Origin of the sequence: Streptomyces sp. NBC_00727, assembly GCF_045161745.1 — a bacterium.
Taxonomy (GTDB): domain Bacteria; phylum Actinomycetota; class Actinomycetes; order Streptomycetales; family Streptomycetaceae; genus Streptomyces.
The window spans coordinates 4,391,100-4,447,131 of sequence record NZ_CP108981.1 but is presented as its reverse complement, the minus strand read 5'-3'; the positions used below and the strand labels follow the sequence as shown (position 1 = coordinate 4,447,131).

The following is a 56,032-nucleotide window of genomic DNA, read 5'->3' as shown; positions in this document are numbered from 1 at the left end:
GGGATGAGCAGCAGCCCCGCGCCCTTGGTCGTGCGGTGGAGGGTCTCCTGACGGCGGACGAGCCGCAGGGTGTTGTCGTCCCAGCTGATCTTGGCGTGCAGTCCGTTGAAGAGGGCGCCCGCACCGTACTCGGCGACCTGGCGCGCGCGGTGGAAGACATCGGCGTCGAGGACGGTCCGCATCCGCTGCCAGTACGGCGCGAGGGCGAGCTCCCAGTACCGCTCGATCTCCTCCGTGAGTTCGGCCAGCCTGCCTTCCGGGTCGGCGTCCAGCGCCCGCACCCGCGTCGCGGACCGGCCCAGATGGTGCCCCAGGTGCTCCAGGTCCCGGCGCACCGCGGCGGCCGTCGAGCCCCGCATCGCGTCGAGCTCCTCGTGCAGCGCGGGGGCGTGACCGGCCGGGGCGGGGTTGAGGAAGTCCGGGAGGTAGCCGCTCGGCGGGATGAGCGCGGCGAGCCAGCCCCGGTCCAGCTCGGCCTCCGCGAGACGGGGGCGCACCTGCTCGGCCCAGGGGAGGTGGACGGCGGCAGGACGGGCGGCGCGCAGCAGCCGGTAGCTCGTCACGACCTCCCACATGGGCGAGATCGAGAACCGCATGCGCGCCAGGTCGCTCGCGGAGAACTCCATTTCCGCCAGGGCGGATCCCCTCCACCATTCAGTCATCGCTGAATCATTTGCCGGGCCCTCGCAGGCCGCACATCATGCGGCCATGTTCTCCTCCTACAAGGGCCTCCCCCGCACCGCCTGGATCATCTTCGGCGGAACGATCGTGAACCGTCTGGGCTTCATGGTAGTGCCCTTCCTTGTCTACTACCTCGGCTCACGGGACGTCAGCACCTCCCAAGTCACCTACGTCCTGGGCTGTCTGGGGATAGGCACGCTCGTGGGCCCGCTGCTCAGCGGGGTGCTCGCGGACCGCTGGAGCCGCCGCCAGACCATGATCACCGGGCTCGTCGGCACCGCCGTCTCGCACGGTCTGCTCTTCGTGGCGCCCAACCTCGTGTCGCTCGCCCTCGCGGCCGCCCTCCTCAGCGTCTGCGGCACGATGGTCAGCCCCTCGGCCAACGCGATCCTCGGCGCGTCCGTCGACGCGGAACGCCGTCGCAACGCGTTCTCGCTCGTCTACTGGGCGGTCAACATCGGCAGCGCCGGGGCCGGCATCCTCGGCGGATTCCTCGCCGAGGAGGGCTACTGGCTGCTCTTCCTGGTCGACGGGACCTGCTCGATCGCCTACGCGTTCATCATCGCGAGCCTGCTGCCCGCCGACAGGCAGGGGTCCATCCCCCTCGCCGCTCGGCCGACCAGGGGGTACGGCGTGGTGTTCCGCGACCCGCTGATGCGCGGGCTGCTGCCCCTCTTCGGCATCACCCTCGCCATCTACTCGCTGACCGAGGCGGCCCTGCCGCTCTCCATCCGCGACGCCGGGCTCTCGCCCAAGATCCTCGGCCTGATGGCCACCGTCAACGCGGTCGTGGTCGTCGTCCTCCAGCCCATCGCCACCACGGTCCTGGACAAGTTCCGGCCGCTCGGCGTCTACGTCTGCGCGGCCGGGCTCATCGGCCTGGGCGTCGCGCTCACCGGACTCGCCCACGACGTCTGGACCTACGCCGCCACCGTCGTGGTGTGGTCCGTCGGCGAGGCGGCCATCGGCGGTATCCACTCGGCGACGATCCAGAGCATCGCGCCCGAGCACGCCCGGGGCCGCTACCAGGGCGCCTTCCAGTGGCTGTGGGGTTCGTCGCGCTTCCTGGCCCTGACCGTGGGAACCGCCCTCTACGCCAGTGCGGGCCCCGCCTTCCTGTGGTGGTTCTGCGCACTGGCGGGCGTCGTCGCCCCGCTGGGGGTCCTCGCCCTGGCCCCGGCCATCGACCGGCGCGCGGCCGAGCTGGAGAAGGAGAAGAAGGAGAAGGACGAGGCCCCCGAGGCCCCGGAGGCCCCCGCGGTGGCGGCTGAGTAGCTCCTGCGGTCGGGGCTCAGCGCCGCACCCGCACCCGCCCGGCGGGGCTCAGCGCCCATCCCGCCCGGCGGGGCTCAGCGCCGCACCCTGGCCCGTCGGGCGGCCGCAGCGCGCAGCACCCGCTGGCCCTCCGTCGAGACGTCGAGCACCTGGCGGAGCCCGGCGCCGGCGGGGGCGGCGTCGTCGATGCCCGCGAGCATCTCCAGGATCCGGACCTGCCGCGCCACCTCACCGGCCAGCAGGGGCCCGGCCCCGGACAGGTCGCCCGCGCGGCAGCGGGCCACCCGGTCCGCTGCGGCGGGCCCGGTCGCGTCGTGCCCGAGGTGGAGCTCGAGGGCCAGCACCGAGCAGGCGTCGGCCCAGACGCGCAGCGCCTCGCCCGCCCGGTCGTCCGGGGCCCCGGCCAGCAGGTCCCGGACGCGCCCGACCGGCTCGCCGGGGTCCGCGAGGGGGCCCGCGACGGAGTCCAGTGCGGCGCGGGCCTCGGCGAGCCGGGCGGGCCAGAGCCGGGGGTCGGCACAGCCGGCCCAGAGCGGGCGGAGCGGGTCGGGCTCGTCGCCCGGGGCGGGCTGGGGCAGACAGCGTTCGAGGCACGCGGCCGCACCGGCGGCGAGCCCGCGTTCGTCGGCGGCGGCGATCAGTTCGAGCAGGCTCATCGGCGTCTCCCGTCGGCCCCGTACGTGTCCGTGCCGGGACACAGGGGGCGCAGCGCTTCCTGTTATCGCATTCAGCGCCGAATGGCCGAAAAGCGTCACTGCCGCTGGCCGATTACCGCCGCGCCGGCGCGCGTGGCCTCAGTGCGCGTGGCCTCAGTGCGCCTGGAGCGGCGGCCGCTCGACGGGGAGCGCGCCGGTCATCGCACGCAGGGTCTGCATCTCCGTCAGCCGGCGGACGAACAGGATCGCCAGGACGGCCGCGGCGATCTCCAGCGCGTCGCAGAACGCGATCATGTCGAGCCCGTCGATGATCTTCTGCCCGGTCTCGGCCTTGTCGTAGACGCGGCCGGCGGCCCGGGACAGGATCTCCGTCCCGACCAGCGCCGCCCACCAGGCGTTCAGCAGTCCGCGCGGGGCGGCGGACCGGCCACCGGGGGTGTCGGTCGGCGCGCTCGCGGTCCAGACGCCGCTCGCCACCCGGTACGGCAGCCAGAAGTTGCCGACGGGCACGAACCAGCCACCGATCGCCCAGCCCGGCCGCCTCGAATGAGCCTGCGGGTCGAACACCTCCGCGTTGAGCCGGACCCGGCGGAACCACACGATGAAGACGACGGCGCACGCCAGGAAGGTGAGCGTCTGGAGGCTGCCGGCCGCCCGGTACAGCATGTCGGCGCGGTCCCACGCCTCCTCGTCGACCGCGAGGAAGCCGTCGTCCAGCCCGTCCACGAGCAGCATGCGGGTGTGGATTCCGGCGGCGGCCCCCAGCACGTCCGTGAAGGCCACCGCGCCGAGCAGTACGCAGACCGCCTTGGCGAGGCCCACCGGCGAGCGCAGGTGGTCCAGCCGGGCCGGCGTCGGCATCAGGCCACCGGCCCGTGCCCGGTGCGTGCCGGCGCACACGGTGCACCGCCCGTCGGCGGTGCCGGCCGCTCTCGTACCGCAGAGTGAACAGAGCATGGAAAAGGAACCCCCCAGGATTCGGACGTCGACGCATGGAGCGCGCGTCCCCTCCCCAGGACGACGCGGCCACCGGACCGTAGTGCTCCGCAGGCCGCGTTGTCCATGGTCAGAGGCGTTCCCAGGGGCTCAGCCCGCGTCGATCTCCTTCGCGAGCGACTGGAACTGCGCATAGCTCAGCTTCGGCTTGCCCGGGACCCACAGCTTCTGGGCCGTCGCCCGCAGCGGCATCCGGATACCGTCGGCGACCTGTGCGGCGGTCTGGGCGTTCGGGAAGTCGCCCCAGACGGCGAAGCGGCCGCCGAGGATCTGGTCCGAGTAGCGCGCCGGGACCGGGGTGGTGCCGCGCAGGACGAGCGGGGTCCAGAGCTCGTAGATCCGCTTGCCGGTGGGGTAGACGAAGGCGTTGGGCTGGCCGAGCACGTAGTACATGAACTCGTCGTTGAGGTTGAGGACCTTGCGGCCCTCGCGCAGGTACTCCTCCGGCGACCGGGCCCCGTACTCCTTGCCCGTCCAGTACTCGACCTCGATGTCCTTGTCGGCGCGGACCTTGCTGTCGCGGAACTGGCCGTCGTTCCACGCCTTCGGCTGCTTGCCGTGCTTGCGGACGACGTCCGCCCGGTCGTTGAGCCAGCCGGTGGCGAGGTCGGAGATGCCGGCCCCGGAGCCGTACTTCGCGACCGCCGCGCGCTGGAGCTGCGGGTAGGAGGCGGCCGGGTTGCTCGCCATCAGCGCCCGGTACTCGTCGCCGCCCAGGTGCCAGTACGTGCCGCCGAACAGCTCCGCGTACTCGCCGAGCAGCTCGTCGATCAGCTTGGCCGCGCCCGGCTCGGAGATGTCCAGCGATCCGGTCGAGGCGACGCCGGAGACGTTGTGCAGCTGGAGGCCGGGGTGGGCGCGCAGCACCGCGCCGAGGTGGCCCGGCGAGTCGATCTCCGGGACGACCTGGATGTGCAGCCGGCCGGCCAGCGCGAGGATGTGCCGGACCTGCTTCTTGGTCAGGTGGTCGGGCGAGACCACCTCGGGGTGGCTGTCCGACTCGATGCGGAAGGCCTGGTCGTCGGAGAAGTGCAGGCCGAGCTGGTTGAGCTTGAGGTCGGCCATCTCGCGCATCCGGTCCTCGATCCAGGACGCGGTGTAGTGCTTGCGGGCGATGTCGAGGTTGAGGCCGCGCTGCGGTTTGCCGGGCCGGTCGCGCACCTCGCCCTCGGGCATGGTGCCGTCGGCCCGCACCGACTGCTTCAGGGTGCGCGTCCCGTAGAAGACGCCCGCCTCGCCGGGGCCGCTGATCCTCACGCGCCCGTTCGCGGTGCGCAGGGTGTACGACTCCGGGCCGCCGGACGCCTTCGGGGTGAGGGCCAGCTCGACGTCACCGGCGCGGGCCGGCACCTCGCCCCGGTAGTGGATCTTCAGCTCGCCGGCCAGCAGTTTCCCCTCGTCGGCGAGCTTGCCGCTGCCGTCCGCGATGACCACCCCGCTGTCCTTGCCGGGCCGCCAGCCGGGCCCGTGGGCGGGGGTGTGCTCCCGTACGGCGGGGATGGTGCGGGGTGTCTCGGAGAGCGGGTAGCTCCGGGTCGGCGAGGGGGTGGGGGACGGTGACGACGCCGCACGGGACGTCTCGGGACCGTTGCGGTGTGCGGTTCCGGAGCCGTCGCAGCCGACGAGAGCGACGCTCGCCGCGGCCGTCGCCGTCACGGCCAGGAGGGCGCCGCGTGAGGGAGCCATCAGTCAGAAACCTCCGGTTCGGGGGAAGGGGACAGAAAGGGAGCAGAAGGGAGCAGAACTGCCAGCAAACAGCACAGATGTAGGGAGGTAACCGGGCATTCTCCTCACACATCCGCTCGTCAGGCATCGCGAAACTCTCCCGTCCGAGTGAAATTCGCGCATCCTTCGCCCGGCCTTGTCCCCCGCTCGCTAGCGTTGAGCCCCTTCGGTCTCTTCAGTCTCTCCATTTCGGGAGCCCACGCTGACCAGGTCCAGCGAGTCCCACGCCGGCCTTCCCGAGCAGCCGCCCCGGCCCGCCCGGCGCACCGCCGTACCCGTGCAGAACCGCGGCGGCGCGCCCGCCCGGTCCGCCGCGCACGGCTGGGACCTGCCCCGGTTCAACGACGCGCCCGCCCCGGAGGCCGAGGCCGCCCTGCTGGAGTGCTTCGGCAGCCGGGGCTGGGCGCAGCGACTGGCCGCCCACCGCCCCTACCCGGACACGGAGGCGCTGCTCGCCGCGGCCGACGAGGCGGTCTACGACCTCTCGCCCACCGATCACACCGAGGCGCTGGCCGCCGAGGTCTCGCCGGGGCTGCGCCCGGACGCACCGCGCTCCGCCCACCTCGCGCTGGCCGCCGCGCACGCCGAGTACGAACGCAAGTTCGGCCATGTCTTCGTGATCTGCCTGGACGGCTATCCGCCCGCCGAGCACCCGGACCAGGTGCTGGCCGGCATCCGGGCCCGGCTGGCGCACGAGGAGGAGCGGGAGCGGGCGGTCACGGCGGACGAGATGCGGCGACTCGCCCGGGGCCGCCTGACCGTGCTGGTATCGAGTCGATAACGGGTCGGCGGCGGGCCGCGCGGGCCCATATCCCCGTCAACACGCGGGTCAGCAGGGTGCCGGGGGCCTGTCCATAGCCCGTCCGTGCCTGTTTCGTTGCCACTTTGATCACACCAGAGGCCCCCGCGCGATCGAACCGACGATCCGTCGCTACGATGGCCGGGGCCGGTGGACCGTACCCGGCCGGGTCAGACCGACAGTCAAGCCGGCCGACCCCAATCCCCGCTCCCGGAGGGTTCTTCCGTGCCGGCTGGAACGCTGTACCGCGGCCGGGAAGGCATGTGGTCCTGGGTGGCTCATCGAGTCACCGGTGTCCTCATTTTCTTCTTCCTGTTCGTGCATGTCCTGGACACCGCCCTCGTCCGCGTCTCCCCCGAGGCGTACGACGACGTCGTGTCCACGTACAAGACGCCGATCGTCGCGCTGCTGGAATACGGCCTCGTGGCCGCGATTCTCTTCCACGCGCTGAACGGTCTGCGCATCGTCGCCGTGGACTTCTGGGCCAAGGGCCCGCGCGTTCAGAAGCAGATGCTCTGGGCCGTGCTGGGCATCTGGATCGTGCTGATGCTGGGTGCCCTGTACCCCGTCCTCGGCCACGCCGTACGCGAACTCTTCGGGAGCTGAGGCCCATGTCCACCGAGACTTCCGCGATCGGCGCCGTCGAAGGCGTCTCTCTTTACGACGTCGACAACCCGGCCCCCGTCATCGAGCCGCCGCGCAAGCGGACCGGCAAGACCCCCAAGGGCTCGCGCACCAACTTCGAGATGTACGCCTGGCTCTTCATGCGCCTGTCGGGCATCGTGCTGGTCGTCCTGGTCATCGGCCACCTGCTGATCCAGCTGGTGCTGGACGGCGGCGTCTCCAAGATCGGCTTCGCCTTCGTGGCGGGCCGCTGGGCCTCGCCGTTCTGGCAGGTCTGGGACCTGGCGATGCTGTGGCTCGCCATGCTGCACGGCGCCAACGGTCTTCGTACGGTCATCAACGACTACGCCGAACGGGACAACACCCGCTTCTGGCTGAAGATGCTGCTGTACACCGCCACGGTGTTCACCGTCCTGCTGGGCACGCTGGTGATCTTCACCTTCGACCCGAACATCCGCTAGGCGCCGGGCCCGAAGGACCAGAGGTAAACCATGCAGATCCACAAGTACGACACCGTCATCGTCGGCGCCGGCGGCGCCGGCATGCGCGCGGCCATCGAGTCGACCAAGCGCAGCCGCACCGCCGTGCTGACCAAGCTCTACCCCACCCGCTCCCACACGGGCGCCGCGCAGGGCGGCATGGCCGCCGCGCTGGCCAACGTGGAGGAGGACAACTGGGAGTGGCACACCTTCGACACGATCAAGGGCGGTGACTACCTGGTCGACCAGGACGCCGCCGAGATCCTGGCGAAGGAGGCCATCGACGCCGTCCTCGACCTGGAGAAGATGGGCCTGCCGTTCGGCCGTACGCCCAAGGGCGAGATCGACCAGCGCCGGTTCGGCGGTCACTCCCGCAACCACGGTGAGGCCCCGGTCCGCCGCGCCTGCTACTCGGGCGACCGCACCGGCCACATGATCCTCCAGACGCTGTACCAGAACTGCGTCAAGGAGGGCGTGGAGTTCTTCAACGAGTTCTACGTCCTGGACCAGCTGGTCGTCGAGGTGGACGGCGTCAAGAAGTCCGCCGGCGTCGTCGCCTACGAGCTGGCCACCGGCGAGATCCACGTCTTCCAGGCGAAGTCGGTCATCTACGCCTCGGGCGGCACCGGCAAGTTCTTCAAGGTGACGTCGAACGCGCACACCCTGACCGGTGACGGCCAGGCCGCCTGCTACCGCCGGGGTCTGCCGCTGGAGGACATGGAGTTCTTCCAGTTCCACCCGACCGGCATCTGGCGCATGGGCATCCTGCTGACGGAGGGCGCCCGCGGTGAGGGCGGCATCCTGCGCAACAAGGACGGCGAGCGCTTCATGGAGAAGTACGCGCCCGTCATGAAGGACCTCGCCTCGCGCGACGTCGTCTCGCGCTCCATCTACACGGAGATCCGCGAGGGCCGCGGCTGCGGTCCCGAGGGCGACCACGTCTACCTGGACCTGACGCACCTGCCGCCGGAGCAGCTGGACGCCAAGCTCCCGGACATCACCGAGTTCGCGCGTACGTACCTCGGGATCGAGCCCTACACGGACCCGATCCCGATCCAGCCGACCGCGCACTACGCCATGGGCGGCATCCCGACCAACGTCCAGGGCGAGGTGCTGGCCGACAACACCACCGTCGTCCCGGGCCTGTACGCCGCCGGCGAGGTCGCCTGCGTGTCCGTGCACGGCGCCAACCGCCTCGGCACCAACTCGCTGCTCGACATCAACGTCTTCGGACGCCGCGCGGGCATCGCCGCCGCCGAGTACTCCGCGAAGAGCGACTTCATCGAGCTTCCCGAGAACCCGGCGCAGCAGGTCGTCGACCAGGTCGAGCGGCTGCGCGACTCCACGGGCACCGAGCGGGTCGCGGCGATCCGCCAGGAGCTCCAGGAGTGCATGGACGCCAACGTGATGGTGTTCCGCACCGAGCAGACGATCAAGACCGCGGTCGACAAGATCGCGGAGCTGCGCAAGCGCTACCTGGACGTGTCCGTCCAGGACAAGGGCAAGCGGTTCAACACGGACCTGCTGGAGGCCATCGAGCTGGGCAACCTGCTCGACCTCGCCGAGGTCATGGCGACGTCGGCGCTGGCGCGCAAGGAGTCCCGCGGCGGTCACTACCGCGAGGACTACCCCAACCGCGACGACGTCAACTTCATGCGCCACACCATGGCGTACCGCGAGGTCGCCGAGGACGGCACCGAGTCGATCCGGCTGGACTACAAGCCGGTCGTCCAGACCCGCTACCAGCCGATGGAGCGTAAGTACTGATGGCTACACCCACCCTGGACAAGGCCGACAAGGCTCCCGAGCCGGAGGCCGGCTTCGCCGACTCGCCGTACATCACGGCCACGTTCCGCATCCGGCGGTTCAACCCGGAGGTCTCCGACGAGGCCCAGTGGCAGGACTTCCAGATCGAGATCGACCCGAAGGAGCGTGTGCTCGACGCCCTTCACAAGATCAAGTGGGACCAGGACGGGACGCTCACGTTCCGCCGGTCCTGCGCGCACGGCATCTGCGGTTCGGACGCCATGCGGATCAACGGCAAGAACAGGCTCGCCTGCAAGACGCTGATCAAGGACCTGAGCCCGGAGAAGCCGATCACGATCGAGGCCATCAAGGGCCTCACGGTCCTCAAGGACCTCGTGGTCGACATGGACCCGTTCTTCCAGGCCTACCGCGACGTCATGCCCTTCCTCATCACCAAGGGGAACGAGCCGACCCGCGAGCGTCTGCAGTCCCCCGAGGACCGCGAGCGCTTCGACGACACCACCAAGTGCATCCTGTGCGCCGCGTGCACGTCCTCGTGCCCGGTGTTCTGGAACGACGGCCAGTACTTCGGCCCGGCGGCGATCGTCAACGCGCACCGCTTCATCTTCGACTCGCGCGACGAGGGCGGCGAGCAGCGCCTGGAGATCCTCAACGACCGTGACGGTGTGTGGCGTTGCCGCACCACCTTCAACTGCACGGACGCCTGCCCCCGTGGCATCGAGGTCACCAAGGCGATCCAGGAGGTCAAGCGCGCGCTGATCACGCGTCGCTTCTGATCCCCCGAGCACCTGAAGAGGCCCGGTCCCCCGAGGGAGCCGGGCCTCTTGCCGTGCCCGGGCGTCCCGCGGAGGACGCGCCGACGGGCCGGCTCAGTCCCAGGCGGCGCCGCCCTGGTCCTCGGCGACGACCATGACGCGCCGCAGCATGTCGTTGAGCAGCGCACGCTCCCTCTTGTCCAGGACGCCCAGCAGCCGTTCCTCCTCGTGGCCGAGGATGCCCATCGCGCCGAGCCAGGTCGCCCGGCCCTCGTCGGTCAGCTGCACGTCGACGCGCCGCCGGTCCGTGGTGGACGGGGTGCGCCGGACGAAGTCGCGGCGTTCCAGCGCGTCGAGCCGGCCGGTGACGGAGGCGGGGGCGAGGTCGAGGTCGGCGGCCAGCTCGGAGGGGGCCGCGGTGCCTCCGCGTCCGGCGAGCTTGTGCAGGGTGTCGAACTCCTGCCGGTCCAGGTGGAAGTCGACGAGGGCCTGCTCGCGCACCCGGCGCAGATGAACGGAGAGCTTCTTCATCCGGGTCACCGCGCCCTCGACATCCGCGTCGAGCTCGGGAAGCACGGGTCTCCACCGCTCCACATGCCCGTCGGTCCAGTCGCGTCGCTGCATGCGCCTCAGCCTACGCGCACCGCCCGATGGATACTTCGGAACCGAAATGAGTGGCCCGCGCACGACCCATCGGGACGCCCGCGGCCGGGTAGGGGCCGCGCCCCGGATACGCTCGGGCCGTGGTGAAGGAAGAGAAGGACGCGAAGACGGGCAAGGCCCCCAAGAGCGAGCAGACCCGTGCCCTGATCCTCGAGACCGCGCTCCGGCTCTTCCAGGAACGCGGCTTCGACCGGACGACGATGCGGGCCATCGCCCAGGAGGCCGGCGTCTCCGTGGGCAACGCCTACTACTACTTCTCGTCCAAGGAGCACCTGGTCCAGGGCTTCTACGACCGGCTCGCCGCCGAGCACGCCGCGGCGGTGCGGCCGGTCCTGGACGAGGAGAAGGACCTCGCGGCGCGGCTGCGCGGGGTGCTGATGGCCTGGCTGGACGTGGCGGAGCCGTACCGCCCCTTCGCCACCCAGTTCTTCAAGAACGCCGCCGACCCGGAGAGCCCGCTCAGCCCGTTCTCGGCGGAATCGGCCGGCGCGCGCGAGGCGGTCATCGCCCTCCACGAGCGCTGCCTGACCGGCTCCACCACCCGGACTGACCCCGACCTGGCCCCGCTGCTCCCGCAGTTGATGTGGCTCGCGCACATGGGCCTGGTGCTGTTCTGGGTGTACGACCGGACGGACGGCGCCGAGCGCAGCCGCCGCCTCGTCGCGCGCACGGTACCGATCGCGGCCCGCGCCGTCGCCCTGTCCCGGTTCCGGGTGCTGCGGCCACTGGTGCGCCAGCTGCACGAGGTGCTGGAGGAGTTCCTGCCGGAAACGACGGCGCGGGCGGCCGGACCGGTGAAGTCCTAGCCGCCCGCGCATCGTCGCGGAGATCAGATCCAGCCGAGCTCCCACAGGCGCCACACGCCCGTGCCGTCGGAGAGGTACTGCGAACCGGAGACGTCAGCCTTGGCGACGACGTAGTCCTTCTTCTGCCACAGCGGGACGAGCGGTACGTCCTCGCCGACGAGCTTCTGGAGCTCCTTGAAGTCGGCCGAGGCCCGGCTGCGGTCGCTGTACTGCAGCGTCGCGCTGATCAGCTGGTCCATCTTCTTGCTGGTGTAGCCGTTGTGGAGGCTGCTGTCGCGGCCGACGAGCGGCTGGCTGAAGGTGTCGGGGTCCGGGTAGTCCGGGAGCCAGCCGACGGTGTACATGTCGTACTCGCCGTTCGCGTAGCCCTTCTGGAACCGCGTCCACTCGACGGCCTTGATCGTCACCTTGAAGAGCCCGGTGGCGTTCAGCTGACGCTGGATCTCCTTCGTCTCCGCGATGTACTGGTCGCCCTCGCGGTAGGCGAACAGGACGGGCAGCGGCGTCTGGACGCCGGCCTCCTGCATGAGCCCCTTCGCGCGCTTGGCGTCCGGCGAGGGGTAGGCGTCGAAGAACGGGGTGCTGTGCCCGATGGTGCCCTGGGGGATCAGCGAGTAGAGCGGTTCGACGGTGCCCTTGAAGACGTCGCTCACCAGCGGACCGCGGTCGATGACCGCCGCGATGGCCTGGCGGACCCGGCGGTCGGCGAGCGGGGAGTCCTTGCGGACGTTGAAGACGAGGTTGCGGATCTCGGCGCTGTCGGCCTCGGTGACGCGCTTGTCGGAGTCGCCCGGGTTCAGGTCCGCGAGGGTGGACGGCGGCAGCTGACGGTGCGTGACGTCGACCTGGCCGGACTTCCAGGCGGCGAGGAGGTCCTCGGACTGCTTGTAGTAGCGCACGGTGACCGGGCCGCCGGTCTTGGTGAGCGCTCCGTTGTACCGCGAGTTCGGCACGAGTTCGGCCTTGACGCCGGGCTCGTAGGACTTCAGGACGTACGGCCCCGAGCCGGTCACCTTGTCGTCGGCGCGCAGCTTGTGCTCCGAGTAGGCGTCCTTCTCCACGATCGCGCCGGCGCCCGTGGCGATCTTCTGCGGGAAGGTCGCGTCACGCGAGGAGAGGTTGAAGGTGATGACCCGCCCCTCGGTGACCACGTTCTTCAGGCTGGGGAAGAGGACCGACGGACCGACGTCCGTCTTGATCTCCAGCATCCGGTCGAAAGAGTACTTGACGTCCTCGGCGGTCATCTTCTTGCCGTCGGAGAACGTCAGGTCGTCACGGAGCTTGCACTGGTACGTCTGCAGCTTCCCGCCGAGGAAGCCGCAGTTCTCCGCGGCGTCCGGCTCGGGCACGATCGCGCCCGACTTGAACGTCATCAGCGACTGGTAGACGTTGCTGTACATCGCCCAGGAACCGGCGTCATAGGCGCCCGCCGGGTCGAGCGAGGTCACCGCGTCGGTCGTACCGACGACGACCGGATCGGAGTTCCCCTCGTCCGAAGGAATCAGTTGCCAGGCGACCACGCCTGCGATGACCAATACCGCGAAAATCGCGAGAATCCGTAGCCGGATCGACCGCATTGACGTGCTCTCCCTTAACTGCCCCACCTCGGTGTCGCGCTCAGATACGCAGATCACCGCACGTTCACGCTCAGCCAATCACACGATTTTCACATCTGGAAGGGGAGATCAGAGGCTCACAGTCAATTGTTTGTCACTCGAAACCTTCGGCCGTTACGACGAATACAGAGGGTTCACCGACGGTCACCCGATCGGTCATTACGCTCGCTTGGAGGCGAGTTCGACGACGGTGATGTCGGAGGGGGCGCCGACCCGTACGGGCGGGCCCCAGGCACCGGCGCCCCGGGTGACGTACAGCTGGGTGTCGCCGTAGCGCTCGAGCCCGGCGACCGTGGGGTTGGACAGCTCCGCGATGTGGTTGCCGGGCCAGAGCTGGCCGCCGTGGGTGTGCCCGGAGAGCTGGAGGTCCACGCCGTATTCGACGGCCTCGTCGACGACCACGGGCTGGTGGGCCATGAGCACGACCGCGCGGCCGGGATCGCGGTCCCCGAGGGCCCGGGCGAAATCGGGGCCGTGTCCTTCGCTCTCGCCGGCGATGTCATTGACGCCCGCCAGATCGAAACCGCCCGTCTCCACCCGGGCGTTCGCCAGCGGGTGCAGCCCCAATTCCCTTACATGATCCACCCATTGGGCCGCGCCGGAGTAGTACTCGTGATTGCCGGTGACAAAGAACGCCCCGTGCCGGGCGCGGAGAGCGGCGAGCGGTTCGGCGGCCGGGCCGAGATCGGCGACCGATCCGTCGACCAGGTCACCGACGACCGCGATGAGATCGGGCTGCGTCCCGTTGACCGCGTCCACGACCCGCTGTGTGTGGGACCGCCCGAGGACCGGGCCCAGGTGGATGTCGCTGACGACGGCGATCCGGAAGCCGTGTGCGGACCGGGGCAGCCGGGCGAGCGGCACCGTGACCCGCTTCACCCGGGGCCCGCGCAGCACGCCGTACGTCCCGTAGCCGGTGACCCCGAGCCCTGCCACCGCGGCGGCGCCCCCGACGGCCCGCGCCACGAAGAGCCGCCGCGAGGGGGCGCCGGGCGCGGGTTCCGGCGCGGGCTCGGGCGCCGGTTCCGGTACGGGCGCGGCCTCCGGCGCGGAGGCGGGTACGGACACCGGCGCGGGTTCCGGATGGGGCTCCGGCGCGACGGCGTCTCGACGCGCGAGCCACCACCTGAGCAGGGGCCGTACGGCCTCGCCCACCAGCAGCGCGAGCGTCAGGTAGAGCAGCGCGGCCAGCCAGAGGAACCCCGGCCAGGCCAGCACCTGCTGGAGCAGGAAGGGCGCACCCGCGCGGCCGGAGACCAGGGCGCCGACGCTGAGCAGCGGCAGCGCGTACGCGGCGACCGTACCGGCCCGGCGCCACGGGCTGCCGGGTGTCGTCGTGTCACCGACGAACCGGCGCCACACATAGCGGTGGACTCCCACGAGCAGTGCGAGCACCGCGACCGCCGCCAGAGCGAATCCCACGACCCGCATGCCGCTTCTCCCGCCCCGTTCGTCCCGGTACTGCCCGATTCAGTCCCCGGCGGGACCGGTGGTTTCAAGCCTTCTCGGTGCGCAGGGCCCTGACGCCCCGGAACCCGATCCACCCCACGGCCGTCCCCAGGAGAAAGGACGTGATGGCGAGCAGCAGATGCACCCAGAAGTACGCGGTCGGGTCACCGGCGTCGTCGAAGGCGAGGCCGCTGCCGTCCTTCCACAGGTTTTTAGCGAAGGTGACCCAGATGACCCACGACCACACCCCGAAGGCGAGCAGGAACCAGGAGACCGGGCGGCTGAGCTTCATGGATTCAGTATCGCCGCCGCGCTCCGGGGGGTTCGGGCGGGGTGGTCCGTCCCGGCGGTCCACCCGGCGGGTCACACGGCCGGTACATATATTCACATCAACTGCATGTACGTTTTCGACCGTGCCAGCTCTCAAGAAGGCCGCGTTGGCGGTCACCTCTGCCGCTCTGCTGTCCGCTTTCGCCGTCACGCCCGCCTCCGCGGCCGGCGGGGACGACGACGCGCCCAAGCCTCCGGCGGATATGTCGCAGGTCGGTGGCGCCCAGCTGGGGCGGTCCGGCACCCAGGTCAACCTCCTGGCCGGCGCCCCGGTCCTGCCCAAGAAGCTGACGGGCCGGTCGTGGATGGTCTCGGACGCGGAGACCGGCAAGGTGCTCGCCGCGCACAACGCGCACTGGCGGCTGCCCCCGGCGTCCACGCTGAAGATGCTCTTCGCGGACACGCTGCTGGAGGACCCGGCGCTCCTGCCGAAGACGCGGGAGTACACGGTGAAGGACGAGGACCTCGCCGATCTCGGGGAGGGCAGCAGCCTGGTGGGGATCAAGGAGGACCTCAGCTACACGGTGCACGACCTGTGGCTCGGGGTCTTCCTGCGTTCGGGGAACGACGCGGTGCACGTACTGGCCTCGATGTACGGCGGTGTCCCGAAGACCGTCCAGGCCATGCAGGACCGCGCGGTGGAGCTCCAGGCGCTCGACACGCACGTGGTCTCGCCCGACGGGTACGACGCGCCCAAGCAGGTCTCCAGCGCGTACGACCTCTCGCTCTTCGCCCGTGACGGACTGCAGAACGCGGACTTCCGGGAGTACTGCTCGACCGCCGACGCGCAGTTCCCCGGTGAGAAGAAGAAGGGCAAGAAGCGCGAGACCTTCGGCATCCAGAACACCAACCGGCTGCTCACCGGGGCCGACGGCGTCGAGGCGTACAAGGGCATCGCGGGCGTCAAGAACGGCTACACGACGCACGCCGGCAACACCTTCACCGGCGTCGCCGAGCGCAACGGCAAGGTCCTCATGGTCACCGTCATGCACCCGTCGTCCGACGAGACCCACGCGGTCTACAAGGAGGCGGCCCGGCTGCTGGACTGGGGGTTCGCGGCGAACGGCAAGGTGACCGCGGTGGGTGAGCTGGTCCCGCCGAAGTCCGCGGTCGTCGGTGAGGGCTCGGACACCGAGGGCGCGGGCAAGGGCGCCGAGGCGGACACGCCGGCCGGGAGCAAGGGCGAGCACGCGGCCGGTGCGGCGCAGGCGGCGGCCGCCACCGACGGCTCCAGCGGGGCCGGGATCGCGCTGGGCGTCGTCGGCGGCGTGCTGGTCCTGCTGGCCGGCGGGGTGTTCCTGGTCAACCGGCGCTGGCCGCTGCCGGACCTGATGCGTCGCCGTTCCCGCCTGTGACGCGCCGGGCGGCGGGCGCGGGGTCCTCCTCCGCGTCCACCGCCGGGTCGTCCTCCTTGCTCGGCGTCGCCGTCCAGGCGGCGCAGAACAGCAGCAGCTTGGCCGTGAAGTTGATCCACAGCAGCAGGGCGATCGGCACCCCGAAGGCGCCGTACATGCTCTTGGACGCGACGCCCCGCATATAGCTGCCGAGCAGCAGCTTGAGCAGCTCGAACCCGACCGCGCCGAGCAGCGCGGCCACCACCAGCCGGCGGCGCGGCGGTTCGACGCCGGGCAGCAGGGTCAGCAGATAGAGCAGCAGCAGGAAGTCGGCGGCCACCCCGACCAGCAGCGCGGCGATCCGCAGCAGCACCCCGCCCGCCCCGTTCTCGGGGATGTTGAGCAGGTCCGCGACCCAGCCGACGGCCACCGAGCCGACCGAGGAGATCGCGAGGGTCACCAGGGCCGCGCCGCCCAGGCCGAACAGCACCCCGGCGTCCTTGATCTTGCGGACGACCGGATTGCCCTCGTCGAGGTCGTCCATCTCCCAGACCGCGCGCAGGCAGTCCCGCATCGAGCCGATCCAGCCGATGCCCGTGAAGAGCAGCAGCGCACCGGCCACCAGACCGACCGTCCCCGCGTGGGCGACGAGGTTGTCGATGCCGAGCTGGTCGGAGATCCCGGGCACCTGCTCGGCGATCTTGCCCTCGATCTTGTTCAGCTGCTTGTCGGTGAGGAGCGCGGCGCCGATCGCCGCGCCGACCGCGATCAGCGGGAAGAGGGCCAGGAAGCTGATGAACGTGATCGCAGCGGCGAGCCGGGCCCAGTGGACCCGCACCAGCGTCTCGTAACTGCGCCACGCGTGCGTCTCCATCAGCCGGGAGACGAGCGGCCCGATGACGGGGAGTTTTTTCAGCCAGTCCATGTGTCACGACTACCCCTCGGGGCCGGTAAAACCGAAACCCGCTGCGGGGTGGAGGAGATGACGACCCCTCAATCACCCATTTCGGTGAGTGTTGTAACAAATCCCTCAAAGGTGTTATCTCTGACGATACGGTCACCTCCATGTCTGTCGACACCGTGTCCCTGACCGGCTGGGGCCGCACCGCCCCGACGACCGCGCTGCGTTTCCGCCCCCGTAGTCACGAGGAGGCCGCGGCGACCGTACTGGGCTGCGGGCCGCGCGGTTCGATCGCCCGGGGCCTGGGCCGGGCACACGGCGACGCGGCGCAGAACGCCGGGGGTTCGGTCCTGGACATGACGGCCCTGGACCGCGTCCGGGCGATCGACGCGGCGGCCGGTCTGGTGGTGTGCGACGCGGGCACGACCCTGCACCGGCTGCGCGAAGTCATGCTGCCGCTCGGCTGGTTCCTGCCGGTGGTGCCCGGTGGGCGTTACGTCACGGTCGGCGGCGCCATCGGCTCCGACGCCCACGGCGACAACCACCACGCGGCCGGCTCCTTCGCCCGCCACGTCACGGAGTTCACGCTGCTCACCGCCGACGGCGAGGTGCGTACGGTCCGGCCGGGCACCCCGCTCTTCGAGGCGACCGCCGGCGGCCTGGGCCTGACCGGGGTGATCCTCTCGGCGACGCTCCGGTTCCGCCCGGTCACCACCTCCCTGATGTCGGTCGACACCGAGCGCGCCCCGGGGCTCGACGACCTGCTCTCCCGGATGACGCGCGGCGGCCACCGCCCCTACGAGTACGCCCGGATCGACCTGACCGCCCGGGGCCGGGCCACCGGGCGCGGCGTCCTGGTCCGGGCGGACCACGTCCCGGCGCACGCGCTCCCCGCGCCCGCCCGGCGCGCCGCGCTCGCGCTCCGTCCGGCGCGCCGCCCCACCGGCCTTCCGTTCCTGCCGGGCCTGTTCGGGCGGCTGTCCGCGACCGCGCTCAACGAGATCGGCTACCGCTCGGCGCCCCGGTCCCGCACCGGCGAACTCCGGTCGCTCGCCTCCTTCTTCCACGCCCTGGACGCCACGCCCCACAGCAACCGCGTCTCCCCCACCGGCGGCCGCGTCCACTACGCGTTCCTGGTCGGGCACGGGCAGGAGGAGACGCTGCGCCGGGTCGTCGGCCGGATCGCCCGCAGCCGGTGCCCCTCGTTCCGGGCGGTGCTCAGGCGGTGCGGCGAGGGCGGCCCCGGCTGGCTGTCCTTCCCCGCGCCCGGCTGGAACCTCGCCCTCGACCTGCCGGCCGGCCTGCCGGGGCTCTCCCGCTTCCTCGACTCCCTGGACGGCGAGGTGGCGGCGGCGGGCGGCCGGGTCTCCCTGACGGAGGACGCCCGGCTGCGCCCCGACGCGCTCGCCGCGATGTACCCGCGGCTGCCCGACTTCCGGGCGCTGCGGGCCGAGCTGGACCCGAATGGGGCGTTCCGCTCGGACCTGTCCCGCCGGCTGTCGCTGTAGATCCCCTCTTCCCCTTCCAAGGAGCGTTCCCGTGAAGGATGCCTTCGGTGCCCCGCAGTCCCTGCTCGTCCTCGGCGGCACGTCGGAGATCGGGCTCGCCACCGCTCGCCGCCTGATCGCCCACCGCACCCGCACGGTCTGGCTGGCCGGCCGCCCATCGCCCGCCCTGGAGGCGGCGGCGGAGGACCTGCGCCACCGGGGGGCGTACGTGCAGACGGTGGCCTTCGACGCGCTGGACACCGAGTCCCACGAGACCGTCCTGGGCAAGATCTTCACCGAGGGCGACATCGACATGGTGCTCCTCGCGTTCGGCATCCCGGGCGACCAGGAGCGCGACGAGGAGGAACCGCTCGCGGCGGTCCGGGTCGCGCAGACGAACTACACCGGCGCGGTCTCAGCCGGTCTGGTGTGCGCGGGCGCGCTCCAGGCGCAGGGGCACGGTTCGCTGGTGGTGCTGTCCTCGGTGGCCGGTGAGCGGGCCCGGCGCGCCGACTTCATCTACGGGTCGAGCAAGGCGGGCCTCGACGTGTTCACACAGGGCCTCGGGGACGCGTTGCACGGCACGGGGGTGCACGTGATGGTGGTGCGCCCGGGGCTCGTGGTCCCGGACGCGGCAGCGGTCCGGGGCGCCGGTGGGCCGCTGGCGACGATCCCGTTCACCCGGACGCCGCTGGTGACGACGCCGGGGGCGGTGGCGGACGCGATCGTGACCGGGCTGCGGCGGCGGTCGGAGACGGTGTGGGTGCCGGGGGCGCTGCGCGCGGTGATGTCGGCGCTGCGGCACGTGCCGAGGCCGCTGTTCCGGCGCCTGCCGGTCTAGGACCCCGCTAGGGGCGCAGGGACGGGGCGTCCAGGGAGCTGCCGCTCTGCGCGGGGACGGCGGGGCCGGTGCCGCCCGCTCCGAACGGGAACTCGTTGATCTTGCGCCAGACGCGGTCCAGGAGCCCCTGTTCGTACAGGGCGAAGGAGCCGCAGATCCAGGACGCCTCGTAGTCGGCGAGCTCCGCGTACGCCCGGTCCATCGCCGCCTCGGAGATGTCGTGGGCGACGGTCACGTGCGGGTGGTACGGGAACTGCAGCTCGCGCCTGAGGGGCCCGGAGGCGTCCCGTACCCGCTTCTGGAGCCAGGAGCAGGCCGAGGCGCCCTCGACGACCTGGACGAAGACGACCGGCGAGAGCGGGCGGAAGGTGCCGGTGCCGGACAGCCGCATCGGGAAGGGGCGGCCGCCGTTCGCGATCGAGGTGAGGTGCGCCTCGATCGCGGGCAGGTCGGCCGCTTCCGCCTCGGTCGGCGGCAGGAGGGTGACGTGGGTGGGAATGCCGTGTGCGGCAGGGTCCCCGAAGCTCGCGCGCCGCTCCTGGAGCAGGCTGCCGTAGGGCTCCGGGACCGCGATCGAAACGCCGAGCGTTACGGTCCCCACGTCGTTCTCCTCAATCCTCGGTGGTCTGTTTTCAGCCACGGACGGCCGCAAGCATCACGCCGCAAGTGTGCCGCCTACAGGTGCCCCGCCGCCAGGGTCCTTGGACTCAGTGCTTCGCCGGCAGAAGACCCATCCGGTCGTAGGTGAGCGCCAGGGTCTCCGCCGCCACGGCCCGCGCCTTCTCGGCACCCTCGGCCAGGATGGAGTCCAGCGTCTCGGTGTCGTCCAGGTATTCCTGGGCGCGGGTGCGGAAGGGTGTGACGAAGTCGACCATGACCTCGGCGAGGTCCGTCTTCAGCGCACCGTAGCCCTTGCCCTCGTACTTCTGCTCCAGCTCCGGCACCGACGCACCGGTGAGCGTCGAGTAGATGGTCAGCAGGTTGCTGACGCCCGGCTTCCCGGCGCGGTCGAAGCGGACCACCGTGTCGGTGTCGGTGACGGCGCTCTTGACCTTCTTGGCGGTGGCCTTCGGCTCGTCGAGGAGGTTGATCAGGCCCTTCGGGTTCGCCGTCGACTTGCTCATCTTCGACGACGGGTCCTGGAGGTCGAAGATCTTCGCCGTCTCCTTGAGGATGTACGGGTCCGGGATCGTGAAGGTGTCGCCGTAGGTGCCGTTGAACCGCTCCGCGAGGTCGCGGGTCAGCTCCAGGTGCTGGCGCTGGTCCTCGCCCACCGGCACCTCGTCGGCCTGGTAGAGGAGGATGTCGGCGACCATCAGCATCGGGTAGGTGAACAGGCCGACCGTGGTCCGGTCGGCGCCCTGCCGGACGGACTTGTCCTTGAACTGCGTCATCCGGGACGCCTCGCCGAACCCGGCCAGGCAGTTCATGACCCAGCCGAGCTGGGCGTGCTCGGGGACGTGGCTCTGGACGAACAGCGTGCAGCGCTCGGGGTCGACCCCGGCGGCGAGCAGCTGGGCGACTGCGAGCCGGGTGTTGGCACGCAGCTGCGCGGGGTCCTGGGGGACGGTGATCGCGTGCAGGTCGACCACCATGTAGAAGGCGTCGTGGGACTCCTGCAGGGCCACCCACTGGCGCACGGCGCCGAGGTAGTTGCCGAGGTGGAACGAGCCTGAGGTGGGCTGGATTCCGGAGAGCACACGGGGACGTTCAGAGGCCATGGAGTCATTGTCTCAGGTGCGCGGGCCTTCTCGGGCAGCCGGTGGAGGAAAGACCTGAGCAAGCCGGGCGGGCACTCGGGGACACGGCGCGGTCCGCGTTCTCAGCTCCGCTGCCCCGGCCTGTGGGCGGCAGGACGACACCTTTGAGGGCCTTGGCGACCTGTGGGGCGAAAACGGGATAGGTGACCCGGATGTACCAGTTGCCCGCAGCCACAATCGTGTGCTTGTACACCTCGCGCCTGCCGGCGATGGAGTTTCCGATGTCGTCACGGCTGAATCTGGCAGGGTCGAGTACATGGATCTGGTTTTCCACCTCCGTGCCCATGATTTCGGCGACGCAGTCGAGTCCCGAGCCGAAGTTGGCCCGTGCGCGACGGAGAAGCCTGCACTCAAGCCCACCGTCACCCATGGCCTCCATCACATCGTCCGCCGTAGCAAACACCGGCTCGGTGGGGACACTGCTGGGCATCGGAGTGCGCGGACGGGAACTGTTGGTATCCGCCGGGCCGCAGGCAGTGAGGCCGACACCAAGAACGAGGGCCGCCAGAATGAAGCTCGTCTTCTTCATCTATTCAGTTGTTCCCAGGGGGTGTTGGCGGCGGTCCGGGGCTGGGTGACGGCGCTCCTGGTTCGGGGGCACCGCTGCCGGTCCCTGTCGTGGGACCGCCTGCCGCGTAGATCGGCTCGATGGAAACATGGTGTCCGGCGGGTGTGTCCGACTCCAGTTGCCGGATCGCGTTGGCGCGCTCCTCGTCGCTCAGCGCGTCCCAGGCCATCGCGTCGTCGAGGTGGGGCTCGAGCCTGTCCCAGTTCTCCCCCCGTACCTTGATGTCGGCCCCTCGCGCTCCGGACTCGTCACCGTACTGCTCGTTCCTCTCCCGGACGTCCGGGGTGTCCGCGGCATAGAGCGTGAACAGCTGCTTGTCGGTCTCAGAACCGTATGGACGTTCCTGCAAATCCCGGAGGTAGTAGGAGCTCAGCCGGATGTCGTCATCGGGGTTCTCCTCGATGTACTTGGTGAGCTGAGAGTCGTTGAGGTCCTCAAGGTTCGTGCCGTCCGAGAGCGTAAACGATTCCCGGTTGTTGTGGATGACCGCCCTCGCGGTCTCCAGCTTCATGTGCGTAATGCCGAGCGACTTGTCCGGCTTGATGGTCTGCTGAAGGGACCAGTCGAAGAACCGGCCGAACGAACTGAGCGGCCCTCGCAGGCTGGGGTTGTGGTTCTGGTACCACTGCTGCTCCTGCCAGAGGATGGCGAGCAGCAGTTTTCTGCTCATGCCCGTCTCGCGGGCGGCTCTGTCCACCGCGGCCAGCTGGGCGGGCGACACGTTGACCGGGTGCAGCCCGTCCGTTCCACCGGCCAGACGCAGCGCGATGCTCAAGGGGCTGGCGCCGTCGAGCGCCTCCTTGACGAGCTCGGGGTCGGCGATGTCCGTGAGCCCTTCGACGGTCCGCAAGGCTCGCGCCGCATCGACATCGGCACGGCTCGCCTTCGCCAGGGCGTCGTCGATGATGCCCTGGGCGTGCAGCAGTGGTTCCAGGTGCTCCGTGCTGCCTGGCGGTACGGCCACGGTCCTGGTCAGCCGCACCCGCCCGCTGTCGTCGACCTTAAGCTCATGGGTGCGGGCGTAGTCGAGGGCGCCGGTCAGGTCCCGCTGGGCGTCGGTGATGTCGTCGGCAAGGCCGTCGTAGGCCCTTGCCATGGCGCGCAGCGCCATGGACGCCGCCTCGTAGTCGTCGGCGTGCTTCACGAAACGGCCGCGTGCCGCGCGCCCGGTGTCCCCCACCCAGCACTGCCCGAGAGTGGAAGCGACTTCGTCCCGGGCGTAGGAACTGATGCCTTCGCACTGCTTCGCGGCTGCGATTGCGTCGTCGGCGGCATCTCGCCACTTACCGGGTTGGGCGCTGCTCAGTTCGCCCACGGAAACCATCAGGCATCCTCCAGCCAGTCGGCCTGGGCCCTGAGCCGCTGGGCAAGGGATACGTCCTCGCCGATCTGGCTGTCCATCGCCGTGGTCAAGGCAGCGGCAGCGTCCTCGACAAGCTCGCCGAGTCCGTGCAGATGCCTCTGCCAGGCAGCCACGCAGTCGTTGCTCGCGGCGCCGGCGAACCAGCCGGAGTGCAGCTTCCCCACCGCTTCCGCGTCGTCGAGCTTCGACTTCTCATTGGCTTCGGAGCTCGTCGTGCGCATTCCGGATGCCTTGGTCCGTATCGGCCCGTCCGCCAGCCCTAAATCCGTTCCCGTCGTGCTCCAAGCGGTGAGGGGTCCGGGCTCGGCAGAGGCAAGCCGCACCGGAGCCACCTCCTCGCGAGGCACAGCATCCGCCTTGAGCCGCGCCCCGTCCTCCCCGAACGACATGCATCCCCCTTTGCAAACGCATCCCCATCGGCAGCGTGGTGTAACGCTACCCGCACAGTCCGTAGGCGCAAGAGGTCTTTCGGCCTCGGACTGCGGGAGGCCCGGGCATCGGCCCACGCCCCACGGCAGGGGAATACGCGGGCGCGCCGCGAACCGAAGGTTTCCTCGCGGGAGAACCGACCGACGATACAAAGTGGGCCCAACACCGGCCCACGCCGCACGACGATCGGAGATCCCGTGTCGACCACGGAAAACGCCATCGCCTCCGCCGAGGCGCACAGCGCGCACAACTACCACCCGTTGCCCGTCGTCGTCGCCACGGCGGACGGGGCCTGGATGACCGATGTCGAGGGCCGGCGTTACCTCGACATGCTCGCCGGATACTCGGCGCTCAATTTCGGCCACGGCAACCGCCGGCTGCTCGACGCCGCGCGGGCGCAGCTGGAGCGGGTCACGCTCACCTCCCGCGCCTTCCACCACGACCGGTTCGCCGAGTTCTGTACGCGCCTGGCGGAGCTGTGCGGCATGGAGATGGTGCTCCCGATGAACACCGGGGCGGAGGCCGTCGAGACCGCGGTGAAGACCGCCCGCAAGTGGGGCTACCGGGTCAAGGGCGTCCCGGACGGCATGGCGAAGGTCATCGTCGCCGCCGACAACTTCCACGGCCGGACGACGACGGTCATCAGCTTCTCCACGGACCCGGAGGCCCGCGCCGACTTCGGCCCGTACACCCCCGGCTTCGAGATCGTGCCGTACGGGGACCTCACCGCGATGCGCGAGGCCATGACGGAGAACACCGTGGCGGTGCTGATCGAGCCGATCCAGGGCGAGGCGGGCGTGCTGGTGCCGCCGCCGGGCTATCTCGCCGGGGTCCGGGAGCTGACCCGCGAGCGGAACGTGCTGTTCGTCGCCGACGAGATCCAGTCGGGGCTCGGCCGGACCGGGAAGACCTTCGCCTGTGAGCACGAGGGCGTCGTCCCCGACATGTACCTCCTGGGCAAGGCGCTCGGCGGCGGGGTGGTGCCGGTGTCGGCGGTGGTGTCGTCGGCGGCGGTGCTCGGGGTGTACCGGCCCGGGGAGCACGGCTCGACGTTCGGCGGCAACCCGCTGGCCTGCGCGGTGGCGCTGGAGGTCATCGACATGCTGGGCACCGGCGAGTACCAGCAGCGCGCCGCCGAGCTGGGCGACCACCTCCACCGGGAGCTGGGGCTGCTGGTGGGCGGGGGTGCGGTGCGGGCCGTACGGGGACGCGGGCTGTGGGCGGGCGTGGACATCGATCCGGAGCTTGGCACGGGCCGGGAGATCTCCGAGCGGCTGATGGAGCGCCGGGTCCTGGTGAAGGACACCCACGGCTCCACGATCCGGATCGCCCCGCCACTGGTGATCGGCAAGGAGGACCTGGACTGGGGGCTTGAGCAGCTGCGCGAGGTCCTGCGGGGCTGAGCAGTCCTCAGGTGAGCACCCGCAGCAGCGCCTCCAATGCCCCCGTCCAGGCGCTGTCGGTCGGGGTGCCGTAGCCGATGACCAGCGCCTCGCGCTTCAGGTCGGCGTCCGGGTGGCGGAACCAGGCCAGGCCCTCGACCACGAGGCCCTGCCAGGCCGCCGCCCGGATCACCTCGGCCTCGCTGCCCTCCGGCAGTTCCAGGACGGCGTGCAGCCCGGCGGCGATCCCGCTGACCCGGATGTGCGGGGCGCGCTCGGCCAGCGCCGCCACGAGCTGGTCGCGCCGGTTGCGGTAGCGCAGCCGCATGGACCGCACATGCCGGTCGTACGCCCCCGAGGCCATGAACTCCGCGAGCGTCAGCTGGTCCAGCGCGCTCGGCGCCCAGTCGCTGACGCCCTTCGCCTCGGCGATCTCGGCGGCCAGGGAGCTCGGCGCCACCATCCACCCGAGCCGCAGCCCCGGGGCCAGGGACTTGCTGGCCGTGCCCAGGTACACGACGCGTTCCGGGTCCAGGCCCTGGAGGGCGCCGACCGGCTGGCGGTCGTAGCGGAACTCGCCGTCGTAGTCGTCCTCCAGGATCAGCCCGCCGGTGGACCGCGCCCAGTCGACCGCCGCCGCCCGCCGGTCCGGGTGCAGCGGCACGCCCGTCGGGAACTGGTGAGCGGGTGTCAGCAGGACCGCGCCCGCGTTGCGCAGGGTGTGCAGTTCGCCGGTGCGGGTGCCGTACTCGTCGAGCGGCAGGCAGGGAATGCGCAGCCCGGCCCCGGTGAGCAGGCGGGTGTGGACGTCGAGGCCGTACGACTCGACGGCCACCTCGCGCACCCGGCGCCCGCGCAGCACCTTGCCCAGCAGCATCAGCCCGTGCACGAAGCCGGCGCAGACGATGATCCGGTCCGGATCGGCGTACACCCCGCGCGCCCGGGCCAGGTACTCGGCGAGGACGGTGCGCAGCTCGATCCGGCCGCGCGGGTCGCCGTAGCCGAACGCTTCGTACGGCGCGGCGGACAGGGCGCGGCGGGCGGCCTTCAGCCACTCGGCGCGCGGGAACGTCGCCAGGTCCGGTGTGCCCGGCTTCAGGCTGTACGCCGGTGTGCTGCGCGGCGGCCGGGTGCGGGGCGCGGCGGCCGCCGGGGGCCGGGGCTCGGCGCGCCGGGCGACCCGGGTGCCGGAGCCCTGCCGGGCGGTGAGCCAGCCCTCGGCGACCAGTTCCGCGTAGGCGTCGGCGACGGTGTTGCGGGCGATGCCGAGGTCGGCGGCGAGCGTGCGGGAGGACGGCAGGCGGGTGCCGGGGGTCAGCCGGCCGGTGCGGACGGCCTCGCGCAGGGCGTCCATGAGGCCGGCCCGCAGCCCGGTCGAACCGGTCGGGTCGATGTGGAGGTCGGCACCGAAAGTGGCCCAGGCGTCTGTCATGGAAATGGACCATAGCGCTGCGCCACTCTCCCCGTAGCGTTGGGGGCATGACGACGAACGAGAACAGCGAGAACACCTCCGGCTACTGCCCCGAGCACACCCCGCGCCTGGCCTGGTCGCAGCACGCCCCCGACGTCTACAAGGCGATGGCCCGTCTGGACGCCGCCTCCCGCAGGGGCATCGACCCGGTGATCGGCGAGCTGGTGAAGATCCGCGCCTCGCAGCTCAACCACTGCGCGTTCTGCCTGGACATGCACACCAAGGACGCGCTCGCGGCGGGCGAGTCCGTGCAGCGGATCGTCCAGCTCAGCGCCTGGGAGGAGTCGCAGCACTTCTTCACGCCGAAGGAGATCGCCGCGATCGAGCTGACCGAGGCGGTGACGGTGCTGACCGACGGCTTCGTCCCCGACGAGGTGTACGCGCGGGCCGCGAAGCACTTCGGCGAGGAGGAGCTGGCCCACCTCATCGGCGCGATCATCACGATCAACGCGTGGAACCGGTTCGCCGTGTCCACCCGCATGGTGCCGGGCCACTACACGCCCGGCGACCACGGCTGAGCGGCCCGGTGACCGCGTCGGGCCTGCGGGCCCTGCACCACGGCCGCGCCCCCGGCGACCCGCTGGTCCTCCCCGGGCCGTGGGACGCCGGGAGCGCCCGTGTCCTCGCGGACGCCGGCTTCCCCGCGCTCGCCACCCCGAGCGCGGGGGTCGCCGCGTCCCTGGGATACGAGGACGGGGCGACGCCCGCCGACGAGATGTTCGCGGCGGTGGCGCGGATCGCCCGGGCCGTGTCCGTACCGGTGTCGGCGGACATCGAGGCCGGATACGGGCTGGCGGCCGGTGAGCTGGTGGAGCGGGTCCTCGCGACGGGGGCCGTCGGCTGCAATCTGGAGGACACCCTGGACGGGGTCCTGGTGGACGCCGGGCGGCAGGCGGACCGGCTGGCCGCGGTGCGGGCGGCGGCCGGGGACGCGTTGTTCGTCAACGCCCGGATCGACACGTACGTCACGGGCGTCCCGGACTCGGTGGACCCGGCGGCGGAGACCCTGCGCCGGGCCCGGCTGTACACGGCGGCGGACGCGGACTGCCTCTATCCGATCGCCGCTCCCGTCCAGGTGTTCGGCCTGCTGGCCGGCGCCCTGCCGGGGCTGCCGCTGAACGCGCTGGCCGTTGCGGACGGACCGGGGCCGGGCCGCCTCGGTGAGCTGGGGGCCACCCGGATCACCTTCGGGCCGGGGCTCCAGCGACGGGCCATGGCGGCCCTGCGGGACATCGCGGACGGCCTTTGACCGCGTAACGAGCAACACGCGTGACCGCGAAACAAGCAACACGCCCCCGGCAGCGCTGCGGCTGCCGGGGGCGTCTGCGTACCCCTTGGGGGGTGAGGTCTCAGATGAGGCCGAGCTCGCGGACCGCGTCGCGCTCCTCGGTGAGCTCCTTGACCGAGGCGTCGATGCGCGCACGGGAGAACTCGTTGATGTCCAGGCCCTGGACGATCTTGTAGGTGCCGTTCTCGGTGGTGACCGGGAAGGACGAGATGATGCCCTCGGGCACGCCGTAGGAGCCGTCCGACGGGATGCCCATGGAGGTCCAGTCGCCCTCGGCGGTGCCGTTGACCCAGGTGTACACGTGGTCGATGGCGGCGTTGGCGGCGGAGGCGGCGGAGGACGCGCCACGGGCCTCGATGATCGCGGCGCCGCGCTTGGCGACGGTCGGGATGAAGGAGTCGGCCAGCCAGGCCTCGTCGTTGACCAGCTCGGCGGCGTTCTTGCCGGCGACCTCGGCGTGGAAGATGTCGGGGTACTGGGTGGCCGAGTGGTTGCCCCAGATCGTCAGCTTCTTGATGTCGGAGACGGCGGCACCGGTCTTGGCGGCCAGCTGCGAGATCGCGCGGTTGTGGTCCAGGCGGGTCATCGCGGTGAAGCGCTCGGCCGGGACGTCCGGGGCGGCGGCCTGCGCGATGAGCGCGTTGGTGTTGGCCGGGTTGCCGACGACGAGGACCTTGATGTCGTCCGCGGCGTTGTCGTTGATCGCCTTGCCCTGCGGCTTGAAGATGCCGCCGTTGGCGGAGAGCAGGTCGCCGCGCTCCATGCCCTTGGTGCGAGGGCGGGCGCCGACGAGGAGGGCGACGTTCGCACCGTCGAAGCCGACGTTGGCGTCGTCGGTGATCTCGATGCCGCGCAGCAGCGGGAAGGCGCAGTCGTCGAGCTCCATCGCGGTGCCCTCGGCGGCCTTCAGCCCCTGGGGGATCTCCAGGAGGCGCAGCTTGACCGGCACGTCCGGGCCGAGCAGGTGGCCGGAGGCGATGCGGAAGAGCAGCGCGTAGCCGATCTGGCCGGCTGCGCCGGTCACGGTGACATTCACGGGAGTGCGGGTCATGGCGATCTCCGTTAGACAGCTGGCGGTCCGGGCTCCTGGCCCCTGGTGCGGGACATCCCTGAATCTTGATGTGAAGAGATATCCGCCCGCCAGGCTATCCGACCCGGAACTCCACGGCCGCCCGGCCCCCGTTGCCCGGCGATCACACAGTGGCGGAATGGTCACTTCCGTGCCACAGGCGACAGCCATCCCTTGAACGGGTGAGGCCCGTCAACAAGGCTGGACGCAGGCCGGGGCAAGGCCGCTCACGTCGCCGAGTCCGGAGCTTTCCGCTCCGGGTCGCCCCCGCCCCGGTGTCCGTCCCTTCTCGGGGGAGGGGACGGGCACCGGTTCTTCCGGCGCAGGTCAGCGGACCGTGAAGTGGACCGCGTCCTCCAGGAACGGGATGTCCAGCCACGGCCTCGGCTGCGCGACCAGCGCGAGCAGCACGATGAGGGTCCCGAGCAGCCCGTACGTCACCAGGTCGGTGAACCGGGACCGTACGGCGAGCATGCCCACCGAACGGACGACGAGGCGCAGCGCCGCGCCCGCGACGAGGGCCACGCCGATCAGTATCGTGCCGACGCGGAAGGCCGCCTCGAAGGGATCGGCCGCCACGATCAGCAGCCCGACGCCGGCCGTGCAGAGCACGGCGAGCAACGGCCACTGCCGCGCGGGCGCCGGCGCGTCGCTCCCGGCCGCCCGCCCGCCGCCCTCGGGCCGCGCGGTGTCCCGGGTCAGGGAGAACCGCCGCGACCGTCGCGTTTCGGCGGCGGCCGGCTCGCCGGCCTCGTCCGCGTCGGCCGCCTTGTCCTCGTCGGCCCTGCCCGCGCCGGCCTTGCCCGCGCCGACCTCGTCCGCGTCGGCCTTGTCCGCACCGGCCGCGGTCACACCGGTCGTGGTCGCACCGGCCGCGGTCGCACCGGCCGCGGTCGCACCGGTCGCGCGCGGGGCGGCCTCGTCCGCGCCGGCCCCCGCCGCCGGGGCCTCGGCCTCGTCGGTGGGGCCGGGGCCGTCGGCCGGACTCGTCGCACCCATGGGGTTCCTCCCGGACCTGGTCAGCCGGCGGAGACGGCAGACGCGTCGCGCTCGGCGGCCTCGACCACGTTGACGAGCAGCTGGGCGCGGGTCATCGGGCCGACGCCGCCCGGGTTCGGCGAGATCCAGGCGGCGACCTCGGCCACGCCCGGGTGGACGTCGCCGACGATCTTGCCGTTCTCGTCGCGGCTGACGCCGACGTCCAGGACGGCCGCGCCCGGCTTCACGTGCTCCGGCTCGATGATGTGCGGCACGCCCGCGGCGGCGACGATGATGTCGGCCTGCTTCAGGTGGGCGGCCAGGTCACGCGTACCGGTGTGGCACTGCGTCACCGTGGCGTTCTCCGACTTGCGGGTGAGCAGCAGCGGGATGGACCGCCCGATGGTGACGCCGCGTCCGACGACCACGACGTGCGCCCCGTTGATCTCGACGCCGTGGTGGCGCAGCAGTTGGACGACGCCCTGCGGGGTGCACGGCAGCGGGCCCGTCTCGTTGAGCACGAGCCGGCCGAGGCTCATCGGGTGGAGGCCGTCGGCGTCCTTGGCGGGGTCCATGAGTTCCAGGACGCGGTTGGTGTCGATTCCCTTGGGGAGGGGGAGCTGCACGATGTAACCCGTGCAGGCGGGGTCGGCGTTGAGCTCGCGGACGACCTCCTCGATCTCCTCCTGCGTGGCGGTGTCGGGGAGTTCGCGCTGGATGGAGCCGATGCCGACCTGCGCGCAGTCGCGGTGCTTGCCGTTCACGTACCACCTGCTGCCCGGGTCGTCCCCGACCAGCAGGGTTCCCAGGCCGGGCGTGATACCCCGGGCCTTGAGGGCCGCCACGCGGACGGTCAGATCGGACTTGATCGCGGCTGCGGTGGCCTTGCCATCGAGAATCTGGGCAGTCATGGTCCCCATACTCGCGGATGACCCCGCCCTCGGACCAATTCCGCCCACGGTCCGGGCAGGCCAGGTTGCGCTTGCACAACTTCTTCGGGCGCGACTGGACAAACTTACTTTCCGCTTATAACGATGAAGGCCGCAGTGCCGCAGAAGTACCGGGGGGCGGACCACTGACGTTTTCTCTCCTCCGCGCGGCCGCACCCGTCCCCGTACGTCCGTTGGAGGAACGCCCAGATGAGCTTCGGCGACCCGAACCCGAACAACCCCTACGAGCAGCAGCCCGGCCAGCCGCCGCAGGGTCAGCCCGGATATGGCTACCCCCAGGCTCCCCAGGGTGTCCCGCCGCAGGGCCAGCCGGGCTACGGCTACCCGCAGCAGGGCGTCCCGCCGCAGGGCCAGCCCGGTTACGGCTACCCGCAGCAGCCCGGCACCCTCCAGGCGAACAACGGGTACATCAACGTGCCCGTGCTGGGCATGGTCGAGATCGCCACGATGGGGCGCCGGCTGGGCGCGCGTGCGCTGGACGCCGTCGCGTACGGCATCCTCTACGCGATCTTCTGGGCGATCGGCCTGGCGAGCCTCGTCGGCCTCTCGGAGTCCGTCGACGACTGCAGCAACATGACGTACGGCACCCAGGCCTACAACCAGTGCATGGACGACGCGGCCGAGGCAGGTGTCAGCATCATCGCGGGCTTCTTCGGCTTCATAGCCCTGATGGCGCTGATCGCGCTGCTCTACGAGTGGCTGATGGTCTCCATCTGGGGCGCCACCCTCGGCAAGATGCTCCTCAACGTCAAGGTCGTCAGGGAGAACACCGGCCAGGCCCCCGGCCTGGGCGCCGGCTTCATCCGCTGGATCATCCCGATGGTCGGCTCGCTCTTCTGCGGTCTCGGCACCCTGCTGGTCTACCTCTCCCCCTTCTTCGACAACTCGGGCAAGCTTCAGGGCTGGCACGACCGCGCCGGCGGCACGATCGTCGTCAAGACGAAGTAGTCCCTCGCGATTTAGCGACCCCGAACACACGAAGGCCGCCAACGCCCGGATCCATCCGGAGCGTTGGCGGCCTTCGCGCTTGCCCGGGTCACCCGGGCGGACACTTGTCAGTGGAAGAAGTGCCGCGTACCCGTGAAGTACATCGTCACGCCCGCCTTCTTCGCGGCCTCGACCACCAGCTCGTCGCGGACCGAACCGCCGGGCTGGGCCACGGCCTTGACGCCGGCCGCGGTCAGGATCTCCAGCCCGTCCGGGAAGGGGAAGAACGCGTCGGACGCCGCGTACGAACCGGCCGCCCGCTCCTCACCGGCGCGCTCGACGGCCAGCTTCGCGGAGTCGACGCGGTTGACCTGGCCCATGCCGACGCCGACCGAGGCGCCGCCCTTGGCGAGCAGGATCGCGTTGGACTTGACCGCGCGGCACGCCTTCCAGGCGAAGGCCAGTTCCTTCAGCTCGTCGGCGGAGAGCGCCTCGCCCGTGGCGAGCGTCCAGTTGGCCGGGTCGTCGCCCTCGGCCTGGAGACGGTCGGTGACCTGGAGCAGCGCACCGCCGTCGATCGGCTTGACCTCGACCTCGCCGGCCGGGGCCTCGGGGGCGCGCAGCACGCGGATGTTCTTCTTGCGGGACAGGATCTCGACCGCGCCGTCCTCGTACGCCGGGGCGACGATGACCTCGGTGAAGATCTCCGCGACCTGCCCGGCCATCTCGACGGTCACCGGACGGTTGACGGCGATGACACCGCCGTACGCCGACAGCGAGTCGCAGGCGTGGGCGTTGCGGTGCGCGGTCGCGACGTCGTCGGCGATCGCGATGCCGCAGGGGTTGGCGTGCTTGATGATCGCGACGCACGGCTCGTCGTGGTCGTACGCGGCGCGCCGGGCGGCGTCGGTGTCCGTGTAGTTGTTGTACGACATCGCCTTGCCGTGCAGCTGCTCGGCACCGGCCAGGCCGCCGGTGCCGGAGGCGTAGAGCGCGGCGGGCTGGTGCGGGTTCTCGCCGTAGCGCAGGACGTCCTGGCGCTCGTACGTCGTACCGAAGAAGTCCGGGAAGCCCGAGTCGTCGGCGGCGGCGTAGTCGTCGGCGAACCAGCCGGCGACGGCCACGTCGTAGGCGGCGGTGTGCTGGAACGCCTCGGCGGCGAGCCGCTTGCGGGCGGTCAGGTCGAAGCCGCCCGCCTCGACGGCGGCGAGCACGTCGGCGTAACGCTCCGGGCTGGTGACGACGGCCACGGACGGGTGGTTCTTGGCGGCGGCGCGGACCATCGACGGGCCGCCGATGTCGATCTGCTCGACGCACTCGTCGGCGGTGGCGCCGGAGGCGACGGTCTCCTTGAACGGGTAGAGGTTGACAACCACCAGGTCGAACGGCTCCACGCCCAGCTCGGCGAGCTGCTCGCGGTGCGCGTCCAGGCGCAGGTCGGCGAGGATGCCGGCGTGAACGCGGGGGTGCAGCGTCTTGACGCGGCCGTCGAGGCACTCGGGGAAGCCGGTCAGCTCCTCGACCTTGGTGACCGGGACGCCGGCGGCGGCGATCTTTCCGGCGGTGGAGCCGGTGGAGACCAGCTCGACACCCGCCTCGTGCAGACCGCGGGCGAGGTCTTCGAGCCCCGTCTTGTCGTAGACGCTGACCAGGGCGCGACGGATGGGCTTATTCACCGACATGACCGAGATGAACCTTTCGTCCCTCAATGCGATAGCCGTCGCGGGCGAGCCGCCCCACGGCCTCGACGAGCAGCTTGCGCTCGACTTCCTTGATGCGTTCATGGAGGGCCGCTCCGCCCTCCGGGGTGTCCTCTTCGGTCACCTCGACCACGCCCTGCGCGATGATCGGACCGGTGTCGACACCGTCGTCGACGAAGTGGACGGTGCACCCGGTGACCTTCACGCCGTACGCGAGCGCGTCACGCACGCCGTGGGCACCGGGAAAGCTGGGGAGCAGGGCGGGGTGGGTGTTGACGAACCGGCCGCCGAACCGGGCGAGGAACTCCTTGCCCACGATCTTCATGAAACCGGCGGACACGACGAGGTCCGGCCGGTGCGCGTCGGTGGCCTCGGCGAACGCGGCGTCCCACTCCTCGCGCGAGGCGTGGTCCTTGACGCGGCACACGAAGGTGGGGAGCCCGGCGCGCTCGGCCCGTTCCAGGCCGGCGATGCCGTCGCGGTCGGCGCCGACCGCGACGATCCGGGCGCCGAAGCCCTCGGGGTCGTCGCCGATCGCGTCGAGCAGGGCCTGCAGGTTCGTACCGGAACCGGAGACCAGGACGACCACACGGGCCGGGGCGGCGGAGGGAAGCGGGGAGGCCACGGCTGGGCCCTTTCTCGCGTGCGAGCGGTTCGAAGCGGCCGGCCCGCCGCCACGGCACCGGGGCGGCATGCGATTTGTACGGTCGTACGAAAGAAGCGCGCTCCCCGATACGGGGAACTCTACGAACGGGCCGACCGTCAGCAACGATACCGGCACCTCGCCGGGCCCCTGCCTGACGGGGGGAGGCAGCCCCGGCCCGCCCGTCCACGCGCACGAGCCGCGACGCCCGCGCTCCCCGCTTTCGGCCCCTCCTCGCCGGAAGGTAGCGTCAGGGGCAGCGAACCGTCCGCCGGGCGGAAACGACGAGATGGGGAAGACGTTCACCACATGCCGGACCGACGCCGCACCGCCTTCCGCCAGCCGCTGCCCGAGCGGGCCACCCTGCTGATGCGCGAGCGCTCCTCTTCGTCTTCCTCCTCTTCCTCCGGCTCCTCCGACGCGTCCGGAGGCCGGCGGGACGACGACAACCCGTTCGCGCCGCCGCCCGAGGGCCGCCCGGACCAGCCCTGGCAGCCGCGCCACCCGTCCGGCGGGGGCGACTCCGCCGGGGGCGATGACCAGCACGCGCCCGAGGGGCAGCCGTCGGACGACCGGCCCGTGTGGGGCAGCCAGTGGAGCAGCCAACAGCCGGGCCGCCAGAACGGCCCGTTCGGCGGCCGGCCCGCCGGACCGGGCGGACCGACCGGGAAGGGCGGGCCCAACGGCGCCCCCACCGGCCCGCGCTGGGACCCGACCGACCCCATCCAGCGCCGCGCGCGCTACGCGCTGCTCACCGGCATGTGGGCCTTCTTCTTCGCGATCTTCGACTTCTCGGAGATCGCCCTGCTGCTCGGCGCGCTCGCCACGTACTGGGCGGTCAGCGCCCTGCGGGCCAAGCCCAGGCCGCCGGTGGCGGCGGGGGCCGCCGACCCGGCCGGTGCGGCGACGCCGGCGCCGGGCGCCGGAAGGGACACGCCCCCGTCGAACGCCCAGGCCGCCCAGCGCGGGGGCCGGCAGCAGACCACGGCCGCGGTGAGCGGTCTGGTGACGGGCGTGGTCGCGCTGGCGATCGTGGCGACGACGTTCACCGTGCAGATGGTCTACCGCGACTACTACACCTGCGTGAACGACGCCCTCACCAAGTCGGGCCGGCTGACCTGCAACGACCAGCTCCCGGAGCCGCTGGAGCCGTTCTTCGGGGTGAAGCGGTAACGCTGCGCTAGGCGCCGGCGGCGGGCGCGTCCGGCTCGGAGGACGGTTCGGCGTCGGCGTCGGCGTCGAGCTCGGGATGCGGGGGCGTCGGCTCCTGGCCCGGGCGTTCGGGCTCCGGGCGCGGAGCCGCGGGCTCCTGGCGTGTGTGCCACGGGTCGGTCGGCAGGAAGTCGTACGAGTCGAGGTCCGGGTCTCCCCCGCCGGACGGCGGGACGGGGACGGGTGCTCCGGTGGGCTGCGGCTCGTCGGCGGTGCGGGCGGGCCGGGACCACCACCTGCGGCGGGGCTCTGCCAGTTCGGGGACGGGCACGGCGACGGGCGCCTTGTGGTCCGCCTCGGCCTCCGTCGCGGCCTCCGTCCCGCCCGCTTCCTTCGTACGTCCGCGCAGCCGCCAGGCCCGCAGCAGCAGGGCCGCCGGGACGCCGATGACGGTCGTCCACGCCAGGGCCGCCGCCCCGGTGAGCCACCAGACCGGGCCGAATTCCGCCAGGGCGTGCGTGCCGAGCGGGCCCCCGGCCGCCGCCGCCAGCAGCGCGGCGCCGATGCCGCAGCCGACCGCTCCCAGCGCGGTGGTGAGCGCGGTCTCTCCCGGGCTCCACGCCTCCTCCCGTACGTCCGGGTCCGGCACGGCCCTCCGTACGGTGAACCAGGCGACGGCCATCGCCGCCGCCACCGGGACCGCCCCGGCCGCCCAGTTCAAGGGGGTGCCCGGGCCGTGGGCGGGCATCGCGGCCAGCAGCGGGAAGTCCGGGACGGCCGGGGGCCCGGTGAAGGCGATCGGGGTGACCGTCGACGCCGTACCGAGGGCGAAACCCGGGCCGAGCCCATACGCCGCACCCCAGACCGCCGCGTTCGGCACCAGTCCCAGCGCCAGCAGGAGGACCGCGACGCGGCCGCCCCAGTCGCCGGCGAGCCCCAGGAAGGATTCCCGCACCGGTGCGCCGTGCCAGACCAGGGCCGACGCGACGACCAGGGCGCCGCCGCCCAGCAGGACCGCGGTCCCGGCCACCGCCGCCCGGCCCACCGAGTCGGCCCGCCGCACGAACCGGGTGCGCGCCATCGCCTCGTGCAGCCGCACGGGCGCCCAGGAGGGCGGCGGGCCCAGCGGGCGCCCGCAGGCCGTCCAGACCCCGGCCGCGGCTGCGCCCGCCACGACGAGGGCGGCGGGAAGGAGCAGCGAGAGCGGGCGGGCGGACAGCGTGGCGTCCCGCACGTAGAGGGCGACCGCCCCGCCGACCAGCAGGTATCCGCCCGTCACCGAGGCGAACGCGCCGCCGGGCGACGGGGCGTCGCGCCCCTCGTCGGGCTCCAGGACGTCCCGGGCCGCGCGGTGCACGAGCCACACCGGCAGGACGGCGAGCAGCAGCGGAACGACCCCCATGGGCGCCGGGGCTCCGGTCAGCGTCCCGGTCCTGATCAGCTCGGCACCGTGCGCGAGCAGCCACAGCCCGGCCGCCGCGTGGAACGCCTCGCCGGGCCCGCTGTCCGGGGCCGGCGAGCTGATCCAGAGCGCGGCGACGAGGACGGAGACGGAGCCCAGGCCGAGCCCGGCCGCGAGCGCTCCGCGCAGCACGGCCGCGACCAGCACGGCGGGTCGTCCCTGCTCGGCCGACAACGACGGGCTGCGTTCGGTCACTTGGGTCACGCGGTCATGCTGCCAACGACACGCGCTTATTCCGTGTAACGGGCGAACGGCCGTGGTGTCGCTCAATATACGTTTATGTACTTTTTGACCCGGTGCAGGCCGTGTGGGTGGCCGTCATGACGCAGAGCACGTCCGACGCGACCGCCGCCTCTCCGCTCCCCTCGCCGAAGGAGCGGCGCAGGCTGCGGAAGGCGAAGTCGCTGACGGAGGAACAGGTGGCGGCGGCCGTGGGCGTGACCCGGGCAACGGTACGGGCCTGGGAAACCGGCCGCACCAGCCCGCGCGGCCGCAAGCGCGAGGCGTACGCCCGCCTGCTCACCGATACCGATGCGGTGCCCGGCACCGCGCCCGACGCCGAGCCGGCCGAGTCGTCGGCGCCCCCACCGCCGGCCCCCGTCGAAGCCACCGGGAGCGAGGTCAAGGCCGCCACCGAACCCGGCGAAACCACTGAACCGGACGAGGCCGGGGAGGCCGGTGCGGCCAGTACGGCCGGTGCGGCCAGTACGGCCAGTACGGCCAGTACAGCCAGTACGGCCAGTACAGCCAGTACGGCCAGTACGGCCGTCTCGCCTGAGGTCAGCGCGTCCGCCTCGGGCGCGGCGCCCGAGGCGGCCCCGGCGGCCCCGGGCGAACCGGACGATGTCGCCGACACCGCCGCCTCCACCGACGCCGCCGAAGGCGGCCCCTCGCCGGCGGAGGCGTTCGACGCGCTGTACCAGCACGCCGCCTCCGCCCTCTTCCGGCAGACCTACCTGCTCACGGGGCGGCACGCCCTGTCCCGCGCCGCCGTGGCCAAGGCGTTCGAGCTGGCCTGGGAGCGGTGGCCCGAGGTGGCGGTGGACCGGGACCCGGTGGGGTGGGTGCGGGCCGCCGCGTACGAGTACGCGATGTCGCCGTGGCGCCGGCTGAACCGTGAACACCGGCGTCCCGACCCGCCCCCCGAGGCCCCCGACTCGCGCGCGCTGCTCGACGCGCTGCTCGCCCTGCCCCCCTCGTACCGCCGCACGCTGGTGCTGCACGACGGTGTCGGGCTCGGGCTGCCGGACACCGCGGCGGAGACCGAGGCGAGCACGCGGGCGGCTGCCGGGCGGCTGGTGACCGCGCGGGCGGCCGTCGCCGAGCGGCTGCCCGAGGCCGCCGGGTCCGCGTCCCCGGACGAGCTGTCCGCGCTGATCCACGAGCACCTGGGGACGCTCGCCCGCAGCCGGTCCGCCTCCTCGCTCCCCGTACCGGAGCTGATCCGTACCGGCAGCGAACGCAAGGCGCAGCTGTGGGCCAGGACGGCCATCGCGTTCACCGTACTGATCGTCGGGCTGACGCTGATCACCCTGGCGACGGCCCCCCGGAAGTACGAGACGCCCCCGTCGCCCGCCCAGAAGGTCGGCGGCGTCCCGCCGGTCGGCGGTCCGCAGAAGCTGACGCCGCAGGACGTGAAGCTGCGCAAGAAGCTCGGCGACGAGCTGTTCAACGGCCCCGCCCGGCTGGTCCCCGAGACCGGCTGAACCGGCCCGGCGCACAACGACGCGGGCCCGCCCCCGGTGAGGGGACGGGCCCACGTCGTGCGTACGGTGACACCCTGCCGCGCGAGCGCGGCGGCGGCGTCAGGCGCCGAGGATCTCGCGCGCCAGCTTGGCGGTCTCGGTCGGCGTCTTGCCGACCTTCACGCCGGCGGCCTCAAGGGCCTCCTTCTTGGCGGCGGCCGTACCGGAGGAGCCGGAGACGATGGCGCCCGCGTGGCCCATGGTCTTGCCCTCGGGGGCGGTGAAGCCCGCGACGTAGCCGACGACCGGCTTGGTGACGTTCTTCGCGATGAAGTCCGCCGCACGCTCCTCGGCGTCGCCGCCGATCTCGCCGATCATGACGATCAGGTCGGTCTCGGGGTCCGCCTCGAACGCCGCGAGGGCGTCGATGTGCGTGGTACCGATGACCGGGTCGCCACCGATGCCGACGGCGGACGAGAAGCCGATGTCACGGAGCTCGTACATCATCTGGTAGGTCAGCGTGCCGGACTTGGACACGAGACCGATGCGGCCGGGCTTGGTGATGTCGCCCGGGATGATGCCGGCGTTGGACTGGCCGGGGGTGATCAGGCCGGGGCAGTTCGGACCGATGATCCGGGTCTTGTTGCCCTTCGAACCGGCGTACGCCCAGAAGGCGGCCGAGTCGTGGACGGCGATGCCCTCGGTGATCACGACGGCGAGCGGGATCTCGGCGTCGATCGCCTCGACGACGGCGGCCTTCGCGAAGGCCGGCGGCACGAAGAGGACGGACACGTCGGCGCCGGTCTTCTCCATCGCCTCGGCGACGGAGCCGAAAACGGGCACCTCGGTGCCGTCGAAGTCGACGGTCGTGCCGGCCTTGCGGGGGTTCACGCCGCCGACGATGTTGGTGCCGTCGGCGAGCATGAGCTTGGTGTGCTTCATGCCCGTGGCGCCGGTCATCCCCTGGACGATGACCTTGCTGTCCTTGGTGAGGAAGATAGCCATGGTGGTCTGAGTCCCTCTTCCTTACTTCGCAGCCGCGGCGAGCTCGGCGGCCTTGTCGGCCGCGCCGTCCATGGTGTCCACGCGCTGGACCAGCGGGTGGTTGGCGTCGGAGAGGATCTTGCGACCCAGCTCCGCGTTGTTGCCGTCGAGACGCACGACGAGCGGCTTGCTGACGTCCTCGCCCTTCGACTTGAGCAGTTCGAGGGCCTGGACGATGCCGTTGGCGACCTCGTCGCAGGCGGTGATGCCACCGAAGACGTTGACGAAGACGGACTTGACGTCCGGGTCGCCGAGGATGATCTCCAGGCCGTTCGCCATGACCTCGGCAGAGGCGCCGCCACCGATGTCGAGGAAGTTGGCGGGCTTCACGTCGCCGTGCTTCTCACCGGCGTACGCGACGACGTCCAGGGTCGACATGACCAGACCGGCGCCGTTGCCGATGATGCCGACCTCGCCGTCGAGCTTGACGTAGTTGAGGTTCTTGGCCTTGGCGGCGGCCTCGAGCGGGTTGGCCGCGGCCTTGTCCTCGAGGGCCTCGTGCTCCGGCTGGCGGAAGTCGGCGTTCTCGTCGAGCGAGACCTTGCCGTCCAGGGCCAGGATGCGGCCGTCCTTGGTCTTCACCAGCGGGTTGACCTCGACGAGGAGCGCGTCCTCGGCGACGAAGGTCTCCCACAGGGTGACCAGGGCCTCGGCCACACCCTCGGCCACGTCGGCCGGGAACTTCGCCAGGGCCACGATCTCGCGGGCCTTGGCGATGTCGACGCCGTCGACGGCGTTGACCGGGACCTTCGCGAGGGCCTCGGGGGTCTTCTCCGCGACCTCCTCGATGTCCATGCCGCCCTGCACCGAGGCCATGGCCAGGAAGGTGCGGTTGGTGCGGTCCAGGAGGTACGAGACGTAGTACTCCGCCTCGATCTCCGGCGACAGCTCGGCGATCATCACCTTGTGGACCGTGTGGCCCTTGATGTCCATGCCGAGGATGTCGGTCGCGCGGGCGACCGCCTCGTCGGCGTTCGCCGCCAGCTTCACGCCGCCGGCCTTGCCGCGGCCGCCGACCTTCACCTGCGCCTTGACGACCGACTTGCCGCCCAGCCGCTCGGTCGCCTCGCGGGCTGCCTCAGGCGTGTCGATGACTTCACCGGCCAGCACCGGTACACCGTGCTTGGCGAAGAGGTCCCTCGCCTGGTACTCGAACAGGTCCACGCGCGTCCGTCCCTTATCAATGGTCTCGCGGTTGGTTTTCTGCGTGGGCGTGCCGCGAGGGGCAACGTGACTGCGGTGTCACTAGGAAGGCGCACACGGTGACCGGATACGCGGCATGTCCATCTCGCAGGTTATCCCCGAGCCCCGCGTGACCCTAAATCGCAGATCGCACCTGGGCGGTGATTACGGTCACAGAATCGCCCTGGTGGGGCCGTGGGCGCCGGTCAGGAGGGCTCCTTGTCGGGTATCGGCAGGGGCCGCTTCTCGATCGCGGCGGCCATCACGTCCGGGAAGAGGTCCGGCGTACACGCGAAGGCGGGAGCGCCCAGGGCGGACAGGGCGGCCGCGTGGTCGCGGTCGTAGGCGGGGGCGCCCTCGTCGGAGAGGGCGAGCAGCGTCACGAACTGCACGCCCGACGCCTTCATGGCCGCGACCCGCTTCAGCATCTCGTTGCGGATGCCGCCCTCGTACAGGTCGCTGATGAGCACGACGACGGTGTCGGCCGGCCGGGTGATCCGGGACTGGCAGTACGCGAGGGCGCGGTTGATGTCGGTGCCGCCGCCGAGCTGGGTGCCGAACAGGACGTCGACGGGGTCGTCGAGCTGGTCGGTGAGGTCGACGACGGCCGTGTCGAAGACGACGAGCCGGGTCTGCAGGGCGCGCATCGAGGCGAGCACGGCGCCGAACACGGACGCGTAGACCACGGACGCGGCCATCGAGCCCGACTGGTCGATGCAGAGGATGACGTCCTTCTTCACGGACTGCGCGGCCCGCCCGTAGCCGATGAGCCGTTCGGGTACGACGGTCCCGGCGCCGTCCTGGCCGGGCAGCTCCAGGTAGTTCTTGAGGTTGGCCCGGATGGTGCGGTCCCAGTCGATGTCGTGGTGGCGGGGGCGGGTGACCTTCGCCGACCGGTCGAGCGCGCCGGTGAGCGTGGCCCGGGTACGGGTGGTGAGCCGCTTCTCCAGCTGCTCGACGACCTTGCGGACGACGGCCCGGGCGGTCTCCTTCGTCGTCTCGGGCATGACCTTGTTGAGGGAGAGCAGCGTGCCGACGAGGTGCACGTCCGCCTCGACGGCCTCTAGCATCTCCGGTTCGAGCAGGAGCGCGGAGAGGCCGAGGCGGTCGATGGCGTCGCGCTGCATGACCTGGACGACGGGGCTGGGGAAGTACGTCCGGATGTCACCGAGCCAGCGCGCCACGGAGGGCGCGGAGGCGCCGAGCCCGGCGGAGCGCCCGCCGCCGCTCCGGCCGCCGGGGCGTCCGCCGCTCTCGTAGAGCGCGGTGAGCGCCTGGTCCATCGCGGCGTCGCGGCCGGTGAGCCCCCGGCCGGTGCTCTCCTCGCTGTCGGCGCCCAGCACCATGCGCCAGCGGCGCAGCCGCTCGTCGTGGGCGTTGTCGGTGGTGATCATGCCGTTTCCCCCAGGTGCGGGTCGTCGTGGTGGGCGGACGCTGTCGTCGCGGGGTGCTCGTCCAGGCCGAGGAGGAGGCGGAGGACCGGGACCACCGCGTCCGCGCGGGCCGTGTCCAGGACCGGTCCGAAGCCCGGGGCCGCCGCGCCCGCACCCGCCGGGGCACCGGCGCCCGGGGCCCCGCCGGGGGCGACCGGACCGCGTCGGACGAGGTCGCCCAGCGTGCGCCGCACGCCCGCTTCGTACGCGGAGAACGTGCGCCGCAGCAGGGGCAGCACATCGGTGAACGTGTCGGCGGGGACGCCGGTGAGCCAGGCGTCGACCAGGGCGAGCAGCCGTTCGTCGTGGACGAGGAGCATGCCACCGCCCGCGGCCCCGCCGACGAAGCCCTCGATCCAGGCGGCGGCTTCGGCGGGCGGGGTCCCCGGGGACAGGGCGAGGCCCATCAGCCGGGCGGCGGCGTCCTGGTCGAGGTGGCCCTCGTCCAGGAGCAGCCGGGCGGCCCGGCCTCGGATGACTCCGGCGACCGTGTCCCGGACGGTGAGCTTGTGCAGCACCGCGCGCCACCGCTCGCGCAGCCCGTCCGCGCTCGAAGGGACGGCTCCGGCGAGCAGCCCGATCGCGGTGTGGACGCCGTCCACCTGGCGGCGCAGCGCCTCGGCCCCTTCGGCGTCGAGCCCGGTGCAGGCGGGCGGCAGGCCGACGCAGATGCGTTCCGCGAGGCCGGCCGCGACCTCGCCGAGCGCGGTGGTGTCCGTCGCGCGGACGTCGCCGTAGCGCAGGGTGCGGGCGAGGGCGGGCAGGGCGTCGGCGAGGTGGCCCACGTCGGAGTCGAGCGCGGCGCGGTCGGCGAGGGCCCGCATCACGACCGGCAGGGCGTCGGGCAGATCGGCCAGCAGGCAGCGCTCGGCCAGCGCGGTCACCTCGGCGAGCGCGGTCGCGGCCAGGGCGTCCGACTCAGCGCGGGCGGTGGCGGCGGAGAGCACGGTGGTGCCCCAGACGCCCGCTTCCGCGACGCGCACATACAGCTCGGGCTCCCAGCGCAGCCGCCAGCTCTCACGGAACGTGCCGGTGCTCCCCCGGCCCGCGGCCGGTTCGCCCCAGCCGATGCCGAGGACGCGCAGCCGGTGCAGCAGGCGGCTGCGGGAGGCGTCGGTGTCCTTGCGCAGGTCGAGCTCGACCTCCCGCTCGTCCGCCTCCGGCTTGAGCCGCAGGGTGCGCTGCTGCCGGGTGAGGTCGCGCTGGAGCGGGACGGCGGGGGCGGTGTCGGGGACCTCGCCCAGCGTGGTGCCGACGACGAGGCGGTCGTGGACGAGGGCGAGCGGCACGTCGGAGCCGTCGCACATGACGGCCCGGATCGCGTCGGTCGTCTCGCTCAGCCCGGCCAGCGGCCGGCCGCGCATCGCGGCGAGCGTCCCGGCGAGCCGGACGGCCTCGATGACATGGGCGGACGACACGAACCGGTCCTCGTCGCGCAGGAGTCCGGCGACCTTCGTCATCCAGCGCTCGACGGGGCGGTCCGGGGCGCCGAAGAGGTGCTCGTACCAGCCGGGCGACTCGATCCCCGCCCCGTATCCGCTGTGCCGGGCGAGCCGGCGGTGGGTCCAGGGCACCCAGGTCAGCTCGGCCTTGACCTTGGGCAGGCCCTTGAGCAGGGCCCGGTCGGCGGTGAGCGTCGTACGCGTACGCAGGGCGGGGACGTGCCAGGCGCCGCAGACCACGGCGAACTCGTCGCCGAACTCCTTGGCGGCGGTCCGCAACTGGATGCGCATGTACGCCTCGCGGACCGCGTCCCGGGGGTGGCCGCCGTCGCCGTACGCCTCGCGCAGCGCGGTCATCGCCTCGCCGAGCGCGGCGAACGCGGCGAGCGGTCCTGCCGCCTCTCCCCTACCGGGCACGCGGTGTTCGACGACGTCCTCCCACCAGCGTTCGGGGTCGTCGTACCCGGCGGTCTCGGCGAGCACCCGGATCGGGTCGACGGGGACGGGCTGTTCCTCGGTGGTGTCGTCCCGGTCCGCCTCCGCGTCGGCCTCCATCGCCAACGAGTGCGCGGCGGGCAGGTCGATGAAGCGGACGGGCACGTCCCGGGCCAGGGCCCAGCGGATCGCGACCCACTCGGGGGAGAACTCGGCGAACGGCCAGAACGCCGCCCGTCCGGGGTCGTCCACCGCGTGGGCGAGCAGGGCGACCGGGGGCCGCATCTCCTCGTCGGCCGCGAGCGGCAGCAGCGCGTCGCCCTCGGGCGGGCCCTCGATGAGGACCGCCCGGGGGCCCGCCGCGTCGAGTGCGGCGCGGACGGCGCGGGCCGAGCCGGGGCCGTGGTGCCGCACCCCCAGCAGCAGCGGCCCCGAAGCGCGGGTGCCGGTCATGCGGACGCCTCCCGGCAGGCGCGGTAGAAGTCCTTCCAGCCGTCCCGCTCGCGCACCACGGTCTCCAGGTACTCCTGCCAGATCACCCGGTCCGCCGCCGGGTCACGGACGACCGCCCCGAGGATGCCGGCCGCGACGTCCCCGGGGCGCAGCACCCCGTCCCCGAAGTGGGCGGCGAGCGCGAGGCCGTTGGTGACGACGGAGATGGCCTCGGCCGTGGAGAGCGTCCCCGAGGGGGACTTGAGCTTGGTGCGGCCGTCGGTCGTGACGCCGTCGCGCAGTTCGCGGAAGACCGTGACGACGCGGCGGATCTCGGCGAGGCCGTCGGGCGCGGGCGGCAGGTCCAGCGAGCGGCCGACCTGGTCGACGCGGCGGGAGACGATGTCGACCTCCGCCTCCGGTGTGGCGGGCAGCGGCAGGACCACGGTGTTGAACCGGCGGCGCAGCGCGCTCGACAGCTCGTTGACGCCCCGGTCGCGGTCGTTGGCGGTGGCGATGACGTTGAACCCGCGCACCGCCTGGACCTCCTGGCCCAGCTCGGGCAGCGGGAGGGTCTTCTCCGAGAGGATCGTGATCAGCGAGTCCTGCACATCGGCGGGCATGCGGGTCAGTTCCTCGATGCGGGCGGTCATGCCCTGGGACATGGCGCGCATCAGCGGGCTGGGCACCAGCGCGTCGCGGCTCGGGCCGTGGGCGAGCAGCTGCGCGTAGTTCCACCCGTAGCGGACGGCTTCCTCCGGCGTGCCCGCCGTGCCCTGGACGAGCAGCGTCGAGTCACCGCTGACGGCGGCCGCCAGATGTTCGGAGACCCAGGTCTTGGCGGTGCCGGGGACGCCGAGGAGCAGGAGGGCCCGGTCGGTGGCGAGCGTGGTGACGGCGACCTCGACGAGGCGGCGCGGGCCCACGTACTTGGGTGTGATGACGGTCCCGTCGGGCAGGGTGCCGCCGAGCAGATACAGGGCGACGGCCCAGGGCGACAGGCGCCAGCGCTCGGGCCTGGGGCGGTCGTCGGCCGCCGCGAGCGCCTTCAGCTCGTCGGCGAAGGCGTCCTCGGCATGCGGGCGCAGGGCCTCGCCGGTGCTTGCTTCGGTGGTTTCGGACACGGTCATGGATCCCCCTCCGGATCGGTCGCCAGGTCGGTCGGCCGGATGTGGTTCCACCGTGCACCATGGCACTGACAATCGACCTTTGTGCAGGTCAGGGCGATTGTCAGTGGGGCCGTCTAACGTCGTTGGCATGCTGCTGACTGACGGGGGAGAACCCTTGGGCGCCGCTGCCTCGGCCGCGCTCCTGACGGCGGAGCAGGTGCTGGCCCTGGCTCCTGACGACGCCTCACGCAAGGCGGGCAACAAGCTCGGTGCGGCCGGCTCCTGGTCGGACACCGGGTGGGACGTGACGGGTGCGGTGTGGGGGCTGTGCAAGGGGAGCGGGAGCAAGCCGTACCGGACGGTGGTCGACATCACCGGCCCCGCGTACCGGTGCAGTTGCCCCAGCCGGAAGTTCCCGTGCAAGCACGCGCTGGCCCTGCTGCTGCTGCGCGCTTCCGACGACGCGGCGGTGCCCGCCGGGGCGCCGCCGGACTGGGCCGAGGAGTGGCTGGCCGGCCGCCGCACCCGCGCGGAGGCGAAGGCGCGGCCCGCCGGAGGTGACGGCGCGGCGGGACCCGCCGATCCGGAGGCCGCGCGCAAGCGGGCGGAGAAGCGCGCCGAGCGGATCGGCGGCGGCGCGCGGGAGTTGGAGCAGCGGCTGACCGACCTGCTGCGCGGCGGTCTCGCGGCGGCCGAGCAGGCGGGGTACGGGCTGTGGGAGGAGACGGCGGCCCGCATGGTCGACGCGCAGGCGCCCGGTCTCGCGGGCCGGGTGCGGGAGCTGGGCGCCGTCCCGGCGTCCGGTCCCGGCTGGCCGGTGCGGCTGCTGGAGGAGTGCGCGCTGCTGCATCTGCTGGACTCGGCGTGGCTGGGCCGCGACCGGCTGCCGCCCGCGCTGGCGGCCACGGTCCGCACCCGGGTGGGCCTGCCGGCCTCCCCGGAGGGCCCGCCGGTCCGCGACCGCTGGCTGGTCCTCGCCCAGTACGACACCCCCGAGGGCAAGATCGTCACCCGCCGCATCTGGCTGTACGGCGAGGAGTCGGGCCGCACGGCCCTGTTGCTCTCCTTCGGAGCGGCCGGCCGCTCCCCCGCCCAGGCCCTGCCCGTCGGCGTCACGATCGACGCCGAACTGACGCCTCACCCGGGCTCCGGGCAGCTACGGGCCGAGCTGGGCGAACGGGCCGGTGTGCCCGAGCCCGCCGTTACGCCCCCGCCGGGGGGCACGGTCACCGAGGCGATCGCCGCGTACGGGCAGGCCCTGGGCGGCGACCCATGGCTGGAGTCCTGGCCGGTGACCCTGCGCGACGTCATACCCGTGCCGTCCCCGGACGGCTGGCAACTGGTGGACGCGGAGGGCGGGGAGGCCCTTCCCGTCGCCCCCGCCGCGCTGAACCGGCCGGCGCTCTGGAAGCTCGTCGCGGTCTCGGGCGGCGCACCGTTGACGGTCTTCGGCGAGTGCGGGCACCGGGGGTTCGACCCCTTGACGGCGTGGCCGTCGGGGGCGGGGAGCTCCGGTGTGGGCGTGACGGGTCCACGTACGACCGCCGTCGCCGCCGGTATCGAGACCGTCGCGCTCATCTGACCCCGTAGTCCGGCTCCGAAGGAGGGGCGATGTCCCGTACGACCACACCACCAGCCGCGCCGACAGCCGGTGCGGCCCCCGCTCACGGCGGGCTCGCCGACACGCTCGCGGCCACGCCGTGGGAGGAGCTCGTCACCTCGGCCCTGCTCGGCACGGACCGCCGGCCGCCCGAGGGCGCTTCCGGCACCGGCCCGGACGGCGCGGCGGCCGCTCTGCTGGACGCCGCCGCGCTGCACACCGTGCGGCGCCGGGCGGGGCTGCTGCCCGCCGCCGCGTCCCCGCCCCCCGCACCGGCGCCCGACGATCCCCGGCCGCCCCTGCCGCAGGCCGCCCGTGGCCGGCTGGCCCAGCTCCTCGCGGACCGGGCGGCGGGTTCCGGCGGCCGGCGGGGGACGGCCCCGGACCTCACGGAGCTGATCCCGCAGTGGCTGGCCACCGCCAATGTCCACGGCTACCGGGCGCCGGACTCCGCCCTGCCCGCGCTGCTGGACGCGGCCCGGGCCCGGACCGATCTGCGCCCCCAGACCCTGGAGTTCGCGGGGCCGCGGGGCCTGTGGCTGGCCGGGCTGAATCCGGAGTGGAAGTTCGCGCTGCGCGGCGCGTCCGGGACCGCGCTGCTGCCGTCACCGGACGATCCGGAGGCGGTGCGACGGCTCTGGGAGGAGGGCCTGTTCGCGGAGCGGATCGCGTTGCTCGGGGCCGTCCGGGCGCGGGACGCGGACGCCGCCCGTGCGCTGCTGGCCGCCACCTGGAAGACGGAACGGGCCGAGGACCGGCTGATGTTCGTCGACTCGTTGCGCACCGGGCTGTCCGCCGAGGACGAGGAGTTCCTGGAGCGTGCGCTCGCCGACCGCAGCCGCAATGTCCGGACGACGGCCGCCGAGTTGCTGTCCGCGCTGCCCGGTTCGGCGCTCGCCCGCCGGATGGCGGACCGTGCGCTGTCCTGCGTGAGCCCCGGGCTCACCGGCGACGCGCCGTTCGTCGCGGTGGAGGCCCCGCACGAGTGCGACGAGGGGATGCAGCGGGACGGGGTGGTGGCGCTCCCGCCGTCCGGCCGGGGCGAACGCTCGTGGTGGCTGGGCCAGTTGGTGGAGGCGTCGCCGCTCACCGTCTGGCCGGCGCGGTTCGGCGGGCGCGGCGCGGAGGAGATCGTGGCGTTGCCGGTGGCGGACGGCTGGGGCGAGGAGCTGCACGCGGCCTGGTGCCGGGCCGCGGTGCGGCAGCGGGATGCCGCATGGGCGCGGGCGCTGCTCGGCCCGCCGTCGACGCCCCCGTCGAACGGCCCCGGCACGGCCTCGCTCGCCGAGCGGGCGAAGCTCCTGGCGGTGCTGCCCCCGGCGGAACGGGCGGCCTGGGTGGGCGACTTCGTCGCCGCGCACGGCTTGTCGGAGGCGTTCCAGCTGCTGGGGGTGTGCCCGGTCCCGTGGGCGCGGCCGCTCGGGCGGGCCGTGGTGGACGCCCTCGACATAGCCAGGGACGCGGGCAGCTACCCGTGGAGCTTCAGCGGCGTCATGGGCCTGGCCGAACGCTGCCTCGACCCGTCGGAGGCGAACCGCCTGGAGGTCCTGACGACGACCCCGGCCGAACCGGCGGACGCCTCCCCCGGCGCGAACGGCTACTGGTCGGAGGCCTTCCAGCGCCTGGTCTCCACGTTGCGCCTACGCGCCACGATGGACAGCGAGCTGTCCGGGCCCCCGGGGCGCTGAGGCCCCCGCGGGCCGCCCCGGCCGCCCCGGCCTGCCCGGCCGGGCCCGGGGCGGCGCCCCCGGCCGCTCCCGCACCGGCCGCCCGGGCGCGGGCCCGGCACGGACAGCCCTGCGGCACGTACTGCGCCGGCAAACGCCCCGGCCCTCGGGCTCCGGGCCCCCGGGCTCCCGGCCCGGCTACGCCTCGGCCGGGGTGCGGACGTTCGCGTTGACCCAGTCGACGATCGCCGTCGTCGTCGCTCCGGGGGTGAAGATCTCCGCGACACCCTGTTCCTTCAGGGGGGCGATGTCCGCCTCCGGGATGATGCCGCCGCCGAAGACCTTGATGTCCTCCGCCTCGCGCTCCTTCAGGAGCTCGATGACCTTGGCGAAGAGCGTGTTGTGCGCGCCGGAGAGGATCGAGAGGCCGATCGCGTCGGCGTCCTCCTGGATCGCGGTGTCGACGATCTGCTCGGGCGTCTGGTGCAGCCCCGTGTAGATGACCTCCATGCCGGCGTCGCGCAGCGCCCGCGCGATCACCTTCGCCCCGCGGTCGTGGCCGTCGAGGCCCGGTTTGGCCACCACTACACGGATCGGACCGGTCACACCCATCTCTGCCTCCACCTGCGTCTCCCGTGCCTGAAGGGCCGGGGATGTGAACGAACGTTATCCACAGCATCCCGCAACCCGCAGTTTCGCGGTGAGCCGGGAGGGGGAAATCACACATGGGACATCGTTCACGGGCACTGGTCCCAGGGCCCGCGGCGGCTTCGCCGTGTGGGACCGGGCGCCCGGGGAGCCGCATCGGGTCGCCGTACCACCGCGCAGTCAGCCGCACGGCACGGTGGTACGGGCCTCCGTCCGACACGGACACCGTCCGCAGGGACCTGCGACGCGGCGCCCCGCCGGTCCGCAGGGACCTGCGACGCGGCGCCCCGCCCGGGCGGACCGGAGCCCCCGGGACACCGGAGCAGGAGGCCGACCATGAAGACCCCCAGCCTGCCGTTCCCCTCCCCGCCGACCGCACTGCTCAGAGCGACCGCACTGGAACTCGTGGTGCTCGCCGGGCACGCCCTGCTGTATCCGACCGGGATCACCGGTGAACGGCGCCCGGACCGGGCCCCGGCCGCCCGGTGCGCCCCGGCCGCCGAGGGCGTCCGCACGGACATCCCGTCCGCCGACGGCACCGACCGGCCGCCCGTCGTCTTTCTGCACGGTTTCATCGACAACCGCTCGGTCTTCGTCCTGCTGCGCCGTTCGCTGGCCCGGCACGGCTGGCGCCATCTGGAGTCGCTCAACTACTCCCCGCTGACCAGCGACATCCGTACGGCCGCCGAGCTGCTGGACCGGCACATCGAGGAGATCTGCGTCCGCACGGGACACCGCCGGGTCGACATCGTGGGGCACAGCCTCGGCGGGCTCATCGCCCGCTACTACGTGCAGCGACTGGCCGGTGACCACCGGGTCCGCACCCTGGTCACGCTGGGCACACCGCACGCCGGCACGTCCGTCGCCCCGCTGGCCGGAGCGCTGCCCATCGTGCGCCAGATGCGCGAGGGGTCGGCCCCCATCGAGGAGCTGCGGCTGCCCGCGCCCGGCTGCCGTACCCGGTTCGTCAGCTTCTGGAGCGAACTCGACCGGGTGATCGTCCCCGCCGAGGCGGCCTGCGTCGACCACCCGGACCTCGACGCGGTCAACGTACGCGTCACCGGCATCGGGCATCTCGCGCTGCCGGTGCACCCGGCGGTGGCGGCCGCCGTACGCCAGGCGCTGGACGCGGCGGACCCGGCCCAGGGGGCCTCCGGAGCCACCGGTCCCGCATCCGCCGCCTAAATCCGAACAGATTTCGAACATAGAGCCAAGGGTCTGTGCGGGCTCCGCCGAAAGACGGCCGATTGCCCGGATTCCCGAGCCCGGCGGCGCCGTCGAAGATTGTCGACGGCGGATACCGCCGGGTACAGTCGCGGCCACTGCTTAGCCCCGGGGCCCCCACGCCCCGGACGGGTCCTGCTGCCGAGGCGAGAGAGAAGTTGGTGAACGACCAGCACCCCCACGCCGCCGGGTATGCCGGATACGACGGCCACCCCACGGGCAGCTTCGACAGTGACCCGCTCTTCGGCTCCCTTCCCGGCGCCTACGACGCCTCGTACGACACCAGCGGCGGCTACGGCCTCCCGTACACCGGCGGACAGGCCGACTACAGCGGCTCGTACGACTCCACCCAGTGGGACACGGGCGCGCACCAGACCCTCGCGGCCGGCCACTACGACGGCTACCCGGCCTACGCCGACCAGGCGCAGCAGCACCCGCAGTACGACGTGACCCAGTACGACGGAACGCCGCAGTACGACACCACCACGACCTGGCTGCCGACGGAGGGCTACGCCCCCGGCATCCCGTCCCAGGGCGGCGCGCCGGACACCTCCGGCCAGTGGGACACCACCACCTGGACCGCCGCGACCGCGTGGCCGTCCGAGGACACGGCCTCGTACGACACCGGCGTGTACGACGCCACCGCCTGGAACACCGGCGCCACGCCCGGGCACGAAGAGCAAAATGTGCAAAGCCCGGCCGCCTCGAACGAAGCCGAACAGCCGGCACCGGCGGAGCCGTACGAGAGCTACGGGGCGTACGACCACGCCGGCTCCTACGACCACGACCCGTACGAGCCCTACCGCACCGCCGCTGAGAGCGGTGACGAGGCCGGCGGTCATCCCGAGCCGGACGCCGAGCCCGACGCCGTGGACACCGAGCACTCCGATCCCGCCCCGGCCGGGGCCCGCCGCGACGCCGCCCGGCCCGCCGTCCGCGCCGGGGGCCGCAGCCGCAGGCGTACCCCCGCGAAGCGCTCCGCACTCCTCACCGTCGCCGTTCCGTCCGCCTGCGTGATGAGCGTGGCGGGGATCGCCGCCGCCTCCGTGAGCGGCATGGGCGGGGACGAGACGCAGAAGGACGCGGCCACCACCATGGCCGCCGCCGACCCCGGCACGGTCAAGCCGGTCGCGGCCAACAACGCGCTGGACACCCAGCTCGCCAACCTCAGCGCCGACGCGGAGAACTTCGCGGACCGCGCGAGCCGTACCCAGGAACGCATCGACCTGAAGGCGCGGCAGGCGGCCGAGAAGAAGAAGCGCGACCAGGAGGCCGCCCGCAAGGAGGCCCTGCGCCCCAAGTTCGTGCTGCCGGTCAAGCAGCACGGGCTGAGCGCGTACTTCGGCCAGGCGGGCGTCAACTGGATGTCCGTGCACACGGGCATCGACTTCCCGGTCCAGTACGGCACCCCGGTGATGGCCGCGACCGACGGCACGGTCCGCACGCAGTACAACAGCGCCTACGGCAACATGGCGATCGTGACCATGGCCGACGGCACGGAGACCTGGTACTGCCACCTCAGCAGCACCCGTATCCGCTCGGGCCAGGTCAAGGCCGGCGACGTCATCGCGTACTCGGGAAACTCCGGGAACTCGACCGGTCCGCACATGCACTTCGAGGTGCGGCCCGGCGGCGGCGCGGCGATCAACCCGCTGCCGTGGCTGCGCAGCCACGGGGTCGACCCGACCTGAGCAGCGCGAACGACTACGGCGGCCGGGGCCTCGGGGGCTCCGGCCGCCGCTCGTTTCTCAGAGCTTCTGCACCGGCGCGTACCGAAGGAGCAGCTTCTTCGGGCGGTCGTCGCCGAAGTCGACCGTGGCCTTCGCCTGGTCGCCGACGCCCTCGACCGCCGTCACCGTGCCGAGGCCGAACTGGTCGTGCGTGACCCGGTCGCCCGCGACCAGTGTGATCGTCGGCTTGTCGGAGGTGCGCCGGGTCGCGAAGCCGGAGGGGCCGGAGCGGGCGCGGGAGGCGGAGAGCGACGAGGTGATCCCCGAGGTGGGGCCCGCCGGGGCGGCCATCGGGCCCTTGCGCTTCCAGTCCAGGTGCTGGTCCGGGATCTCCTCCAGGAACCGCGACGGCGGGTTGTACGAGGGCTGGCCCCAGGCGCTGCGCATGGCGGCCCGGGTCAGATAGAGGCGCTCGCGGGCGCGGGTGATGCCGACGTACGCGAGGCGGCGCTCCTCCTCCAGCTCCTTGACCTGACCGAGCGCCCGCATGTGCGGGAAGACGCCGTCCTCCATGCCGGTCAGGAAGACGACCGGGAATTCGAGGCCCTTCGCGGTGTGCAGGGTCATGAGCGTGATGACGCCGGAGCCGTCCGTGTCCTCGTCGGGGATCTGGTCGGAGTCCGCGACGAGCGCGACCTTCTCCAGGAACTCCGCGAGCGTGCCCGCGCCCTCCTCCTCGCCCCGGTCCTGCTCGAACTCGAGGGCGACGGCGGCGAGCTCCTGGAGGTTCTCGACGCGGGTCTCGTCCTGCGGGTCGGTGGACGCCTGGAGCTCGGCGAGATAGCCCGTACGCTCCAGAACCGCTTCCAGGACCACGGCGGGGCCCGCGCCGGACTCGACGATCGTGCGAAGCTCCTCCATCAGCGTGTTGAACCGCTTCACGGCGTTGGCGGAGCGGGCGGCCATGCCGTACGCCTCGTCGACGCGGCGCAGCGCCTGCGGGAAGGTGATCTTCTCGCGCAGGGAGAGCGCGTCGATCATCGCCTCGGCGCGGTCGCCGATGCCGCGTTTGGGGACGTTGAGGATGCGGCGGAGCGGGACGGTGTCCTCCGGGTTGGCGAGGACCCGCAGGTAGGCCAGGACGTCCCGGACCTCCTTGCGCTCGTAGAAGCGGACGCCGCCGACGACCTTGTACGGCAGGCCGACGCGGATGAAGATCTCCTCGAAGACACGGGACTGCGCGTTCGTCCGGTAGAAGACGGCGACGTCGCCGGCCTTGGCGTCGCCCGCGTCGGTGAGGCGGTCGATCTCCTCGGCGACGAACTGGGCCTCGTCGTGCTCGGTGTCCGCGACGTAGCCCGTGATGCGGGCGCCGGTGCCGGCGTTGGTCCAGAGGTTCTTGGGACGCCGGCTCTCGTTGCGCTCGATGACCGCGTTGGCGGCGGACAGGATCGTCTGGGTGGAGCGGTAGTTCTGCTCCAGCAGGATCGTCGTCGCGTCCGGGTAGTCCTCCTCGAACTGGAGGATGTTGCGGATGGTCGCGCCCCGGAAGGCGTAGATCGACTGGTCCGCGTCACCCACCACGCACAGCTCGGCGGGCGCGTCCTCGGGGCCGGCCGGGCCGACCAGCTCCCGTACGAGGGTGTACTGGGCGTGGTTGGTGTCCTGGTACTCGTCGACCAGGACGTGGCGGAAGCGGCGGCGGTAGTGCTCGGCGACGTCCGGGAAGGCCTGGAGCAGGTGGACCGTCGTCATGATGATGTCGTCGAAGTCCAGCGCGTTGGCCTCGCGCAGCCGGGCCTGGTACATCGCGTACGCCTGGGCCAGGGTCTTCTCGAAGCCGTCGGAAGCCTGGCCGGCGAAGGTCTCCTCGTCGATGAGCTCGTTCTTGAGGTTGGAGACCTTGGCGGTGAAGGACTTCGGCGGGTAGCGCTTGGGGTCCAGCTCCAGGTCGCGGCAGACCAGGGCCATGAGCCGCTTGGAGTCGGCCGCGTCGTAGATCGAGAACGAGGACGTGAAGCCGAGCTTCTTCGACTCGCGGCGCAGGATGCGGACGCAGGCGCTGTGGAAGGTCATGACCCACATGGCGTTGGCCCGGGGCCCGACCAGCTGCTCGACGCGCTCCTTCATCTCGCCGGCGGCCTTGTTGGTGAAGGTGATCGCCAGGATCTGGCCGGGGTGCACGCCCCGCTCGGCCAGCAGGTGGGCGATGCGGTGGGTGAGCACCCGGGTCTTGCCGGAGCCGGCGCCGGCGACGATGAGCAGGGGCGACCCGGCGTGCACGACGGCGGCGCGCTGCTCGGTGTTCAGCCCGTCGAGCAGCGCCTCGGGGTCGATGACCGGTCGGTGCGCACCATCGCGGTAGTACGCGTCGCGGGGCGGCGGGGGCCCGTCGAACACCCCCGCGAAAAGGTCCTCCGGCACCGCTTCGGGTGCGGAGTCCTCGGGGGGCGGCGGGGGCCCTTCCTCCTCGTGCTGGAGGCCGGCCAGGAAACTGTCGTCAAAGAGGCTGCTCATCGCTGTCCGAGTCTAAAGCTCTCCACTGACAGCGAGTCCCGCTCCGAAAAGGTCACGAAAATGTATCGGGCATATCGAACACCAACCTTCACAGCGGCCCCATGAGTTGGCTAGCGTGCTCGTTCGGACGGCCCGTACCCCCAAGGCGACCCACGCCGAACGTGCCTCCACGCCGAATCCGGGCCCGCCCGGAACCGGGGACCCACACGCATCACCGGGGTGAATCGGTCCGCCCCCACTGGACCGTAGGGCAGCCTTCCGTTCCGCCCGAACCCGACAGCTAACCCGGTAGGCGGTCCACGGAAGGAGATGCCGGCCTTGGCGTCGCATCGCAAACCGCGCACCCGGGTGCGCGCCACCGCCCCCGCCGTCGGGCTCACCTCGGCCGCGCTGGCCTCGGTGACCCTGCTGTCCTCGCAGAGCGCGATGGCCGCGCCCGCGCCCAAGCCAAGCATCGAGGAAGTCCAGAAGAGGGTCGACGACCTCTACCGGCAGGCGGGCACCGCGACCCAGAAGTACAACCAGGCCAAGGAGGCCACGGCCGAGCAGAAGACCGAGGTCGACACGCTGCTGGACGACGTGGCCAAGCGCACCGCGAAGCTGAACGACGCCCGCAGGACGCTGGGCAACTACGCCGCCGCCCAGTACCGCGACGGCACCCTCGCGCCGACCGCGACCTTCTTCCTGGCCGACGACCCGCAGTCGTTCTTCGACCAGACCCACCTCATGGACCGGATGGCCGAGCGCCAGCAGCAGGCGGTCACCGAGTTCCGTACGCAGCAGGCGAAGGCGTCGAAGCAGCGGACCGAGGCCGTGAAGAGCCTGGAGACGCTCACCGAGTCGCAGACCGCGCTGCGCACCAGCAAGCAGAACGTCCAGACGAAGCTGACCGAGGCCCGGACGCTGCTGTCGAAGCTGACCGCCGAGGAGAAGGCACGGCTGGCGGAGCTGGAGCGCAAGAAGGAGGCGGAGGCCAAGCGCAAGGCGGAGGAGCTGGCGAAGAAGCAGGCCGCCGCCAAGAAGGAGGCCGCGCGCAAGGCCAAGGACGCGGGCGGCAGCGGCACGGAGACGGGGGCGGGCTCCGGCTCGGACTCGGGCACGGGCTCGGGTTCGGGTTCGGGCTCCGGCAGCAGCGCCTCGACGAAGGCGGAGAAGGTCCTCGCGTTCGCCCGCGCCCAGATCGGCAAGCCGTACGTCTGGGGGGCGACCGGCCCCGCCTCGTACGACTGCTCGGGGCTGACGCAGGCGGCCTGGAAGGCGGCGGGCGTCGACATCCCGCGTACCACCTGGGACCAGGTGAACGTCGGGACGCGGATCGCCACGGACGACCTGCAACCCGGTGACCTGGTGTTCTTCTACGACGACATCAGCCACGTCGGGATCTACAAGGGCGACGGGATGATGATCCACGCGCCGAAGCCCGGGGCGAATGTGCGCGAGGAGTCGATCTACTACATGCCGATCTACGGGAGTGTGCGCCCGGCCTGACCGGGAAGAGGCCGGCCCGCGCGCGGGCCGGCCGCCGTGCCGCCGCTCAGGTCCAGAGCGTGGCGATGAAGATGTTCGCCATGGTCAGGGCGCCGACCGCCGCGAAGAGGCCCTTCTCGACCTTCTCCTC

The 56,032-nt window shown here is 72.1% G+C and carries 50 protein-coding genes and 1 riboswitch (2 of these 51 only partly in view); of the genes, 21 read left to right on the top strand and 29 right to left on the bottom strand.

The window, feature by feature from the left end:
* Window positions 1-626: the 5' portion of a DUF5937 family protein gene (locus OG242_RS20210; RefSeq protein WP_405901667.1), read on the bottom strand. Its footprint begins 352 nt before the window's first position; only the first 626 of its 978 coding nucleotides appear in the window; the start codon lies at window positions 624-626; its stop codon lies beyond the left edge, outside the window.
* Between the two features lie 82 nt (window positions 627-708).
* Here OG242_RS20210 and OG242_RS20205 point away from each other — a divergent pair, with 82 nt between their 5' ends.
* On the top strand, window positions 709-1,956 hold the full coding sequence (locus OG242_RS20205; RefSeq protein WP_405899490.1) for an MFS transporter: 1,248 nt from the start codon (window positions 709-711) through the stop codon (window positions 1,954-1,956).
* A gap of 74 nt (window positions 1,957-2,030) precedes the next feature.
* Here the strand turns inward: OG242_RS20205 and OG242_RS20200 are convergent, their stop codons facing one another.
* The 3 genes from OG242_RS20200 to OG242_RS20190 form a co-directional block, all read right to left on the bottom strand.
* Window positions 2,031-2,612, bottom strand: a complete 582-nt coding sequence (locus OG242_RS20200; protein ID WP_405899489.1) for a hypothetical protein — start codon at window positions 2,610-2,612, stop codon at window positions 2,031-2,033.
* 153 nt (window positions 2,613-2,765) lie between these two features.
* Window positions 2,766-3,473, bottom strand: a complete 708-nt coding sequence (locus OG242_RS20195; protein WP_405899488.1) for a DUF4328 domain-containing protein — start codon at window positions 3,471-3,473, stop codon at window positions 2,766-2,768.
* A gap of 225 nt (window positions 3,474-3,698) precedes the next feature.
* Window positions 3,699-5,294, bottom strand: a complete 1,596-nt coding sequence (locus OG242_RS20190) for a beta-N-acetylhexosaminidase (protein ID WP_405899487.1) — start codon at window positions 5,292-5,294, stop codon at window positions 3,699-3,701.
* 316 nt (window positions 5,295-5,610) lie between these two features.
* On the opposite strand from OG242_RS20190, the gene OG242_RS20185 reads away from it, so the two are divergent.
* From OG242_RS20185 to OG242_RS20165, 5 genes are all read left to right on the top strand, one after another.
* Window positions 5,611-6,114 carry a 2-oxo-4-hydroxy-4-carboxy-5-ureidoimidazoline decarboxylase gene (locus OG242_RS20185; RefSeq protein ID WP_405899486.1) on the top strand — a complete coding sequence of 168 codons (504 nt, stop codon included), beginning with the start codon at window positions 5,611-5,613 and terminating at the stop codon, window positions 6,112-6,114.
* A gap of 243 nt (window positions 6,115-6,357) precedes the next feature.
* Entirely contained in the window at window positions 6,358-6,738 is a 381-nt protein-coding gene (gene sdhC / locus OG242_RS20180; RefSeq protein WP_026242571.1) for a succinate dehydrogenase, cytochrome b556 subunit, read from the top strand.
* Window positions 6,739-6,743: 5 nt separating this feature from the next.
* A complete protein-coding gene (locus tag OG242_RS20175) occupies window positions 6,744-7,217 on the top strand; it encodes a succinate dehydrogenase hydrophobic membrane anchor subunit (protein WP_073964328.1) in 474 nt (157 codons plus the stop codon).
* A gap of 30 nt (window positions 7,218-7,247) precedes the next feature.
* On the top strand, window positions 7,248-9,002 hold the full coding sequence (sdhA, locus tag OG242_RS20170) for a succinate dehydrogenase flavoprotein subunit (RefSeq protein WP_405899485.1): 1,755 nt from the start codon (window positions 7,248-7,250) through the stop codon (window positions 9,000-9,002).
* Window positions 9,002-9,778: a succinate dehydrogenase iron-sulfur subunit gene (locus OG242_RS20165; protein ID WP_018101096.1), complete on the top strand. Its 777-nt coding sequence runs from the start codon at window positions 9,002-9,004 to the stop codon at window positions 9,776-9,778. The genes sdhA and OG242_RS20165 overlap by 1 nt, the downstream gene beginning before the upstream one ends.
* A gap of 93 nt (window positions 9,779-9,871) precedes the next feature.
* Here the strand turns inward: OG242_RS20165 and OG242_RS20160 are convergent, their stop codons facing one another.
* Window positions 9,872-10,381 carry a MarR family winged helix-turn-helix transcriptional regulator gene (locus tag OG242_RS20160; RefSeq protein WP_405899484.1) on the bottom strand — a complete coding sequence of 170 codons (510 nt, stop codon included), beginning with the start codon at window positions 10,379-10,381 and terminating at the stop codon, window positions 9,872-9,874.
* Between the two features lie 119 nt (window positions 10,382-10,500).
* Here OG242_RS20160 and OG242_RS20155 point away from each other — a divergent pair, with 119 nt between their 5' ends.
* Window positions 10,501-11,226: a TetR family transcriptional regulator gene (locus OG242_RS20155; protein ID WP_405899483.1), complete on the top strand. Its 726-nt coding sequence runs from the start codon at window positions 10,501-10,503 to the stop codon at window positions 11,224-11,226.
* Between the two features lie 23 nt (window positions 11,227-11,249).
* On the opposite strand, the gene OG242_RS20150 is transcribed toward OG242_RS20155, so the two are convergent.
* The 3 genes from OG242_RS20150 to OG242_RS20140 all read right to left on the bottom strand — a co-directional run bounded on the left by OG242_RS20150 (window position 11,250) and on the right by OG242_RS20140 (window position 14,583).
* Window positions 11,250-12,803, bottom strand: coding sequence for an ABC transporter substrate-binding protein (locus OG242_RS20150; RefSeq protein WP_405899482.1), 1,554 nt, complete (start codon window positions 12,801-12,803; stop codon window positions 11,250-11,252).
* Between the two features lie 198 nt (window positions 12,804-13,001).
* Window positions 13,002-14,273, bottom strand: a complete 1,272-nt coding sequence (locus OG242_RS20145) for a metallophosphoesterase (protein WP_405899481.1) — start codon at window positions 14,271-14,273, stop codon at window positions 13,002-13,004.
* Between the two features lie 64 nt (window positions 14,274-14,337).
* Window positions 14,338-14,583, bottom strand: coding sequence for an SCO4848 family membrane protein (locus OG242_RS20140; RefSeq protein ID WP_202542706.1), 246 nt, complete (start codon window positions 14,581-14,583; stop codon window positions 14,338-14,340).
* A gap of 121 nt (window positions 14,584-14,704) precedes the next feature.
* Here OG242_RS20140 and OG242_RS20135 point away from each other — a divergent pair, with 121 nt between their 5' ends.
* Window positions 14,705-15,976: a D-alanyl-D-alanine carboxypeptidase family protein gene (locus OG242_RS20135; RefSeq protein ID WP_405899480.1), complete on the top strand. Its 1,272-nt coding sequence runs from the start codon at window positions 14,705-14,707 to the stop codon at window positions 15,974-15,976.
* On the opposite strand, the gene OG242_RS20130 is transcribed toward OG242_RS20135, so the two are convergent.
* A complete protein-coding gene (locus OG242_RS20130) occupies window positions 15,924-16,880 on the bottom strand; it encodes a YihY/virulence factor BrkB family protein (RefSeq protein ID WP_405899479.1) in 957 nt (318 codons plus the stop codon). The two genes, OG242_RS20135 and OG242_RS20130, sit on opposite strands and share 53 nt — an antisense overlap.
* Before the next feature lie 140 nt (window positions 16,881-17,020).
* Here OG242_RS20130 and OG242_RS20125 point away from each other — a divergent pair, with 140 nt between their 5' ends.
* Together OG242_RS20125 and OG242_RS20120 are read left to right on the top strand one after the other, a co-directional pair.
* Window positions 17,021-18,364 carry an FAD-binding protein gene (locus OG242_RS20125; protein WP_405899478.1) on the top strand — a complete coding sequence of 448 codons (1,344 nt, stop codon included), beginning with the start codon at window positions 17,021-17,023 and terminating at the stop codon, window positions 18,362-18,364.
* Between the two features lie 31 nt (window positions 18,365-18,395).
* Window positions 18,396-19,184 (top strand): decaprenylphospho-beta-D-erythro-pentofuranosid-2-ulose 2-reductase, encoded by a 789-nt coding sequence (locus OG242_RS20120; RefSeq protein WP_405899477.1) that lies wholly within the window; start codon window positions 18,396-18,398, stop codon window positions 19,182-19,184.
* Window positions 19,185-19,191: 7 nt separating this feature from the next.
* On the opposite strand, the gene OG242_RS20115 is transcribed toward OG242_RS20120, so the two are convergent.
* From OG242_RS20115 to OG242_RS20095, 5 genes are all read right to left on the bottom strand, one after another.
* A complete protein-coding gene (locus OG242_RS20115; RefSeq protein ID WP_405899476.1) occupies window positions 19,192-19,785 on the bottom strand; it encodes a 2'-5' RNA ligase family protein in 594 nt (197 codons plus the stop codon).
* Window positions 19,786-19,891: 106 nt separating this feature from the next.
* A complete protein-coding gene (gene trpS / locus OG242_RS20110; RefSeq protein WP_405899475.1) occupies window positions 19,892-20,905 on the bottom strand; it encodes a tryptophan--tRNA ligase in 1,014 nt (337 codons plus the stop codon).
* 4 nt (window positions 20,906-20,909) lie between these two features.
* Window positions 20,910-21,473, bottom strand: coding sequence for a hypothetical protein (locus OG242_RS20105; RefSeq protein WP_405899474.1), 564 nt, complete (start codon window positions 21,471-21,473; stop codon window positions 20,910-20,912).
* A gap of 4 nt (window positions 21,474-21,477) precedes the next feature.
* Window positions 21,478-22,836: a hypothetical protein gene (locus tag OG242_RS20100; protein WP_405899473.1), complete on the bottom strand. Its 1,359-nt coding sequence runs from the start codon at window positions 22,834-22,836 to the stop codon at window positions 21,478-21,480.
* Complete coding sequence (locus OG242_RS20095) at window positions 22,836-23,264, bottom strand: hypothetical protein (RefSeq protein ID WP_405899472.1); 429 nt, start codon at window positions 23,262-23,264, stop codon at window positions 22,836-22,838. The genes OG242_RS20100 and OG242_RS20095 overlap by 1 nt, the downstream gene beginning before the upstream one ends.
* 237 nt (window positions 23,265-23,501) lie before the next feature.
* Here OG242_RS20095 and rocD point away from each other — a divergent pair, with 237 nt between their 5' ends.
* The gene (gene rocD, locus OG242_RS20090; protein ID WP_405899471.1) at window positions 23,502-24,707 is read left to right on the top strand and encodes an ornithine--oxo-acid transaminase; all 1,206 of its coding nucleotides are present in this window, start codon (window positions 23,502-23,504) and stop codon (window positions 24,705-24,707) included.
* Between the two features lie 7 nt (window positions 24,708-24,714).
* Here the strand turns inward: rocD and OG242_RS20085 are convergent, their stop codons facing one another.
* Window positions 24,715-26,118, bottom strand: coding sequence for a PLP-dependent aminotransferase family protein (locus OG242_RS20085; protein ID WP_405899470.1), 1,404 nt, complete (start codon window positions 26,116-26,118; stop codon window positions 24,715-24,717).
* 47 nt (window positions 26,119-26,165) lie between these two features.
* Between OG242_RS20085 and OG242_RS20080 the strand changes: the two genes are divergently transcribed.
* Both OG242_RS20080 and OG242_RS20075 read left to right on the top strand, forming a co-directional pair.
* Window positions 26,166-26,675: a carboxymuconolactone decarboxylase family protein gene (locus OG242_RS20080; protein WP_405899469.1), complete on the top strand. Its 510-nt coding sequence runs from the start codon at window positions 26,166-26,168 to the stop codon at window positions 26,673-26,675.
* A gap of 8 nt (window positions 26,676-26,683) precedes the next feature.
* The gene (locus tag OG242_RS20075) at window positions 26,684-27,406 is read left to right on the top strand and encodes an isocitrate lyase/phosphoenolpyruvate mutase family protein (protein WP_405899468.1); all 723 of its coding nucleotides are present in this window, start codon (window positions 26,684-26,686) and stop codon (window positions 27,404-27,406) included.
* Between the two features lie 100 nt (window positions 27,407-27,506).
* Here the strand turns inward: OG242_RS20075 and OG242_RS20070 are convergent, their stop codons facing one another.
* The 3 genes from OG242_RS20070 to OG242_RS20060 form a co-directional block, all read right to left on the bottom strand.
* Window positions 27,507-28,496 carry a malate dehydrogenase gene (locus OG242_RS20070; RefSeq protein ID WP_405899467.1) on the bottom strand — a complete coding sequence of 330 codons (990 nt, stop codon included), beginning with the start codon at window positions 28,494-28,496 and terminating at the stop codon, window positions 27,507-27,509.
* A gap of 345 nt (window positions 28,497-28,841) precedes the next feature.
* Window positions 28,842-29,513 (bottom strand): DUF3017 domain-containing protein, encoded by a 672-nt coding sequence (locus tag OG242_RS20065; protein ID WP_405899466.1) that lies wholly within the window; start codon window positions 29,511-29,513, stop codon window positions 28,842-28,844.
* 20 nt (window positions 29,514-29,533) lie between these two features.
* On the bottom strand, window positions 29,534-30,403 hold the full coding sequence (locus tag OG242_RS20060; RefSeq protein WP_405899465.1) for a bifunctional methylenetetrahydrofolate dehydrogenase/methenyltetrahydrofolate cyclohydrolase: 870 nt from the start codon (window positions 30,401-30,403) through the stop codon (window positions 29,534-29,536).
* A gap of 228 nt (window positions 30,404-30,631) precedes the next feature.
* On the opposite strand from OG242_RS20060, the gene OG242_RS20055 reads away from it, so the two are divergent.
* On the top strand, window positions 30,632-31,390 hold the full coding sequence (locus OG242_RS20055) for an RDD family protein (protein WP_405899464.1): 759 nt from the start codon (window positions 30,632-30,634) through the stop codon (window positions 31,388-31,390).
* Between the two features lie 107 nt (window positions 31,391-31,497).
* On the opposite strand, the gene purH is transcribed toward OG242_RS20055, so the two are convergent.
* Window positions 31,498-33,051 carry a bifunctional phosphoribosylaminoimidazolecarboxamide formyltransferase/IMP cyclohydrolase gene (gene purH, locus OG242_RS20050; RefSeq protein ID WP_405899463.1) on the bottom strand — a complete coding sequence of 518 codons (1,554 nt, stop codon included), beginning with the start codon at window positions 33,049-33,051 and terminating at the stop codon, window positions 31,498-31,500.
* Window positions 33,038-33,694, bottom strand: a complete 657-nt coding sequence (gene purN / locus OG242_RS20045) for a phosphoribosylglycinamide formyltransferase (RefSeq protein WP_405899462.1) — start codon at window positions 33,692-33,694, stop codon at window positions 33,038-33,040. Before purN ends, purH begins: the two co-directional genes overlap by 14 nt.
* A 327-nt stretch (window positions 33,695-34,021) precedes the next feature.
* Here purN and OG242_RS20040 point away from each other — a divergent pair, with 327 nt between their 5' ends.
* Window positions 34,022-34,885, top strand: a complete 864-nt coding sequence (locus OG242_RS20040; protein ID WP_405899461.1) for a hypothetical protein — start codon at window positions 34,022-34,024, stop codon at window positions 34,883-34,885.
* Window positions 34,886-34,892: 7 nt separating this feature from the next.
* Here OG242_RS20040 and OG242_RS20035 read toward each other — a convergent pair whose 3' ends face one another.
* Window positions 34,893-36,521 carry a DUF6350 family protein gene (locus tag OG242_RS20035; RefSeq protein WP_405901666.1) on the bottom strand — a complete coding sequence of 543 codons (1,629 nt, stop codon included), beginning with the start codon at window positions 36,519-36,521 and terminating at the stop codon, window positions 34,893-34,895.
* A 125-nt stretch (window positions 36,522-36,646) separates the two neighbouring features.
* Here OG242_RS20035 and OG242_RS20030 point away from each other — a divergent pair, with 125 nt between their 5' ends.
* Window positions 36,647-38,032 (top strand): helix-turn-helix domain-containing protein, encoded by a 1,386-nt coding sequence (locus OG242_RS20030; RefSeq protein ID WP_405899460.1) that lies wholly within the window; start codon window positions 36,647-36,649, stop codon window positions 38,030-38,032.
* A gap of 99 nt (window positions 38,033-38,131) precedes the next feature.
* On the opposite strand, the gene sucD is transcribed toward OG242_RS20030, so the two are convergent.
* The 5 genes from sucD to OG242_RS20005 all read right to left on the bottom strand — a co-directional run bounded on the left by sucD (window position 38,132) and on the right by OG242_RS20005 (window position 45,109).
* Complete coding sequence (gene sucD / locus OG242_RS20025) at window positions 38,132-39,016, bottom strand: succinate--CoA ligase subunit alpha (protein WP_266708217.1); 885 nt, start codon at window positions 39,014-39,016, stop codon at window positions 38,132-38,134.
* A gap of 21 nt (window positions 39,017-39,037) precedes the next feature.
* Complete coding sequence (gene sucC / locus OG242_RS20020; RefSeq protein WP_405899459.1) at window positions 39,038-40,219, bottom strand: ADP-forming succinate--CoA ligase subunit beta; 1,182 nt, start codon at window positions 40,217-40,219, stop codon at window positions 39,038-39,040.
* Between the two features lie 224 nt (window positions 40,220-40,443).
* Window positions 40,444-41,631 carry a VWA domain-containing protein gene (locus tag OG242_RS20015; RefSeq protein ID WP_405899458.1) on the bottom strand — a complete coding sequence of 396 codons (1,188 nt, stop codon included), beginning with the start codon at window positions 41,629-41,631 and terminating at the stop codon, window positions 40,444-40,446.
* Window positions 41,628-44,000 carry a DUF5682 family protein gene (locus OG242_RS20010; RefSeq protein WP_405899457.1) on the bottom strand — a complete coding sequence of 791 codons (2,373 nt, stop codon included), beginning with the start codon at window positions 43,998-44,000 and terminating at the stop codon, window positions 41,628-41,630. Before OG242_RS20010 ends, OG242_RS20015 begins: the two co-directional genes overlap by 4 nt.
* Entirely contained in the window at window positions 43,997-45,109 is a 1,113-nt protein-coding gene (locus OG242_RS20005) for an AAA family ATPase (RefSeq protein WP_405899456.1), read from the bottom strand. The genes OG242_RS20010 and OG242_RS20005 overlap by 4 nt, the downstream gene beginning before the upstream one ends.
* A gap of 127 nt (window positions 45,110-45,236) precedes the next feature.
* Here OG242_RS20005 and OG242_RS20000 point away from each other — a divergent pair, with 127 nt between their 5' ends.
* Complete coding sequence (locus OG242_RS20000; RefSeq protein WP_405899455.1) at window positions 45,237-46,670, top strand: SWIM zinc finger family protein; 1,434 nt, start codon at window positions 45,237-45,239, stop codon at window positions 46,668-46,670.
* A 29-nt stretch (window positions 46,671-46,699) separates the two neighbouring features.
* On the top strand, window positions 46,700-48,376 hold the full coding sequence (locus tag OG242_RS19995; protein WP_405899454.1) for a DUF5691 domain-containing protein: 1,677 nt from the start codon (window positions 46,700-46,702) through the stop codon (window positions 48,374-48,376).
* A gap of 177 nt (window positions 48,377-48,553) precedes the next feature.
* Here the strand turns inward: OG242_RS19995 and OG242_RS19990 are convergent, their stop codons facing one another.
* Window positions 48,554-48,967: a cobalamin B12-binding domain-containing protein gene (locus OG242_RS19990; RefSeq protein ID WP_147970519.1), complete on the bottom strand. Its 414-nt coding sequence runs from the start codon at window positions 48,965-48,967 to the stop codon at window positions 48,554-48,556.
* Window positions 48,968-49,339: 372 nt separating this feature from the next.
* Between OG242_RS19990 and OG242_RS19985 the strand changes: the two genes are divergently transcribed.
* A complete protein-coding gene (locus OG242_RS19985; protein ID WP_405899453.1) occupies window positions 49,340-50,188 on the top strand; it encodes an esterase/lipase family protein in 849 nt (282 codons plus the stop codon).
* 200 nt (window positions 50,189-50,388) lie between these two features.
* Complete coding sequence (locus OG242_RS19980; protein WP_405899452.1) at window positions 50,389-51,918, top strand: peptidoglycan DD-metalloendopeptidase family protein; 1,530 nt, start codon at window positions 50,389-50,391, stop codon at window positions 51,916-51,918.
* A gap of 57 nt (window positions 51,919-51,975) precedes the next feature.
* Here the strand turns inward: OG242_RS19980 and pcrA are convergent, their stop codons facing one another.
* Window positions 51,976-54,414, bottom strand: coding sequence for a DNA helicase PcrA (gene pcrA / locus OG242_RS19975; RefSeq protein WP_405899451.1), 2,439 nt, complete (start codon window positions 54,412-54,414; stop codon window positions 51,976-51,978).
* Window positions 54,415-54,574: 160 nt separating this feature from the next.
* Window positions 54,575-54,725, top strand: a riboswitch (cyclic di-AMP (ydaO/yuaA leader).
* On the opposite strand from pcrA, the gene OG242_RS19970 reads away from it, so the two are divergent.
* Window positions 54,724-55,902 carry an NlpC/P60 family protein gene (locus tag OG242_RS19970; protein ID WP_405899450.1) on the top strand — a complete coding sequence of 393 codons (1,179 nt, stop codon included), beginning with the start codon at window positions 54,724-54,726 and terminating at the stop codon, window positions 55,900-55,902. (Overlaps the previous riboswitch by 2 nt.)
* 46 nt (window positions 55,903-55,948) lie before the next feature.
* Here OG242_RS19970 and OG242_RS19965 read toward each other — a convergent pair whose 3' ends face one another.
* Window positions 55,949-56,032, bottom strand: partial view of a hypothetical protein gene (locus OG242_RS19965; protein WP_405899449.1) — the end only. Its footprint extends 270 nt past the window's final position; only the last 84 of its 354 coding nucleotides appear in the window; its start codon lies off the right edge, out of view; its stop codon occupies window positions 55,949-55,951.

Excerpts from the sequence above, each read along its gene's own strand:
- OG242_RS20205 (WP_405899490.1), top strand. The coding sequence starts at position 709 with ATGTTCTCCTCCTACAAGGGCCTCCCCCGCACCGCCTGGATCATCTTC.
- OG242_RS20200 (WP_405899489.1), bottom strand. The coding sequence starts at position 2,612 with ATGAGCCTGCTCGAACTGATCGCCGCCGCCGACGAACGCGGGCTCGCC.
- OG242_RS20195 (WP_405899488.1), bottom strand. The coding sequence starts at position 3,473 with ATGCCGACGCCGGCCCGGCTGGACCACCTGCGCTCGCCGGTGGGCCTC.
- OG242_RS20190 (WP_405899487.1), bottom strand. The coding sequence starts at position 5,294 with ATGGCTCCCTCACGCGGCGCCCTCCTGGCCGTGACGGCGACGGCCGCG.
- OG242_RS20175 (WP_073964328.1), top strand. The coding sequence starts at position 6,744 with ATGTCCACCGAGACTTCCGCGATCGGCGCCGTCGAAGGCGTCTCTCTT.
- sdhA (WP_405899485.1), top strand. The coding sequence starts at position 7,248 with ATGCAGATCCACAAGTACGACACCGTCATCGTCGGCGCCGGCGGCGCC.
- OG242_RS20165 (WP_018101096.1), top strand. The coding sequence starts at position 9,002 with ATGGCTACACCCACCCTGGACAAGGCCGACAAGGCTCCCGAGCCGGAG.
- OG242_RS20160 (WP_405899484.1), bottom strand. The coding sequence starts at position 10,381 with ATGCAGCGACGCGACTGGACCGACGGGCATGTGGAGCGGTGGAGACCC.
- OG242_RS20150 (WP_405899482.1), bottom strand. The coding sequence starts at position 12,803 with ATGCGGTCGATCCGGCTACGGATTCTCGCGATTTTCGCGGTATTGGTC.
- OG242_RS20145 (WP_405899481.1), bottom strand. The coding sequence starts at position 14,273 with ATGCGGGTCGTGGGATTCGCTCTGGCGGCGGTCGCGGTGCTCGCACTG.
- OG242_RS20140 (WP_202542706.1), bottom strand. The coding sequence starts at position 14,583 with ATGAAGCTCAGCCGCCCGGTCTCCTGGTTCCTGCTCGCCTTCGGGGTG.
- OG242_RS20130 (WP_405899479.1), bottom strand. The coding sequence starts at position 16,880 with ATGGACTGGCTGAAAAAACTCCCCGTCATCGGGCCGCTCGTCTCCCGG.
- OG242_RS20125 (WP_405899478.1), top strand. The coding sequence starts at position 17,021 with ATGTCTGTCGACACCGTGTCCCTGACCGGCTGGGGCCGCACCGCCCCG.
- trpS (WP_405899475.1), bottom strand. The coding sequence starts at position 20,905 with ATGGCCTCTGAACGTCCCCGTGTGCTCTCCGGAATCCAGCCCACCTCA.
- OG242_RS20105 (WP_405899474.1), bottom strand. The coding sequence starts at position 21,473 with ATGAAGAAGACGAGCTTCATTCTGGCGGCCCTCGTTCTTGGTGTCGGC.
- OG242_RS20100 (WP_405899473.1), bottom strand. The coding sequence starts at position 22,836 with ATGGTTTCCGTGGGCGAACTGAGCAGCGCCCAACCCGGTAAGTGGCGA.
- OG242_RS20095 (WP_405899472.1), bottom strand. The coding sequence starts at position 23,264 with ATGTCGTTCGGGGAGGACGGGGCGCGGCTCAAGGCGGATGCTGTGCCT.
- OG242_RS20085 (WP_405899470.1), bottom strand. The coding sequence starts at position 26,118 with ATGACAGACGCCTGGGCCACTTTCGGTGCCGACCTCCACATCGACCCG.
- OG242_RS20080 (WP_405899469.1), top strand. The coding sequence starts at position 26,166 with ATGACGACGAACGAGAACAGCGAGAACACCTCCGGCTACTGCCCCGAG.
- OG242_RS20070 (WP_405899467.1), bottom strand. The coding sequence starts at position 28,496 with ATGACCCGCACTCCCGTGAATGTCACCGTGACCGGCGCAGCCGGCCAG.
- OG242_RS20065 (WP_405899466.1), bottom strand. The coding sequence starts at position 29,513 with ATGGGTGCGACGAGTCCGGCCGACGGCCCCGGCCCCACCGACGAGGCC.
- OG242_RS20060 (WP_405899465.1), bottom strand. The coding sequence starts at position 30,403 with ATGACTGCCCAGATTCTCGATGGCAAGGCCACCGCAGCCGCGATCAAG.
- OG242_RS20055 (WP_405899464.1), top strand. The coding sequence starts at position 30,632 with ATGAGCTTCGGCGACCCGAACCCGAACAACCCCTACGAGCAGCAGCCC.
- purH (WP_405899463.1), bottom strand. The coding sequence starts at position 33,051 with ATGTCGGTGAATAAGCCCATCCGTCGCGCCCTGGTCAGCGTCTACGAC.
- OG242_RS20040 (WP_405899461.1), top strand. The coding sequence starts at position 34,022 with ATGCCGGACCGACGCCGCACCGCCTTCCGCCAGCCGCTGCCCGAGCGG.
- OG242_RS20030 (WP_405899460.1), top strand. The coding sequence starts at position 36,647 with ATGACGCAGAGCACGTCCGACGCGACCGCCGCCTCTCCGCTCCCCTCG.
- sucD (WP_266708217.1), bottom strand. The coding sequence starts at position 39,016 with ATGGCTATCTTCCTCACCAAGGACAGCAAGGTCATCGTCCAGGGGATG.
- OG242_RS20015 (WP_405899458.1), bottom strand. The coding sequence starts at position 41,631 with ATGATCACCACCGACAACGCCCACGACGAGCGGCTGCGCCGCTGGCGC.
- OG242_RS20010 (WP_405899457.1), bottom strand. The coding sequence starts at position 44,000 with ATGACCGGCACCCGCGCTTCGGGGCCGCTGCTGCTGGGGGTGCGGCAC.
- OG242_RS20005 (WP_405899456.1), bottom strand. The coding sequence starts at position 45,109 with ATGACCGTGTCCGAAACCACCGAAGCAAGCACCGGCGAGGCCCTGCGC.
- OG242_RS20000 (WP_405899455.1), top strand. The coding sequence starts at position 45,237 with ATGCTGCTGACTGACGGGGGAGAACCCTTGGGCGCCGCTGCCTCGGCC.
- OG242_RS19995 (WP_405899454.1), top strand. The coding sequence starts at position 46,700 with ATGTCCCGTACGACCACACCACCAGCCGCGCCGACAGCCGGTGCGGCC.
- OG242_RS19990 (WP_147970519.1), bottom strand. The coding sequence starts at position 48,967 with ATGGGTGTGACCGGTCCGATCCGTGTAGTGGTGGCCAAACCGGGCCTC.
- OG242_RS19985 (WP_405899453.1), top strand. The coding sequence starts at position 49,340 with ATGAAGACCCCCAGCCTGCCGTTCCCCTCCCCGCCGACCGCACTGCTC.
- pcrA (WP_405899451.1), bottom strand. The coding sequence starts at position 54,414 with ATGAGCAGCCTCTTTGACGACAGTTTCCTGGCCGGCCTCCAGCACGAG.
- OG242_RS19970 (WP_405899450.1), top strand. The coding sequence starts at position 54,724 with ATGCCGGCCTTGGCGTCGCATCGCAAACCGCGCACCCGGGTGCGCGCC.